Here is a 57,201-nt window from a genome sequence, read left to right on the forward strand (position 1 = left end):
GTCAAGCGCTTCTCCACGGGAGCCATGAGCTACGGCTCGATCTCCAAGGAGGCGCACGAGACCCTCGCGATCGCCATGAACCGGATCGGCGGCAAGTCGAACACCGGTGAAGGCGGCGAGGACACCGAACGACTGCTCGACCCCGAGCGTCGCAGCGCCATCAAGCAGGTCGCGTCCGGTCGCTTCGGCGTCACGAGCCTGTATCTCACCGAGGCCGACGACATCCAGATCAAGCTCGCCCAGGGCGCCAAGCCCGGCGAGGGCGGTCAGCTGCCCCCGCAGAAGGTGTACCCCTGGGTCGCCCGCACGCGTGGGGGAACGCCGGGTGTCGGTCTGATCTCGCCCCCTCCTCACCACGACATCTACTCGATCGAAGACCTCAAGCAGCTCATCTTCGACCTGAAGCGGGCGAACCCCGACGCGCGCATCCACACCAAGCTCGTCAGCCAGTCCGGCATCGGAGCGGTCTCCGCTGGTGTCGCCAAGGCTCTCAGCGACGTCATCCTCGTGTCCGGTCACGACGGAGGTACGGGCGCGAGCCCGATGAACTCCCTCAAGCACGCCGGAACCCCGTGGGAGCTCGGTCTCGCCGAGACGCAGCAGACGCTCATGCTCAACGGCATGCGCGACCGCGTGGTCGTGCAGGTCGACGGTCAGCTGAAGACGGGTCGCGACGTCATCATCGGCGCGCTGCTCGGCGCGGAGGAGTTCGGTTTCGCGACCGCGCCCCTCGTCGTCAGCGGCTGCATCATGATGCGCGTCTGCCACCTCGACACCTGCCCCGTGGGCGTCGCCACCCAGAACCCGGTTCTTCGTGAGCGCTTCACGGGTAAGCCGGAGTTCGTGGTGAACTTCATGGAGTTCATCGCCGAAGAGGTGCGCGAGCTGCTCGCAGAGCTCGGCTTCCGCTCGATCGACGAGATCGTCGGACGCGCAGAACTGATCGAGGCGAACGCCGCCCTGGAGCACTGGAAGGCCGAGGGTCTCGACCTGAGCCCGGTGCTCGAGGGACCGGCATTCCCGGCGAGCGAGCCGCGTCGCAGCCGCCGCACCCAGGACCACGAACTCGAGAAGCACTTCGACGTCCAGTTGATCGACATCGCGAAGCCCGCTCTTCTGAACGGTGAGCCCGTGGTCGTCGAGCTGCCGATAGCCAACACCGAACGTGCGGTCGGGACGATGCTGGGCCACCAGGTCACCTCTCGGCACGGAGCGGCAGGACTCCCCAGCGGAACGATTGACGTCACGCTGCACGGCACCGCCGGACAGTCGCTCGGCGCGTTCCTGCCTTCGGGCATCGTGCTCCGCCTCGAGGGCGACGCCAACGACTACGTCGGCAAGGGGCTCTCGGGCGGCGACATCACGATCCGTCCGGCGCGGGGCTCGGCCATCGAGCCGCACGAGAACGTGATCGCCGGCAACGTCATCGGCTACGGTGCGACGGCGGGAACCATGTTCCTGTCGGGCATCGTCGGCGAGCGGTTCCTCGTGAGGAACTCGGGAGCGACCGCAGTCGTCGAAGGCGTGGGAGATCACGCCCTCGAGTACATGACGGGCGGCGTCGCGGTGATCCTCGGATCGACGGGTCGCAACCTCGGCGCTGGCATGTCCGGGGGAGTGGCCTACATCCACTCGCTCGACACGGGCAAGGTGAACGCGCAGTCGCTCGGCAGCGGAGAGCTCAGGCTCGAGCCGCTCGACCGCGCCGATCTCGAGGTGCTGCGCAGCCTGATCGTCGCTCACGTGGAGAAGACGGCATCGCCGCTCGGATCCGACATCCTGGCGCGGTTCGATGAGACCGCCGGCCAGTTCACGAAGGTGCTTCCGCGGGACTACGCCGCAGTGCGCAGCATGCGCGAGGAAGCAGTGGCCGAGGGCATCGATCCCGACGGCGACATCGTCTGGAACCGTATCCTGGAGGTGACCGGTGGCTGACCCCAAAGGCTTTCTGAAGACCACGGAGCGTGAGCTCCCCAAGCGTCGCCCGGTGCCGGTGCGCATCATGGACTGGAAAGAGGTCTACGAGGCGGGCGATCAGGCGGTGCTCAAGCGCCAGGCCGGTCGCTGCATGGACTGCGGTGTGCCGTTCTGCCATCAGGGCTGCCCGCTCGGCAACCTGATCCCCGAGTGGAACGACCTGACCTGGCGCGGCGAGGGACGAGCGGCGATCGACCGTCTGCACGCCACGAACAACTTCCCGGAGTTCACCGGCCGTCTGTGCCCCGCCCCGTGCGAGAGCTCGTGCGTGCTCGGCATCAACCAGCCAGCGGTCACGATCAAGCAGATCGAGGTCTCGATCATCGACGAGGCCTTCGCCAAGGGCTGGGTCGAGCCGCAGCCTCCCGCTCGGCTGACCGGCAAGACGGTCGCCGTCGTAGGCTCCGGTCCCGCGGGTCTCGCCGCCGCACAGCAGCTGACCCGAGCCGGCCATACTGTGGCCGTCTTCGAGCGCGACGACCGCATCGGCGGGCTGCTGCGCTACGGCATCCCCGACTTCAAGATGGAGAAGGGGCAGCTCGAATCGCGCCTTCGCCAGATGCAGGAAGAGGGCACCCGCTTCCGGGCCGGAGTCGAGATCGGCAAGGACATCTCCTGGGCCGATCTCCGGGCGCGCTACGACGCGATCGTGATCGCCACCGGATCCACGGTTCCCCGCGACCTGTCCATCCCCGGTCGTGACCTCGACGGCGTGCACTTCGCGATGGAGTACCTCGTCGAGTCCAACCACGCGGTCGCCGGTGACAAGGTCCCCGAGCAGATCACGGCCGAGGGCAAGCATGTCATCGTCATCGGGGGCGGCGACACCGGTGCGGACTGCATCGGCACGGCTCACCGTCAGGGCGCGCTGAGCGTCACCAACCTCGCTATCGGCAAGCAGCCGGGCACCGAGCGTCCTGGGCACCAGCCCTGGCCGATGATGCCGACCCTGTTCGAGGTGGCGTCGGCTCATGAAGAGGGCGGCGAGCGCGTCTTCCTCGCCTCCACGGTCGAGTTCCTCTCGAACGACGTGGGCGAGGTGCGGGCTCTGCGCGTGGCCGAGACCGAGTTCGTCGACGGCCGTCGCGTGCCCAAGAGCGGCACCGAGCGCGAGATCCCCGCTGATCTCGTTCTCATCGCGATGGGCTTCACCGGACCCGAGCAGGACGGCTACACCGAGGACACGCTTCCGCAGCTGACCGACCGTGGCGCCTTCCGTCGCGACGACAGCTACGAGTCCACCGTTCCGGGTGTCTTCGTGGCCGGCGACGCGGGCCGTGGGCAGTCGCTCATCGTCTGGGCGATCGCCGAGGGCCGTGCAGCCGCCGCGAACGTCGACCGGTTCCTCATGGGAACCACCGTGCTGCCCGAGCCGGTGCGTCCGCATGAAGTCGCTATCGGCCTTCAGCCCGCGTAGGCTGAGCCGCGGCACCGTCGCCTGATTTCCATCCCCCACTACCCTGGAGCAATCTTTGAGACGCGCGAAAATCGTCGCCACCCTGGGCCCCGCCACATCCACGTATGAGACCGTACGTGCAATCATCGACGCCGGCGTGGACGTCGCCCGTCTGAACCTCAGCCACGGTGACTACTCCGTGCACGAGAACAACTACGCCAACGTGCGTCGGGCAGCGGACGACGCCGGCCGCGCTGTCGCCATCCTCGTCGACCTGCAGGGACCGAAGATCCGCCTCGGCAAGTTCGAGGCGGGCCCCTACGAGCTCGCCAAGGGCGACATCTTCAAGATCACGACCGAAGACATCATCGGCAACAAGGACATCTGCGGCACGACCTTCAAGGGCCTGCCCCAGGATGTCAAGCCGGGCGACTTCCTGCTGATCGACGACGGCAAGGTCCGCGTCGAGGTCGTCGAGACCGACGGTGTCACCGTCACCACGCGCGTCATCGTCGCCGGAGCCGTGTCCAACAACAAGGGCATCAACCTTCCCGGTGTCGCGGTCAACGTCCCCGCGCTGAGCGAGAAGGACGAGGACGACCTCCGCTGGGGTCTGCGCATCGGCGCCGACCTCATCGCCCTGTCGTTCGTCCGCAACGCGGAGGACGTCAGTCGCGTGCACGAGATCATGGCCGAAGAGGGCGTCAAGGTCCCTGTCATCGCCAAGGTCGAGAAGCCGCAGGCCGTCGACGCGCTCGAGGGGATCGTCGACGCGTTCGACGCGATCATGGTCGCCCGCGGTGACCTCGGCGTCGAGCTGCCGCTCGAGGCCGTTCCGATCGTGCAGAAGCGCGCCGTCGAGCTGGCGCGTCGCATGGCGAAGCCGGTCATCGTCGCGACGCAGATGCTCGAGTCGATGATCAACAGCCCCGTGCCCACACGTGCAGAGACCTCGGACGTCGCGAACGCGGTGCTCGACGGTGCCGATGCCGTGATGCTCTCGGGCGAGACCAGCGTGGGCGACTATCCGATCGTCGTCGTCGAGACGATGGCTCGCATCATCGAGTCGACCGAGGAGCATGGCCTGGAGCGCATCGCGCCCCTGACGACCAAGCCCCGCACGCAGGGTGGCGCGATCACCCTCGCAGCCCTCGAGGTCGCCGAGTTCGTCGAGGCGAAGTACCTCTGCGTCTTCACCCAGTCGGGCGATTCCGCTCGTCGTCTGTCGCGACTGCGCTCGCGCATCCCGATGATCGCGTTCACTCCCGAGCCGAACATCCGCCGCCGCATGGCACTGACCTGGGGCATCCAGTCGAAGCTCGTGGACATGGTCCAGCACACCGACCTGATGTACCTGCAGGTCGACGACTACCTGCTCTCGAGCGGTCTCGCCGTCGAGGGAGACAAGGTCGTCGTCATCTCCGGTTCCCCTCCTGGAATCGTGGGTTCCACCAATGACATCCGCGTGCACAAGGTCGGAGACGCCGTGAACGGCGCGGCTCCGATCTACAAGGAAGCCACGGTCTGACCGGATTTCGCAGCGAAGGGGCGGAACGATTGTTCCGCCCCTTCGTCGTACCCCGGGGCGGCGCCGCACCGACCATCGCCTCGGGCGTATCGTCGAGCGGGACGCACCCGCGTCGGCGAGAGTGGCAGGGGAGTGGATCATCTTTCTCGTGAAGAGGGCCGGCTGGTGGATCGCCGACTACGCGTACGCCGTCTACTGGCAGGTCCGGGCGGCGTTCGATCGACAGGATGCGAGTGCCTTCGCGAGCGGTGATGCTGCGCCGCTTCTCATCCTGCCGGGGGTCTATGAGACGTGGAGGTTCATGCAGCCGCTGATCACCGCGCTGCATGATCGCGGTCATCCCGTCCACGTCCTCGACGGCCTCGAACGCAATCAGCGGCCGGTGCACGACGCCGCCCGGGTAGTGGAGGAGTTCCTCGAGACGAACCGGATGACCGATGTGATCCTGGTCGCGCACAGCAAGGGCGGGCTCGCGGGCAAGCTCGCGATGGCCGGTGACTCCGGAGGCCGCATCCGTGCGATGCTCGCGGTATCGACGCCGTTCGGCGGATCCCGCTATGCGCGCCTCCTCCCGGTCCGCTCGCTGTGGGCGTTCTCGCCCTCGGACCCGTCGATCGTCGAGCTCGCGAAGCATCTCGAGGTGAACGAGCGGATCGTGTCGGTGTACGCCGCCTTCGACCCGCACATCCCCGAGGGGAGCGAGCTGGTCGGTGCACGCAAGAACGTACGCATCGACACCGGAGGGCACTTCCGGATCCTCGCGGACCCCCGCGTGCTCGCCGAGGTCGCCGCCCTCTCCGAGGGCTGATCCGTACTAGGGGCAGTCGCTCGTCGGAGCGGCACCCGAAGTCACGCCGGAGAGCCAGATCAGCATCTCGGGCAACGCCGCGTACGCGGCGAGACCGTGGTCGACGTGGGGATACCGATGGAAGCTGACATCGACCATCTGCGAGCAGAGGAGCGTCACGTAGTCCTCGGTCGCTGGCGGCCTCACGAGTTCGTCCGCCAGCCCCTGCCCCACGAACACGGGAACCGTGATGGGCGTGGATCCTGCGCTGTTCTCGGTGAGGAGCGTCTTCCAGGGTTCGGTCGTCGCCGGGTCGCTCCTCACATAGCCGCCGATGAGCGGGTCGGCTATGGCATGGATCTCCTTGTTCTCGGAGAGCAGGCAGAGCGCGGCCATGTCGGGGGTCGCGGAGGCACCTGCCGGTGTGAGGATCGACGCGAGGTCGTCAGTGGGGTACCTGTCCGCATACGCCGCCTCGTAGGCCGGAATCGCGTAGGAGGCGATCGTGACACCGGAGACGTCCACGATGTCGTCGCTCATCAGCTCGGTGAGGTCCGCGGCGGGAGCGGCGACGGCGACTCCGAGAAGGGTCAGCTCGGGAGCGTACTCTTCGGCGCGCTCGGCTGCGAACAGCACCGCCTGCCCGCCCTGCGAGTGTCCCCAGAGCACGAACTCATCGCCGATCCGCGCATCGTCGATCGCTCGTGCCGCGCGCACCGCATCGAGGACGCTGTTCGACTCGGGGATCCCGAGCAGATACGACGACGCCCCCTGCACCCCGAGCCCGGGGTAGTCGGAGGCGACCACGGCGTATCCCTCGAGGAGGAGCTCGTGAACGCCTTCGATCAGTTGGAAGGGATCGACGCTGAGCGACGGTGCACACTTCTGCGCGGCACCCGTCGTGGGGTGCCCCCACGAGACGACGGTCCGTCCCTGCGCGGGCGCAGGCGTATCGGGGATGATCACGACCGCAGAGACGGGGATGTCCGTTCCGGAGAGGTCGCGGGAGTGATAGATCATGCGCCAGGCGGTCGACCCGAGAGGAGCGCTGGCGATCGCCTCGACGCGGATGATCTCGCCGGGCTCGCCTGCAGGAAGCGGGTCCGGAACGGTGTAGAAGGCAGGATCGGTCTGCAGATCGGCCTCGCCCTCGACGTGTCTCCGGACGGCATCGACCGCGAAGACACCGCCGATCAGCGCGACGACCAGCAGCGCGACGAGGAACCCGCGGCGCCGAGCCCTGGTGCGATTCCAGATGTCGGCGGATCGGCGCGGATGCATGGGATCTGTCTAGCGCATCATTCCGGCGGGCGACAGATGCACGATCGGCGACCGGACGGCTACTCTGGTCGAGGTGCTGCCGTGGCCGACACGTCTTCGCCCCACCTATGGATGACGTGACCTTCGAACCCGACACGCGTGAGCGCCCCGACAGCGCCCGGATCACGATCGGCGCGCCCGGGAGCGGTCTCCCCGGCGCATCCGCTGATTCGGACCTCGCCCCTCTGCCGCCGATGAAGCCGGGGAGCATCGGCGTCCGCTACCGGCTCAAGCGCCGCTTCCGCTCCTGCGATGCGTTCGCGTGTGTGCCGACCTACCTCGCGCAGACGCGCGGCGACGACACCGTCCTCGGAGCGGACGGCGAGCGGATCCACGGGGGCCTCGCGTACGAACCGATGCTGGTGGACGGCACCACGGTCACGGCTTCCGACCAGAATCTCGACACGCTCATCCAGAGCCTGGTCCCCGTAGATGTGCTTCAGGCAGACAGTCCCGCAGCGGCGGAGCGCGAACTGCTCCGCGCGATGCGTCCTTCTCTGGATCAGTATCTGCTGATCGACGGAGAGATCTGGATCCGCGTCTCGTCCGCGCTGGGGGAGTGACCTCGGCGGCATCCGGCTCAGCGTGACCCGTCTGCGCCGTGCCCGGTTCGATCACACTGTGTGCCGGCGGTGGGACTCGAACCCACACGCCCTTTCGGACAAAGCATTTTGAGTGCTCCGCGTCTGCCATTCCGCCACGCCGGCTCGTGTATCGCGTCTTCGACTGTAGCGCAGAGCAGGCATGATCACGGGCGCGCGCCTCGCCCATCGGGACCTCGGAGACCGACTCCACTAGGATGGATACGTGACCGAGCAAGAACAGGCAGCTGAGCAGCCCACGTCATCCGCACCCCGACGCGTCGTCGTCGCCGAGGACGAGTCGCTGATCCGTCTCGACATCGTCGAGATCCTCCGCGACAACGGCTTCGATGTCGTCGGTGAGGCAGGAGACGGTGAGACCGCCGTCGCACTCGCGACCGAGCTGCGCCCCGACCTCGTCATCATGGATGTCAAGATGCCGCAGCTCGACGGCATCAGCGCTGCCGAGAAGCTGCACAAGGGCAACATCGCCCCGGTCGTGCTCCTCACGGCCTTCAGCCAGAAGGAGCTCGTCGAGCGCGCGAGCGAGGCCGGAGCACTGGCCTACGTCGTCAAGCCCTTCACGCCGAACGACCTGCTGCCGGCGATCGAGATCGCTCTGGCACGTCACGAGCAGATCATCACGCTCGAGGCCGAGGTCGCCGACATGGTCGAGCGATTCGAGACCCGCAAGCTCGTCGACCGGGCAAAGGGCCTGCTCAACGAGAAGATGGGCCTCTCGGAGCCTGAGGCGTTCCGCTGGATCCAGAAGGCGTCGATGGACCGCCGCCTCACGATGCAGGACGTCGCGAAGGCGATCATCGAGCAGCTCGCGCCGAAGAAGTAGGCTGTGCTTCCGCTCGACGCGGAGCACATTCTGCGCCCGGTCGCGATCGGTGACGGCGCTGCGCTCGCGCGAGCGTACTCCGCGAACCGTGAGCATCTCGCACCCTGGGAACCGCTCAGGGAGCCGGATTTCTTCACGCCGAAGTGGCAGGAGTTCCACGCCGAGCAGTGCGTGATCGAAGCCTCCGCCGGTCGCAATATCCGCTTCGTGATCGAGTCGTCAGACGGTGAGATCCGTGGCCGGATCAACCTCAACAACATCGTCCGCGGTGCGTTCTGGAATGCCGATCTGGGCTACTGGATCGACAGGACGCGACTTCGTCGTGGTCTCGCCTCCCGCGGCGTGCACCTCGTCGCGGCGTACGCCCGCGACGAGGTACGGCTGCACCGCCTGCAGGCGGCGACCCTGCTGCACAACGCCGGGTCGCAGCGTGTTCTCGCGGAGGTCGGCTTCGAGCGCATCGGCATCGCACCGCAGTACCTGAGGATCGCGGGGGAGTGGCAGGATCACCTGCTGTTCCAGCTGCTGTTGGATGAGCCGCTCAGTGCGCTTGCGGAGCGTCCTTGATCATGTTGGTGATGCGGATCGTCGAGCACCGGCGACCCTGATCGTCGGAGACGACGATCTCGTGCACCGTGATGCTCCGTCCCAGATGCACCGGCGTGCAGACTCCGGTCACCACTCCCGAGGTCGCCGAGCGCGTGTGCGTCGCGTTGATGTCGACGCCGACCGCGAGTCGGCCGGGGCCCGCGTGCAGGTTCGCGGCCATCGAGCCGAGCGACTCGCCGAGAACCACGTAGGCGCCGCCGTGCATGAGGCCGACGGGCTGCGTGTTGCCCTCGACCGGGAGCGTCGCGACGCAGCGCTCGGTGGTGAACTCGAGGAACTCCATGCCCATCTTCTGGGCGAGTGCGCCCATCCCACGGGCTGTCGCCCAGTCGAGTCCTGCGCTCGTCGCGGTCTCGGTCATGGATCCTCCTCAGCGGGTGTCTGTCGTCCTCGTTAGGCTGACAGGGTGACGGACTCCGCAAAGCCTACCCTCATGGTCGTCGATGGCCATTCGCTCGCCTACCGTGCCTTCTTCGCCCTCCCGGTCGAGAACTTCACGACCAAGGACAACCAGCACACGAACGCCATCTACGGCTTCCTGTCGATGCTGGTGAACCTCATCAAGGCCGAGCAGCCCACGCATATGGCGATCGCATTCGACACCTCGCGTCATTCTTTCCGCACCGACCAGTATCCCGAGTACAAGGCGACCCGGTCGGAGTCGCCCCAGGAGTTCCGCGGCCAGATCCCGCTGCTGCAGGACTGCCTCGCCGCGATGTCGATCCCGGTGCTCACGAAAGAGGGCTTCGAGGCCGACGACATCCTCGCCACCCTGTCGACCCAGGGTGCTGAGCAGGGATACGACGTCCTCGTCGTCTCCGGCGACCGGGACACGATCCAGCTCGTCACCGATGATGTGACCCTGCTCTACCCCTCGGTGCAGGGAGTCTCCCAGCTCAAGCGCTACGACCCGGTGACCGTGCAGGAGCGCTACGGAGTGCGTCCCGAGCAGTACCCCGACATCGCCGCCCTCGTGGGCGAGACCAGCGACAACCTGCCCGGTGTGCCCAAGGTCGGCGAGAAGACCGCCGTCAAGTGGCTCACGCAGTTCGGGTCCCTCGATGATCTGCTCGAGCGAGCCGAGGAGATCAAGGGCGTGGTGGGAGGAAACCTCCGCGACCACATCGAAGACGTACGGCGCAACCGTCGACTCAACCGACTGCTGACGGATGTCGAGCTGCCCGTCGCTCCCGACGACCTCGCGGTGGCGCCGATCGACGCTCAGGCAGTCCGCGACATCTTCGCCCGTCTCGAGTTCCGCACGCTCCTGCCACGCGTGTTCGAGGCCGTCGGAGCCGGCGATGTCGCGGACGATCCGGCCGCCGCAGTCGTACTGCCGGAGCCCGCTCAGATGACTGCTGCCGAGTTCGTCACCTGGGCCGATGCCCAGACAGGCGATGTCGCGGTGCGGATCCTGGTGCAGGGCGGGGTTCCCACGCGAGTGGGTGCCGCGACCGAGAAGGAGCTGCGCGAACTCGACTGGACCGACGACGCCCTCGAGGTGCTGCGCCCGTGGTTCGAGTCGACGAGCCCGAAGGTGCTTCACGACGCCAAGCCCCAGGTCAAGGCGCTGCTGCGACAGGGGGTCCGCGTGCACGGACTCGCGTACGACACCAGCCTCGCCGGCTGGCTGCTGCGCCCGAGCTTCCCCGACAAGACGCTCGGCGACCTCGTCGAGAGGTACCTCGGCGAGAAGCTCCCCGAGGCGGATCCGTCTCAGCTGGTCCCCGAGACCGAAGGCGCCACTCCCTCGCAGGAGGCCTGGTTCGCCCTGCGCGTGGCCACTGCGCTGCGCGAGGACATCCCCGAGTCGGTGGCCGCCGTCCTCACCGACATCGAGCTTCCCACGCTGCTGACTCTCGCCGACATGGAGGTGGCCGGCGTCGCCGTGTCGCACGAGGTGCTCTCCACGTTCTCAGGCGAGCTCGCCACGCGCGCCGAGGGGCTCGCGCAGGAGGCGTTCGGAATCGTGGGCCGCGAGTTCAACCTCGGCTCGCCGAAGCAGCTGCAGGAGGTGCTCTTCGACGACTTGCAGCTTCCGAAGACCCGCAAGACGAAGACGGGGTACTCGACAGATGCCGCGGTGCTGGCCGACCTGCAGGAGTCGCACCCCCATCCGTTCCTCGGGCTCCTGCTCCAGCACCGCGAGGCGACGAAGCTGCGGCAGATCATCGAGTCGCTCGACACGGCGATCGGCGCCGACGACCGAGTGCACACCACCTACGTGCAGACGGGCAGCCAGACCGGCCGGCTCTCGAGCACCGACCCGAACCTGCAGAACATCCCGGTGCGCACCGAGGAATCGCGCCGCATCCGCAGTGCATTCCAGGTCGGAGACGGCTACGAGTCCCTGCTCACGGCGGACTACTCCCAGATCGAGATGCGCATCATGGCGCACCTCTCTGGCGATGAGGGCCTGATCGAGGCATTCAACAGCGGTGAGGACCTGCACCGATTCGTCGGCGCTCGGGTGTTCGGAGTCGAGCCCGGCGATGTGACCGCGGCCATGCGCACCAAGGTCAAGGCGATGTCGTATGGCCTCGTATACGGCCTCTCGGCGTTCGGCCTGTCGAAGCAGCTCCGCATCGAGCAGTCCGAGGCGAAGCAGCTGATGGTCGAGTACTTCGCGCGATTCGGTGCGGTTCGCGACTATCTCCGTGCGTCGGTGATGAAGGCCAAGGAGGTCGGCTACACCGAGACGATCTTCGGACGCCGTCGCCCGTTCCCCGACCTCGCGAGCCCGAACCGCGTGCTGCGCGAGAACGCGGAACGTGCGGCGCTGAACGCACCGATCCAGGGAAGCGCCGCGGACATCATGAAGATCGCCCTTCTGCACATCCATGAGAATCTGCGCGCCGAGGGCCTCACGTCGCGCGCTCTTCTGCAGATCCACGACGAGCTCGTGGTCGAGGTGGCTCCGGGGGAGTGGGATGCGACCGAGCGGATCGTTCGCACGCGAATGGGCGACGCGGCCGATCTCACCGTGCCCCTCGACGTGCAGGTCGGACGTGGTCAGGACTGGAACGAGGCCGCACACTGACCGTCGGCGACGCACGCCAGACCGATGTCGTGCGCCGAGGGTGCGGGGCTACGCTGGAGGGATGACCTCATCTCCTCGCACCCCGTCTGCCATCGACAAAGTCGCCGATGAATGGGTCGACACCATCGCAGTACTCGCTCCGACGCTCGGCACCTACATCGGTCGAGACGAAGTCAACGATCGGTTCGGCGACCTGAGCCCCGCCGGTCACGAGGAGATCGCGTCAGCGACCCGTGCGACGCTCGCGAAGCTCGACGTGCTCGAACCGGTCGACGCGATCGACGAGGTGACCAAGACCGACCTCTCGGCGGAGCTCAGTCTCGATCTCGAGCTGCACGACGCGAGGTGGCACCTCCGCGATCTCAACGTGATCGCCTCGGCGGCGCAGGACGTCCGCTCGGCGTTCGATCTCATGCCCACCGCGACCGCCGACGACTGGTCGGTCATCGCCACTCGACTCGCTGCCGTGCCCGATGCACTCCGCGGTTACACCGAGACGTTGCGGGCCGGTATCGCCTCTGGCGTCACGCCCGCACGTCGCCAGGTCGTCGAGGTCGCCACGCAGATCGATCGCTACACGGCCGACGACGGATTCTTCGCCGCGTTCGTCGCGGACGCCGCGCCCCAGGAGGGCAACCTCCCGGCATCCCTCGCCCGCACCCTGGCCGACAACTCCGCGGCGGCCCGTGTGGCCTATGACGAGCTGCGGAGCTTCCTCGCGGAGGAGCTGGCTCCTGCCGCGACCGAGGTCGACGCCGTGGGCCGCGAGCTCTACGCCCTGAACTCGCGCCGCTTCCTCGGCGCGACGATCGATCTCGACGAGACCTACGAGTGGGGTCGTGAAGAGCTCGCGCGCATGGTCGCCGAGCAGACGGCGATCGCGAACGAGATCCTCCCCGGGTCGTCCGTCGAAGAGGCCGTCGCCCATCTCGAGGCAGATCCTGCACGCAAGCTCGTGGGCACAGAGGCGCTGCAGCGGTGGATGCAGGAGACGAGTGATCGAGCGGTCGCCGAGCTCGGCGCGACGCACTTCGACATCCCCGAGGCCATCCGGACGCTCGAGTGCATGATCGCCCCGACGCAGGAAGGTGGCATCTACTACACGGGGCCGACCGACGACTTCTCGCGCCCCGGGCGCATGTGGTGGTCCGTACCGGAGGGCGTCACCGAGTTCGACACCTGGCGCGAGCTCACGACCGTCTACCATGAGGGCGTTCCGGGCCATCACCTGCAGATCGCCCAGGCGGTATACAACCGGGCTGAGCTGAACTCATGGCGGCGCCTGCTCGCCGGCACGTCCGGCCACGCCGAGGGCTGGGCGCTCTACGCCGAGCGTCTGATGCAGCAGCTCGGCTACCTCGACGATCCCGCTGATCGACTCGGCATGCTCGACGGGCAGCGGATGCGCGCGGCCCGCGTCGTGCTCGACATCGGCGTGCACCTCGGCAAGCCCCGTCTCGACGGCCAGGGCACCTGGGACGCCGACTACGCACTCCAGTTCATGCGCAAGAACGTGAACATGTCCGACCAGTTCGTGCAGTTCGAGGTCAACCGCTACCTGGGCTGGCCCGGGCAGGCCCCCTCGTACAAGGTCGGTCAGCGCATCTGGGAGCAGGTTCGCGACGCCTATCAGGCGGAACACGGAGCGGACTTCGACGTCAAGGAGTTCCACAAGAGGGCGCTCGACATGGGCGGAGTCGGCCTGGACACGCTTCGGACAGCTCTTCTCGCACGGTGAGGGAATGCGTCCACCCCGCCTTGTGTTCATTCAGTTGAATAGAAAGGGCTGACATGAGCATCGAGTTCGGGCTGGACACCTTCGGCGACATCACGAGAGGCGCCGACGGCGAGCTCCTCACGGGAGCGCAGACGATCCGCAACATCGTCGAGCAGGCGGAGATGGCCGACCGCGTCGGCGTCGACTTCTTCGGGGTGGGGGAGCACCACCGCACCGAGTTCGCCGTCTCGGCCCCCGAGATGGTGCTGGCCACCATCGCCGGACGCACGAAGGACATCCGTCTCGGCACCGCGGTGACCGTGCTGTCCTCGGACGACCCGGTGCGCGTGTTCGAGCGGTTCTCGACCCTCGACGCGCTTTCGAACGGGCGGGCCGAGGTCGTACTCGGCCGCGGATCGTTCATCGAATCGTTCCCCCTGTTCGGCTACGACCTGCGCGACTACGACGCGCTGTTCGAGCAGAAGCTCGAGCTGTTCGTCGAGCTGCTCAAGGAGGAGCCGGTGACGTGGTCGGGAACCATGCGCGCCTCGCTCGAGAACGCGAACGTGTTCCCCAAGAGCGAGAACGGCCTGCGGACCTGGGTCGGCGTCGGTGGCAGCCCCGAATCGGTCGTGCGCGTCGCCAGGCACGGGCTCGGTCTGATGCTCGCCATCATCGGAGGGCCGGCCGGGCGGTTCCGGCAGTTCGTCGACCTCTACCATCGGTCGGTGACCTCGTTCGGTACGACATCGCACCCGATCGCCGTGCACTCGCCGGGGCACATCGCCGACACCGACGACGAGGCATGGGAAGCCGCATACTCCGGTTTCGAGGCGATGAACAACACGATCGGACGCGAGCGCGGGTGGCCTCCCTACAGCCGTGCGCGGTTCCAGAACGACATCGGACCAGCCGGCGCACTGTACGTCGGTTCGCCCGATCGCGTCGCCGCGAAGATCGCCGACACCGTCACGACACTGGGTCTCGGCCGTTTCGACATGAAGTACGCGACGGGCACTCTGTCGCACGAGGCGATGATGCGCAGCGTCGAGCTCTACGGCTCCGAGGTCATCCCGCGCGTGCGCCGGTTGCTCGCCGACCGAGACTGACCTCCAGGCTCGGCAGCCGGTGCACGCCCCTACGATGTAGGAATGGCCAACACCGAGCTGCCGAGCCGGGCATCGATCGCCGGTCGTCTCGACGACCTTCCGTTCACGCGTCGCCATCTGCGGCTCCTCACCGGCTCCGGCGTCGGCTGGGCGCTCGATGCGATGGATGTCGGCCTCATCTCGTTCATCCTCGCCGCGCTGACTCAGCAGTGGGGCCTCACGAAGACGGACGCCGGGTGGATCGCATCCGTCGGATTCATCGGCATGGCACTCGGTGCGACCCTCGGAGGCCTCCTCGCCGACCGGCTGGGACGACGCCAGGTCTTCGCGCTCACACTCCTCATCTACGGAATCGCCACGGGAGCGAGTGCCCTCGTCGGCGGACTGGCCGCGCTTCTGGTGCTGCGATTCCTCGTCGGGCTCGGGCTCGGCGCCGAGCTTCCCGTGGCCTCCACATATGTGAGCGAATTCGCTCCCGCGCGGATCCGCGGGCGCCTCATCGTGATCCTCGAGGCGTTCTGGGCCCTGGGGTGGACAGCCGCGGCGCTCATCGGCTTCTTCGTCATCCCTGCATCCGACAACGGATGGCGCTGGGCCTTCGCGCTCGGCGCGATCCCCGCCGTCTACGCGCTGATCGTCCGCTGGGGGCTCCCCGAGTCGCCGCGGTGGCTCGCGTCCCGCGGGCGCATCGCCGAGGCCGACCGCATCGTCTCGACGTTCGAGGCCGATGCCGGCGTCGAACCCGGGCCCGCCATCAGACGAGAGCCGGTATCGCGTGCGATGGCGATCACCACCCGGGCACGCCTCACGACGCTCTGGAATGCGGAGTTCCGCGTCCGCACGGTGTGCCTCTGGATCGTCTGGCTGTGCGTGAACTTCGCATACTACGGGGCGTTCATCTGGATCCCCAGCATTCTCGTCGATGCGGGGTTCGATCTCGTCCGCTCCTTCGGGTTCACGCTGATCATCACGCTCGCGCAGCTGCCCGGCTACGCCGTGGCCGCCTGGTTGATCGAAGTCTGGGGACGCCGGATCACCCTGTCGGTGTTCCTGATCGGCTCCGCGGTCTCGGCCGTCTTCTTCGGCACATCGACCACCGAAGTCGCGATCATCGTCTCCGGCATGGCGCTCTCGTTCTTCAACCTCGGGGCGTGGGGTGCCCTCTACGCCGTCACTCCCGAGATCTACCCGACGTCGCTCCGAGGCACGGGTGCGGGCTGGGCGGCGGGCGTGGGGCGCATCGCATCGATCGTCGCCCCTCTGGCCGTGCCCGTCATCCTCGTCGCCGGAGGAGCCCCTGTGCTGTTCGTCGTGTTCGGGGCCTGTTTCGTGGCCGCCGCCGCCGCCGCGTGGGGCCTCGTCGACCGCGGGGGAGTCGCACTCGACGACCGCTGATGAAGCCGCCTGTCGGCGAGCAGGAATAGGCTGTCGTGGTGACAGACGTGCGCTATGTGGCCATCGGCGATTCCTTCACCGAGGGAGTGGGTGATGTGCTGCCGGACGGACGAGAGCGAGGCTGGGCCGACCTGGTCGCCCAGGGGTGGGCGGATGCCGCGGGGCACTCGATCAACTACGCGAACCTCGCGATCCGCGGCAAGCTCGCCTGGCCCATCGTCGAGCAGCAGCTCGAACCGGCACTCGCTCTTCGACCCACGCACCTCTCCTTCAATGGCGGCGGCAACGACATGCTGCGTCCGCGCACAGACCTCGAGCACATCGCCGACGCGTTCAGCCGGGTGCTCCGACGGTGCGATGAAGAGGGCGTCACGCTGATCCTGCTGTCGGGCGCGAACCCGAGCGGCCAGCTGCCGATGGGCTCACTCGTGCAGCGCCGCGGCGACCAGCTCTCCGACGCCGTGCTGCGCAGGGTCGAGGGGCGCGATGACGTGGTGCGAGCGCTCAACTGGCCCGACCGCGAGCTCGCCGGAGCGAAGTACTGGTCGGAGGATCGGCTGCACATGAACGCAGCCGGTCATCATCGGGTCGCCGCTCGCGTTCTCCACGGTCTAGGCTTCGAGCCTCCGTCGACCTGGTGGTCGCCGACGTCGCTCACTGCGGGGGGACCGGCCGGTATCGCGTACTACCGGGAGTTCGTCGGGCCCTGGGTGAGGCGGCGCGTCACACGCACGTCATCCGGTGACGGCCGAGCCGCGAAGTACCCGGAGTGGGTCGAGAGAGTGCCTCAGGCGTGACCGACATCGAGATGCGCCGCATCGGTGCAGGCACGGTGACCTTGCACGACGCGCGACGCAAGGTCGAGCGCATGGTGGACGTCGAGGATTTCGAGATCGGCGTGTTCCCGATCACCGAGGAGCAGCTCGCCGAGGTGCTGCCGATCCCCTCGAGACACCCCCGACGACCGGCCGCAGATCTGAGCTGGCTCCGTGCGGTGCACTTCTGCAATGCGGCATCGGAGTGGGAAGGGCTCGATCCGGTATATCGGTTTGACGGACAAGACGTCACGTGGGACGTCACGGGCGACGGCTACCGACTTCCGACCGAGGCCGAATGGGAGTATGCCTGCAGAGCCGGTTCGAGCGGGCCGCACTATGCGCCACTGGCAGACGCGGCCTGGACGAGCGCCGACGGGCTCTCGACACCTCAGGACGTCGGGGGAAAGCTGCCCAACCTGCACGGCCTGTTCGACACTCTCGGCAACGTGTGGGAGTGGTGCTGGGATCTGCTCGATCCCGCCCGGTACGACGACTACCGGGTGTTCCGCGGAGGCGGCTTCGCAGACGACTCATGGAGCGTCCGTGCGTCCGTGCGACGCGGGGGAGCCCCGCGGATGCATCACGAGGACGTCGGGCTCCGCGTAGCCCGCGGCGCCTTCGAGACGCCTGGCGAGGCGCAGGGGTGGTCGGACCGCGCGGATCGGGAACGGGCCGCGTTCGACGGCCCTGTGCCGTTCGGCTGGACACCGCTGCGACGTCCTGGGCGCTGAGCTGTGCGTTGAGGCCGATGGCCCTCAGCCGCGCGGCATCTGCTTGATCATGTAGCGGTTCGGGCCCGGAGACTCGGCGAACCCGTACTGCGCGTACAGTCCGTCTGCGGTGCTCGTGGCGAGCACGATCCTCTTCACCGTCGAGGAATCCTGCAGGTCCTGGATCACGCCCTCGACGACCATCCGCCCGATCCCCTTGCCACGAGCATCTTCATCCACGAACACGTCACACAGCCACGCGAAGGTCACCCCGTCGGTGACTACGCGGGCGTACGCGACCTGCCGGCCATCGGAATCGCGCACCGAATAGTTCCTCGATGCGTCGATCGCGGCATCCTGCGTCTCTCTGGTTCGCCCCTGAGCCCAGTACGACTCGACGCTGAGCCAGTGGTGAACCAGGTCGCGGTCGATGAGAGCAGGATCGGCGGAGAACGTGAAAGCTGAGGGCATGCGCTTCATCCTAAGAGCTGTCAGCGTCGCTTCTCGGGATCCAGTCCCATTCGAATGCGGGTGCGCTTGCGTTCGATCACGATGAACGTCACGCCGAGTATCCAGAGCGGGATCGGCATCAGGAATGCGATGCGGAACGCCTCGAACGAGTAGGTCTCGGGTGTCCCGGCGCCCTGGATGTCGAGTGCGAGGCCGATCAGCCAGATCGCGATGAGCGCGGCGATGAAGCCACCGGCGTTGGTCACCCCTGTCGCCGTGCTCAGACGGTGCGACGGATTGTGCGTGCGGGCGTGGTCGAAGGCGATCATGCTCGCGGGGCCACCCGTGGCGAGAGCCACTGCGAGCACGTAGAGAAGCCAGATCGGCGCGGGTTCCGGCATGGCGAGGACGGCGACCCACGTCACCAGCTGCACTCCGACCGCCGGGAGCACGAGCGCGACCGAGCGCTGGTGGGGAAGGCGTCTCGAGAGGTCGCCGATGATCGGGCCGAGTGCCATGCCCGCGACCACGTAGACCGAGATGATCCCGGCGGCGTGGGCGGTGTCGAGCCCCTGAGCGGCTGTGAGGAACGGCATTCCCCACAGCAGGATGAAGGCGGTGCCGGCGAACGGCGTCGTGAAATGAGACCAGAAGGCGAGTCGCGTGCCCGGGTGGGCCCATGCCGCACGGATGCCGACCCCCGTGTCGATCGCCGAGGTGACGACCCGGATCACGCCCGTGTCGGTGTCGACCGACACATCTGCGCCGCGTTCGACCGGATGGTTGCGGATGAGGAGCGCGACGAGGATCGTGAAGAGCACGCCGAGTCCTGCGATGCTGCCGAACGTGATCGTCCAGGTCGTCGCGTGCAGGAGAGCGGCCAGCGGAACGAGCGCGATGAGCTGTCCGCCCTGTCCGATGATGCCGGTGAACTGCACCATGATCGGACCTCGCTGCGCGGGGAACCACGTCGCGACGAGGCGCAGCACCGCAGGGAAGATCGCCGCATCGCCCGCGCCGAGCAGGATGCGGGCGAACACCGCGATCCCGATGCTGGGGGAGAGGGCCATGGTGAGCTGGCCCGCCGCCATGAGCAGCATGCCGATCGTCATGATGGGGCGCGACCCGAACCGGTCGAGAAGGATCCCGATCGGGATCTGCATGCCCCCGTAGACCGCGAGCTGCACCACGGCGAACAGTGCGAGCGTGGAGGCATCGGCCTGGAAACGGTCGGCTGCTTCGACTCCGACGGCGCCCAGCGAGGTGCGGTTCGTGATCGCGAGGACATAGGCGGCGACGCCCACGCCCCAGATGAGCCAGGCCCTCCACCCCGGGGCGGTCACGGGGGAGCGGGGAACCTGTTGCACCCTTCCACGCTACTCCTCGTGTGCGACCCTGCCGCTCGCGCGCAGCGCCGCGGCATCCTCTTCCGCATGTCGGATGCTGTCGCTACCGTGGCCGCATGACACCTGAACCCGTGCACCACTCGATCAACTACGTCGAGCTCGTCGTGAACGATCTCGAGACCGCGAAGCGCTTCTACGGCGACACGTTCGGATGGGTCTTCGTCGACTACGGTCCCGCCTACGCGGGCATCGCCTCCCCGACCGGAGACGGGTCTGAGGTGGGCGGCCTTCTGCTGTCCGACCAGGCGCGCCCCGCGGGCGGTCCGCTCGTGCTCCTGTACTCCGATGACCTGGACGCCACCCACGCCGCGATAGCGGAAGCCGGTGGCGCAGTGACGCAGGGGCCGTACGACTTCCCGGGCGGTCGACGATTGCACTTCGTGGATCCGAGCGGCAACGAGTTGGGAGTCTGGGCAGCCCAGTGAGGGCAGAATAGGGGTGTGAGCTCGCCGCATCTGCACTCGTCGTCCAGCGAATCACGGCTGTCGATCCATGTTCGGGAATCGCGGTGGGACGAAGCCGATACGGCTGCGGTGAGTGCGCTCGTCCGCACCTATCTACTGCAGACGGAATCGGAGAAGCACGAGCACGGACGGGCCGCGCCGCCTGCGTCGATCACGGCGCTGCCGCCACGATACGAGCGGGAGGTGGCCGATCCGGGCGCCTCCTACGCCGACTGCACCACGCTGCTCGCCATGATCGAGCGACGGCCTGTCGGGGTCGTGATCATCCGGACTAACGGGGGAGAGTCCGAGATCAAGCGCCTCTGGGCAGATCCGGATCTGCGAGGGCGTGGACTCGGATCCGCATTGCTGGACGCGGCGTTGGCGTTGACGCACGGGCGCGTGCACCTGTCGGTCTGGGACTGGCGGGCTCCGGCGATCAGGTTGTACGAATCCCGTGGGTTCGTACGTGTGAAGTCGTGGGATGAGCGCGACCGACTCGTCTGCATGGTGAGACCTGCCCACACTGTGCCCTTGCACTAACTTTCTGCGTCAGAAATACTTAGCCTTATGGCAAACCATGACGGCGCGAACGAGGTGTTCCTTGCTCTCGCCGACCCGACCCGACGCGAGGTCATCCGCTCACTCGGGCGTGGCCCCGCGAGCGTGGGGGAGCTCGCCCGACCCTTCGCGATCACATTGCCGTCGTTCATGAAGCACATTCGCGCACTGGAGGGCAGTGGACTCATCCGCACCTCGAAGAGCGGACGCGTGCGCACCTGCACACTCGACCACGATCGTCTCGCCGTCGTCAGCGACTGGCTCGACGAACAGCGTCACCTCTGGCGGGACCGGACGGACCGCCTCGAATCCCTGGTGACCGATCTGGAGGAGACCGATGACTGACACCACTCTCGACCCGCGACTCGACCTGACTCTCGAGAGGATGATCCGGGCGTCGCCATCATCGGTGTGGCGGGCATGGACGAACCCGGAGCTTCTCGCCCAGTGGTGGGTTCCCGCCCCCATGCAGGCACGTGTCGACCGTCTGGAGGTACAGCCCGGCGGCGGTTTCGTCACCAGCATGCGAGAGGAAGAGGGGGAGTACACCCCGCATACGGATGGAATCTTCCTGGTCGCGGAGCCCGAGCGGCGACTCGTGTTCACCAACGTCATCGACAGTTCCTGGCGGCCGGCGAAGCCAGAACCCGTCTCGATGACTGCGGAGATCACGCTCGACGAGCATGCCGAGGGCACGATGTACCGTGTGGTCGTTCGACATGGCGATCCCGCCGCACGCAACCTGCACGAGGATCTCGGCTTCTTCGAGGGGTGGGGCTCTGTGACGTCGGCCCTGGCCGACCTCGCTGAATCCGGGTTGACGAGGTGAACTCGACCGCTTCGGCTCCCGCGCGAGGAGCGCTGGGGGAGACGACCCTGCGGACGGATCGGCTGACCCTCCGGCCGCAGGTGGTGGCGGACGCCGACGTGTTCCATCGGCTGTGGAGAGAGCGTGACGAACGTGTGCCGCCGCATCGCAGACCCGATGCGACTGGTCACCCGACGGTCTCCGACATCGCGGCTCACATCGCCGAGGAGCGAGACCGACGCTCCGACCTCCTGTCCGTCCAGGACGCGACGACTGGCGAGGTGTACGGATACTGCGGGCTCATCTTCGCAGGCAAAGGATCAGCGGACGAGCCGGAGATCGCTTTCGAACTTCTGAGCAGGGTTCATAATCTCGGCTACGCGACGGAAGCCGCCCGAGCTGTCCTCGCGTGGTCCGACGCGGAGGGATACGAACGACTGTGGGCGAGCGTGTGGGACTGGAATGTCGCCTCGCGCCGCGTCCTCGAGAAGCTCGGTTTCGCGGATTCAGGCGACGATCTTCCGACCGGCGAACATGGACGAACGATCCTGACAGTGAGGGCGCCGAGACCCAAGCCGGCGCTCGCTGCTGAGCACGTCGTCACCGTCGAACACGGCGCGCTGTCGGAGTCTCAGACGGCTGCGCTGGGCGCCCTTTTCGACTCCGAGTACCGGGAGTCGCACGGCGAGTGGGATCCTGACAGTCCGTACGGTTATTCTCCCGCGGACGTGCACACGATGATCTTCCAAAACGACGTGGCCGTCGCCCACGTCGGATTCCAGCGACGCGTCATCCGCGTCGGCGAGCGTGAGGTCACAGTCGCCGGAACCGGGGGAGTCCTGGTCCATCCGGACTGGCGCTCCCGCGGAGCCGGCCGCCGGGTGATGACCCACGCCCAGCAGGCGATGCGCGACGACGATCGTGTCGAGTTCGGCTACCTCGGCTGCCGCGAGGAAGTCGTGTCGTTCTACGAGCGCACCGGCTGGTCACGGGTGAACGCCGTGGAGCGTCACGTGTCGATGACCGACGCGCAGGAGACTGTGACGTCTGCCGGTGCGCCGATCCTCATCTTCTGCGCAGGCGCGAATCCGCGTGTTGGAGCGGAGCAGTGGCCGCAGGGCGACATCGACCTCAATGGCACGCCGTGGTGATCCTCACTCGCGACCGCCGTGCGACGTTTCGGGGAGACGCCTTTCCCATTTAACTGGATAATTCCCTTATCACTTCGAGACCTATTCGACCGGCCTCAGCCATGACCGGCTCAGAGCGTGGGCAGCATGACGCTGCCGAAGACCTACTCATCAGAGACGCGCTAGACCGCGTTGCACAGGTGAGTACCCGAGCCATCGCGAAGGCGGGAGCTTCCGTTCAGAACCGGGTTGTTCCCCGCCTGCTACGCCACGTCAAACCCTTCGGCCCGTGTAACAACGCAGCTCTAAGTGAGCCGGGTTCGATGAGTAGCTTCGTTGGGGTCGTGCGTTGGGCATTGCGCTTTCGGACCGGAACGCGGTGTCGGAGGCACTGCTCACTCCTGACGTCGTGGGATGTCCGGGGTGAGACTAGGAGGCGTCGTGCCAGCTGTCCTGGACGTGTGCGAGGAATTCTTCCCGGGCAAGGGTTCGGATGTGAAAATGGGCGGCGGTGCGCCGGACGGCGATGTCATTGGACACGATCACCCATTCGGGGCCGAACAGCACGGCGCTCGAGTCTTCGGTCGCATCCAAGGCGCATGCGACGAGCATCGGATCGGCAGTGCCCTTGTTCGCGTACAGATTCACCAAGGTGGGGTCCCCGACAGGGACGCACAGCATCACCCGCTGCAGGTGGGTGAGGACCCGTGCGGTGGTCAGATACTCCACTTCGTACTCCGCGGGCGGGTGCCAGCGTGCCTCGTACAAGACGTCGGACGGGACACGGCACCGGGTGAGGAAAAAGGCTGAGCTGCGGTGGGTTTCGGACAAGTGGGAGAGGACGTTGGTGTCTAGCAGGTACATGTCCTCATTCATCGCAGAGCCGCCCGGAGCTCTGGGATCCCGGTGGGGTCGATGATGTTCAGTCCCACGACCCGGCAGAACTCGCGGGCGGACAGGCGGTTCTCGTCCACGGCGCGCAGCATTCGTGTGGTGAGGGAGCGGCCGCTGTATTTCCGGATCGCGGTGACGGGTTTCGGGGACCTGGGTCGCGGTTTCGGGCGTGAGCGGAACTCCGCCGAGAGAACTTCCAACCAATCGAGGGCGACATCGCGGGGGATGAGGCCTGCGCGCATCGCCCGCACCGTGAGCGCACTGGGCGTGACCTTGAACATATCGGCCGCCGCGCGCACCTCCCCGAGGGCGTCCAGGGGCAGGCCGTTGATGTCGGCGGTGGGCATGAGGAGCTCCCCGGCGATGTCGTATTCGTACCGGGAGTCGGGGGCGGTGCTGAGGGCGTCGTAGGTGACGGGCGCGAAGATCCCGCGGGCGATGAGGACTGTCATCAGTGTGAGGGTGAAGATCTGCCGTCCGGTCGGTTCCTGGGCGTCGCCGTGGTCGCCGCCGGCGAGGAAGATGAACGGCACTCTTGTGTCCCGGACTGTCATTCCGCTGAACTTCACGGTCAGCAGCTGCGGCATCACCCCGCGGACGCTCTGGGATACGAGGATCTGGTTCGCTTCGATACGGTCGACGAGTGCCCGCAGGGCCGCATCCTTCGTGCGGGTGGCGGTCAGCATGCCTGGTGTCCATCCGAGGGTTTCGGCGAGGACCGCGGCGTCTTCCTGCACGGTGGGGCGGGGGCGGCGGAGGACACCGAGGACCTTGTTGCGGGTGAGTGTCGGGTCATGGTCGCGCGCAAACTGCTGCTTGCGGAGCAGGTCTTTCACGATGAGTTCCACGTCCCGCAGTTTCACCATCGACCGGGTGTTGACCGTGAACGTGTCGGGTGAGACGCCCTGAAGGAGTTTTTCCGTTTTCATCTGCACTTGCGCGTGGACGACGTCCGGCGCGGCAAAAAACAGAGGGTGAGGGATGTGGGCAGTGCGGGCGAGTGACAGCAGATCTCGGTAGAGGATCTCACCCGTGGCGAGGGCGCGGCGGTACGCTGCTCGGGCGTTCACGACCGAATTGTCCAGCAGCTCGACGAACACGGCATCATCCGCGCTTACCCGAGCGCCACCAATCAGCACGTCCACCTGGGACCCCCCCTCAGCTGCAGGTGTACTGCGACCCTCCCACACCTCCGGGCGCAGCGTCGAGAGGCCGCGCGGGCATTGCATCACAGGGGCGGGTAATCGCAAACAGGGGGTGTCAGCGACGTGTCCGTCCTGGCCGGTGGCTCCCGATTGCGGTTGAATCGGACGGTGGCCAGAACGATTGACGACTGGGGGCGCAGCTACCCCCTGGCACCGGGACCAGATGCGGTGTGGCCGTTGGGTAACAGTTGGGTCGGTGTAGGCCGTCTGCGGCAGGCACTGGCGTTCTCTGCTCGGGCGCAGTCGCGTACCGCGGTCCGTCAATACGTGTCCTCGGATCGGGACGAGCTGCTGCACGCGGCGATGGCCGTCGGTACGGCGTCGGAGCTGTTGCTGAAGGCGCTTGTGCACCACACCTCTCCGGCACTTCTCGCGGACCGGGGGGATAGGGATTCGCTGTTACTGCTGGCCGGAGTGACCGCTCCGGCGGTAGACCCGTTGCGGTTCCGGTCGATCTCCGCGCTGGAGGTGCACCGGCTCGCGAAGCACCTGCACCCAGCGCTGCCGGTGGATGTCCGTCAGCCGGAAGCGTTGACGGCACGGAACGCGGCCGCGCATCTCGGGATCGTGGACCCGACGCAGCTGCGCCGAGCGGTCACCCAGCATGCCGTCTTGGTCGGCGGTGTCCTGCCGCTCCTGAACCTGGACGCGGATGCGTTCTGGGGAGCAGACCTGATGCCGTCTGCGGCGGCGCTTGTCGACAGGGCCCGCTCAGACACGGCCCGAATTGTCGCGTCGAAGCTCGCCAGTGCTCGCACCGCTCTGCGAGCACGGATTCGCGCGCTTCCGGAGGCGGCGCAAGCTGCCTATCTGGCGGCGCTGTCGGGAAGGAAACGAACGTTCACCGAGCGGGAGGAGCCCCACGCGTGCCCGGCGTGCGAGCAGCAGGGTTGGCTGCTGTGCACGGTGGAGCGTGGCCCGGTGGAGCCGGACCTGTTCGACGAAGGTCGGAGGTACCGGGAGGTGACCGCCTACCCGTTCGCGTTCGAATGCAACGTGTGCGGGCTGGAGCTCGAGGACGACGAACTGTCCGAATTCGCGGACATCCCTGTCGAGATCGAGCTGGAGAGCGAAGACGTCGAGGAGTAGCCACTCCGCTGGCTCAACGTGCCAAGGTTTGGCGGATGTTCGTTATGCGTGCGGGTTCGGGTGCGCGCCCGCGGGTCGCAGGAGCACCCAGTCCTCGTCGAACGGGTACGAGGGCAGCATGCGTGCTGCGATGGGCCAGATGCGCTCACCCCAACGCACGACGAGCCGTTCTGGCGCTGTGTCGCCGACGACCTCGCCGAGGGTCACGGTCGGGCGGGACCAGTCAGGGGCGGGGTCAGTGGCCTCCGGGTGACGAACGAAGTTGAGCGGCCGAGTGGCGTCGTCGATGGTGAGGGTGATTGATCCGTCCGAGTCACGGTGCACGTCGGTTACCGCACCCCACCGGTCATGCCACCCGACCGCGACTGGCCGAGTTGGGTTCTCAGACGCCTCCCGGTGCAGGCCTTTCGCTAGTGCCGCGCTAAGCGCTGCAATCTCCGCGGCCACGAATCGTTCCACCCCGTCCATCCCGTCTACGACTCGAATGCGGGAGCTGTCGACGCCGAGCGCGCGCACCCTGTCACGCACCCCATCTCCGTCTGGGTTGACCACAACGATCTCCTGCACGCCCGTGGCGAGGGTGGTGGTTAGTAGCCGGGCGAGGGCGGTGTCAGTGAGGGGGAGGGAGTAACCGGCGAGAACGACCCGCTCCGCGGTAACCAGCGCCTCCCGCGCCTGCTGCCATACGAACCGGGTGCGCGGGTTGTCGAAGTAGCCGCCTTTCGAAGATGTGGGTGGGACGATGAATACCTCCCGTCCTCCTACCATCGCCTGGTGCGCGCGGGAGGGAGTGGCGGTGTCGACCTCGATCCGGTCTAGCGTCATCCCTGTCACATCCCCGGGGACACTGAACCAATCCACGGACCCGTGCAGTTTGTGCAACCGAAGAGTGTCACGGTCAACGAACCCCGTTGCTTTCCCTTGGAACACGCCTCTCGAGTTCGGGATTCCAGTCACGACGTCGTCGACAAGGACGGCGGTGTCACCGTCGAAACGGACACCCCCGCGAATGGTCTCTTCGATAATCGTGTCGTAGTTCAAGGTGACGATGTCGCTCTGCATCCAGTGCGCGGTGTCGACAAACTGTGCCAACCATCCAGGCCCCCCGGAAGCGGTGACCGGTTGTTGCGCGGTGCGGAGGACAGCCGCCAACGCCCCGGACAGTTCCGCGAACCGGGCCCGGTCCCGCAGGTGCTCGGCTTCGCTGAGGTAGGGCTGGCGTTCCGACAACCACGTCAGCCAGCTTTCGAACGTAATCCCTTCATTCGAGAACGCGGGGATGTCACCGCCATCCGCCCAGGACAAGGATGAGATCGCGTGCCGTCCGAGCTCATCCGTAATTGGCATCGTCGCCGACACAGCTTTGGAGAACCCCGCCCCGAGGATGAAAGTCGTGCGGGGGAGGAGAGCAGGGGCGCGTTCGATCACTTGCCCATTCTGGCCTGCCCGCAACTCGTGTGGCAGGTGGTGTGTCCATGCAACACTGACCCGTCGTTGCGGTGTGGTGGTTATGGAGTCGAGGTTGCGGCGCAATGGAGCCGTACGGAACCCCTTCAGGTGAGATGGTGCCACTATCGACGATGCCGAGGGAGCTGAGCAGGTAGGTCACGTGGCCTCGCACGTCGACTTCTGTGTCATACATCCACCGCATCTGAAGTTCGTCGCACGAGGCCGCGATGACGGCGCCGGCGGACGTTGAGGAGGCGTCCGCACGGAAATCGCCTCGACTCTGCGCATCAGTTAGGGCTCGGTGGCTACGTTCTGGAAGGATTCGTACCGTTCCCGGAAATAGTCGTGTGCGACGTGCCCCCGATCCTTCGCCTCAATGACCTCCACCAACATCAACTGTGTCGTGCTTCCGTCGGATGCCGGGTGGCATCTGTAGTGACTCCACCGGCGACTGCCCAGGCTCACGGGGCCATCCGGTGTACCCGGGCGGCTCCGCGACCGGAACTCACGCGCGTGGCGGTGTCCTCAGCTCACGAATGAGACCCGCCAGGTCGGGGTAGATCGCCGCCGCGTTCAAACCGGCCGTCTCCTCTAGGTGGATTCGCAGTTTGCGCTTGACCCTCGCCGGAATGTGAATCGTGACGAACGGGACGTATGAGCGCAGATCCAGGGGGATGTCGGGGGCGTCGCCAGGTCGGCGGTCATGCGGCACCGGCACGCCCAGGAACGACGTAGCGTTGGCGATCTCGGTGGTGTTCCAATCCTCGTCGAAGTACTCCGAGTACAGATCCGCCACCGGTTTCGTCACGATACTCGAGGCGCCGAGCAAGAAGCCCGCTCTCTGAGCGCGCATGCGCTCGTTGCCGGCGGCCGGGGGGAACCAGGGCCACATCGACGTGCCGGTGCCCCAGTCAAACTCTCGTCGAAGCGACTCCGTGGTCCATTCATGCCAGAACAAGTCCGGGCTGTCAGTAGGCAGGTCCCGGTCGTTCTGATCCAAGGCCCAGACGATGACACGGGCCGCCTTCGACTCGAGGGACTTGTCCCATTCGACCGCGAACCAACTCGCGACGTTCGGGTCGCGACTGATATCGAGAAGTCGCGTCGGTGCGCCGTTGTGCTGCAACGAAGATAGGAACCCCATCCCCGGGGCGGTAGAGATTCCCCACTGTGCGGCTGAGCCGAACGCTCGCTTTTCGTAGTCGACGAGGTTCTCCTCTGTCGCGGAAACCTTCTCCTTCTCAATCAGATGCCGGTGCAAAGAACTCTGGACTGGCCACTCGACGTCTTGCTGCCCTCTCCACACCAGTCGGTACCCGCTGTAGTTGGACTGGATGGTTGCGATTACCTGCAGGTACTCGTCGATGCTGTTGACGGTCACCGCGTGCTTTCCGAAGAAGGCGGCGGGGCTATTGCGCTTTCGCGGCGCGGGCGCAGTCGCTTTGTCGGCGTCGTCGAGCTCCCGCTCTGGATAGAGCTTCGGATCGGACGTCGAACTCGCAGCAGCTTGAGCGGAGAACTTCAGTAGCTCCGGCAAACTCCGTTGCAATCGCGCGTCGATGATGGCCTTGCGGCTCCAGTCCGCGCGTGCGGGCGCGACGAGGCTCGCTATCTGCTCTTGCAGCGCTTGTGGGTACTGCGCCGCGATACGACGAAGCAGATTCTCGATGGCGGGGGAGTCTTTGAAGGCGGCCCCGGGGTTGCTCCGTGCCGCTGCGGCGGCGGCACGTTCGGAGAGGAGCCGGAGGGCGTCGGCTACAGCCTCAGGCGGTTCAGGAAGTCGGGGCGTCGCTACAGGCTCGTTGGAGTCATCCGTCACGCGACCATGCTACTGCGCTTGGGGTCAGGAGCATCAGTACGCGCTCGCAACGGATGAGTCAGAGCACCGACTCTGCGGTCCATCGTGATTGGCCTCGAGGCCTCCGCATTCGATGCCGAAGTCATGGGCCTCTATGTCGTCGGCAACCGCCGTGAACCTGGTGGTTGGATCCGAGTGCGAAGGCATCGATGCGCCCGGCGCCGTCGTTGTTCAGCAGCTGTTCTCTGTCGAGAGGTAGCCGTCAACACTGCGCCCCGGATCATCAATACGAGAACTAAAGGATCCGGTCGAAGGATCCGGTAGTTGGAAAGCGATGTTCATTCATTTGTCCGGAGCCACTCGGTGAACACGGGAAGGGCCGTGTCGTCGATCCGATCCCCAGGGCGGACGTCGTCCCACGCAAAGTTGGGCCGACGCTGCCCGTAAAGGTCCCCGAGCGTTTGAAGGACCTCGGAGAACGAGGGAGGCGCCACACCGGCCTTGACCCGTTCCAGGATCTCGGCGATCTCAAGCTCAGAGGTATCCTTCCAGGTCGCTGCTCCCGAAGGCGGGACAAGAACGCTGCGCTCCAGAAGCACTCGCGCCATCTCAATCTGGTCCGTCGTGATGACAGTGTTGCTCCAGGAAGCTTCGGCGTGCGCTCGTCGACGTTGCATGTGTTCCCACTGGGCCTCTTTCAAAGCGTTGCTGAACCCCGCGACATGAGCTCGGTGGCGATTCAGTAGTCGTTGGGTCTGCATGTAGGCGTCGCTTTCAACCTCTCCTTGAGCATCCAGCTCTCTCATGGTGGCGAGTCGTGTCCGTAGCAAGGCTTCTTCTCGATCCCGCGCAAGTGTGAGTCGGCGGATTGCCAATTCGAGCTCCGAGGTGCCGAGGGAGCCGAAATCTTCTTCGTCATGGGAAATCGGCGTAATCGGGCTACCGTGGAAGTACTCGTTCACCCGAGATTGAGCCTTTGAGACCTCCGCGACTTCTTGCACCGCGTCCGAGGTGATGGAGTCGTCGTCGTACTCCCTCGCCAGTTCCATGAGCGCGTACGGCGTCAGGAAGTAGATGCGCTTCCCGCTGCGCTTCCGAAATTCATCGATGAGCTCGACGCGCGGTCCGATCTTCTTGCCTTTGAACTCGCGCCACCAGTCTTCCTTCTGGTCGTCGCCCACGAAGATCACCGCGGCAGAATCCGCCTCGGCTTTGTCCAGGATCTGGAACCAGAGTATGAGGTCGCCGAAACGGTCCGGTTCCGGCTTCTTCGCGTCCTTATAGCCGGGCGGGATCTCCCGGTCGTATCTATCTGTGCCTGCCTTGAATATCTCGAGGCTCTTGTCGTCATCGTAGGGTGCCCCTACTCGACCGGCGTAGAGATCGGTGATGACATCGGTGGTCTCGTCGTGGCGAGCAGCGTCGAGGACGTCAGTCTGATACTTCTCGCGCGTTGCCTCGATCTTACTCTCGATGGTGGCTACGGCCTCGGACACGGTTGACCGCAGATCATCGAGGTTCAGTGTTGGGTGGTTCCGCAGCTTCCCGACGTCGTTCGTTACGCTGGCGAGGGCCGCATTCGCTTTGGTGATGAGGTCGTTGAACGCGCTCGACTGCGCATCAATCACTCCGAGGCGGTTGCGGTGAAATTCGAGACCAACCTGGTGAGGCAGCCAGAGGCGTTCTCGCTTCGCGGACAGCACCTTGAGGAATGCTTCGCGAGTGGAGTTTGTGTAACGGAACAGGTTGAGGAGCGCGTTGGTGTCGAGCACAACGAGCGCGTTCTCCCACAAATCGGACATCTCGTCCTTGGTGGGCTTGTAGTACGCGGGGAATACGTCTCTCACGGAGCCTCCAGTGTCGAAGTTAACCTACCGGAGGGCCGCTCATCGCGGACTACCAGGCGTCCATAGACGCGATGACGGCGGGGGTCGACACGGCGACACAGTGGGTGCACGTCGAGTTCTACATCGTCGCGTGGGACGACACCACGCGTGGGTTCTTCGCGGCGATGGAGCGCGCCGTCCAGCGCGGGGTTACGGTGCGCCTCCTTGCGGACTACATTGCCACGCGCAAGATCGCGAACTCAGACCAGACGATGGCAGAGCTCGACCGGATCGGTGTGAACTGGTCGTACATGCTGCCGGTGCAGCCATTCAAGGGCAACTACCAGCGTCCGGATCTGCGGAACCACCGCAAGCTCGTCGTCGTCGACGGGACTGCTGCGTTCGTGGGGTCGCAGAACCTCATCTCGCGGGACTACAACTCTCCGAAGAACATCGAGCGTGGTCTGATGTGGCAGGAGCTTGTCGCGGAGCTGCAGGGCCCGGTGGTAGCTGCTATCAACGTCGTCTTCCTCTCTGACTGGCTCATCGAGACCGGAGAGGATCTCTCTGCAATCGAACACATCCGCGTGACCGAGATCGACCAGTCAGCCGGCGATGCGACCTGCCAGCTGGTGCCCTCGGGGCCTGCGTACGAGTCCGAGAACAACCTGCGCCTCTTCCTCTCGCTCATCTCGAACGCCACCGAGCGGGTGATTCTCACCAGCCCGTACTTCGTGCCGGACGAAGCCATGGTGTACGCAATCACCTCGGCTTGCCAGAGGGGGCTCGACGTACAACTCTTCGTGTCCGAGGTCGGTGACCAGGCGCTCGTCTACCACGCACAACGGTCCTACTATGAGACGCTGCTCCAGGCCGGCGTCCGTATCTTCCTGTACCCGGCGCCGTTCATCCTGCACTCGAAGCACTTCTCTGTGGATAGCGACATCGCTGTCATCGGCTCAAGCAACATGGACATCCGATCTTTCAGCCTGAACGCTGAGATCTCACTCATGGTGAGGAGCCCAGCTTTCGTCGCGGCGATGCGCGAAGTGGAGCAGGACTATCGGAACGCTGGCCGAGAACTCACTCTTGACGAATGGCGAGCAGAGCCGGCCCGCTCGACGTTCCTGGACGGCCTGGCCGGACTCACCTCGGCACTCAACTAGCCCGAGAGTGTCATCCGACCTCGCCGATCTACATCTTCAACGCGTTCCGACCGCCGCGCACGGCCTCAGCCGCTCAGGGCGCCACGGCGAGACTCCGTTGGCGGTTCGCTGCGGTGGGGATCGCGGTGCTCCTGGCCGTCGCTGTCTCGGTGCAGCTCGTCATCTCTTCAGGATCCTGATCCCTTCGGACCAGGGCTGGTGCTCCAAGGTGATCTGCTGAGCCGCGGCCGCGACCTGATGACGACGTTCTTGCCTACGCCTCATCGACGGTCACGGCGTTGCCCCACACCCAGCAGCGGAACGTTTGGTCGCCTGCCCGGAACACGATCCCTGCGGCGGTCGGCGTGGAGCGGGCGAGCTTGGCATCGGCGCGAATGGCTTCCGGTCCGAACCGCACCCACGGGATAAGCACGGCGCGTTGACTTTGCGGTGAGCCTGACGTCGCGCAGATGCTCGAACCACTCATCTGCGTCCGTCGATTCCCACTCCCACGGATACTTGCCACAGAAGTCGGCGAATCGTTGGATAACGCGAGTACGCCGCGCGACCGTCTCTCTGTCGAAGTTCCTAGCTGCGCCTGCTCGCTTCCAACCGGTCAACAAGTAGCTGAAGAAATCATCCGCTTCGAGCTCGCCGGTCCTGGTGGGGAGGAAGCTGAGCCGACCGCCGCGCTCACTCACCGGGCCACTCGTGTCTGCATAATTTGCAGATTACGCGCAGATTCTGCAGTTCACAAGCATTTTTTGCCAGGCCAGACGGAAGAACTCTTCGATGCATGGTGAGGTGCGAGCAACCTCGCGGTCGAGGGGTCGCCAACACCAGGGGTTTTGAAAATGCCCAGGCCGGGGAGTTTCAGTGGCGTCGCGCACTCCGTATCAGGACTGCACCTAAACGCAGGAACTGCGAATAGGGGAATTAGGAGCTGACATAATGTGCATTATCGGCATTAATCCGAACATAGCGATCGGGGCTGTCGGTAGGCTCTAGCCGTGAACGGAAGCAACGTCGAGATCGACTGGGAAGCTGCACGCACCGCGAACCTCCAGAACTGGGACGACCGCGTGCCCCTGCATGAAGCCGCCTACGGACTGGATGCGTTCGATGACCCGAACCATCTCAGCGACGTCGTCAGCGACGACCTGTCGGTGCTCGAGCGCTTCGTCACCGACGGAAGCCTGTCAGGACTCGACCTGTGTCACCTGCAGTGTCACATCGGCACGGACACGATCTCGCTGGCGCGTGCCGGCGCGCGTGTGACAGGTGTGGACTTCTCAGAGCCCGCGCTGCGCGTCGCAACGACTCTCGCCGAGCGCACCGGAGTCGCAGCGACGTGGATCCACACCGACGTCCTCGATGCCAGGAACGCGGTGCCTGGTGACTTCGACGTCGTGTACACGAGCATCGGCACGATCTGCTGGCTGCGGGATCTCGATCGCTGGGCCGCTCAGATCGTCGCGCTGCTGCGTCCTGGCGGAACGTTCTTCATCAGGGACGGTCACCCCGCACTTCTCGCCCTCGACGAAGATGCGGAGGGACTCGCCACGACGTATCCCTATTTCGGCGACGGTCGCGCACAGCAGTGGGATGACGAATCCACATACGCCGGAGACGGGAAAGTCGCGCATGCCCGGACCTACGAGTGGCCGCATCCGCTCTCCGAGATCCTCGGTGCGCTGCTCCGTGCCGGGCTTCGCCTGGTCCATTTCGATGAGGGGCGCACACTCCCCTGGCGGTTCAGCCCTCGAATGGTCGAGGTCCCACGCGGCTACGCCTGGCCCGAGGCCGAGCGCAACCTCATCCCCTGCACCTTCACGATCGTCGCGCACAAGGACTGACGACCCTGCGGCGAGCCCAGACGTCTCCTGAAAGGCTCGGCTCTACGCCCCGACGTATGCGGCGAGGTGCTCCCCCGTAACCGTCGACTTCGCCGCCACGAGATCCGCCGGACTTCCTTCGAAGACGACCCGCCCGCCGTCGTGTCCGGCGCCCGGCCCGATGTCGATGATCCAGTCGGCGTGGGCCATCACCGCCTGGTGATGCTCGATGACGATCACGGTCTTGCCCGATTCCACGAGCCGATCGAGCAGCCCCAGGATGTTCTGCACGTCGGCGAGGTGAAGCCCTGTGGTGGGCTCGTCGAGGACGTACGTGTCGCCCTTCTCCCCCATCTGGATGGCCAGCTTTATGCGCTGACGCTCACCACCGGAGAGTGTCGACAGCGGCTGCCCGAGCGAGAGGTAGCCGAGCCCGACGTCTTCGAGGCGCCCGAGGATCGCGGCTGCCGCCGGGAGCTTCGCATCGCCCTCAGAGAAGAAGGCACGCGCCTCGGAGACCGGCAGATCAAGAACCTGGGTGATGTCCTTGCCTGCGAGCTTGTACTCGAGCACAGCCGCTTGGAAGCGCTTGCCGCCGCAGTCTTCGCAGGGCGTCTCGATGGTGTCCATGAATCCGAGCTCGGTGATGATGACGCCCGCGCCCTTGCATGTCGGGCAGGCACCCTCGGAGTTCGCGCTGAACAGAGCCGGCTTGACCCCGTTGGCCTTCGCGAACGCCTTGCGAATGGGCTCGAGCAGACCGGTGTACGTGGCAGGGTTGCTGCGGAGTGAACCCTTGATCGCACCCTGATCGATCGCGACGACGCCTTCGCGCTTCGAGACCGAGCCGTGGATGAGGGAGCTCTTGCCCGATCCCGCGACTCCGGTGACGACCGTGAGCACACCGGTGGGGATGTCGACGTCGACATTCTGCAGGTTGTTCGCAGTGGCGCCGCGCACCTCGATCGCCCCGTCGCTCGCGCGCACGGAAGGCTTCAGAGCAGCACGATCGTCGAGGTGCGTGCCCGTGCGGGTACCGCTGGCCTTGAGCCCCTCGACTGTGCCCTCGAAGCAGATCTCGCCGCCTGCACTTCCCGCGCCAGGACCGAGGTCGACGACGTGGTCGCCGATCGCGATCGTCTCGGGCTTGTGCTCGACGACGAGCACCGTGTTCCCCTTGTCACGCAGGCGCAGCAGCAGCGTGTTCATGCGCTGGATGTCGTGCGGGTGGAGCCCGATCGTGGGCTCGTCGAACACATAGGTGACATCCGTCAGCGACGAACCGAGGTGGCGGAGCATCTTGATGCGCTGCGCTTCTCCCCCGGACAGCGTCCCCGACGGGCGCTCGAGACTCAGGTAGCCGAGGCCGAGCGTGACGAACGCGTCGAGGTTCGCGCGCAGAGCCTCGAGGAGCGGCGCGGCGCCAGGGAACTCGAGACCCCGCACCCATGCCGCGAGATCGGTCACCTGCATCCGGCACGCATCCGCGATGCTGATCCCGTCGATCTTCGATGAGCGGGCGCCCTCGGTGAGTCGGGTCCCATCGCACTCGGGGCACGTCGCGAAGGTGGCGACGCGCTCGACGAACGCACGGATGTGGGGCTGCAGCGCGTCGAGATCCTTCGAGAGCATCGACTTCGTGATCTTCGGGATCAGTCCCTCGTAGGTCATGTTGATGCCCGAGATCTTCACCTTCGTGACCTCGCCGTACAGGAACAGCTGCCGCTGCTTCTCAGTGAACTCGGCGACCGGCTTGTCGGCCGGGTAGAAGCCGGAGGCGGAGAAGCCCTTCACCATCCAGCCGTCTGCCGTGTATCCGGGAACCATGATCGCACCCTCGTCGAGCGACTTCGACTCGTCGACGATCTGGGCGAGGTCGAGGTCCGAGACCGCTCCCCTGCCCTCGCATCGGGGGCACATACCGCCGAGGTAGATCGCGTCCTTGACGATCTTCTTCTCTCCGCCCGGACCGGTCATCACGCCGCTGGCCTTCTGGGTGGGGATGTTGAACGAGAACGCCGTCGGTCCGCCGATGTACGGCTGACCCAGTTTGCTGAAAAGGATGCGCAGCATCGCATTCGCGTCGGTCACCGTGCCGACTGTCGAGCGAGGATTCGCCCCGAGGCGCTCCTGATCGACGATGATCGAGGTCGTGAGCCCCTCGAGGACGTCGACATCCGGCCGGGGCACAGAAGGCATGAATCCCTGGACGAAAGCACTGTAGGTCTCGTCGATCATCCGCCTCGATTCCGCGGCGATCGTGTCGAAGACGAGAGAGCTCTTGCCGGACCCCGAGACACCCGTGAAGACCGTCAGGCGACGCTTCGGGATATCGACGCTGACCTCTTTGAGGTTGTTCTCGCGGGCACCCTGAACGCGGATCAGGTCGTGGCCGTCTGCAGCGTGTGTCATGGTCGTCCTCGGGTTTCTCGGCCTGCTCAGCCGGCCTGGTTGATACGGAGAAGGTTGCCCGCGGGATCGCGGAAGGCGCAGTCGCGCACGCCGTAGGGCTGGTCCATGGGTTCCTGCACGACGTCGGCGCCCTGCCCGACCAGTCGCTCGAACAGACCGTCGAGGTCGTCGCTCGCGAGCGTCAACGCGGTGTAGCTGCCCTTCGCGATGAGTTCGAGGATCGTCTGCCGCTCGGCCTCCGTGATCCCCGGGTCTGTGGCCGGCGGGTGCAGCACGATCGACGTTTCGGGCTGACCCTCAGGGCCGACCGTGAGCCATCGGAGCCCGTCGTAGCCGACGTCGTTGCGCACCTCGAATCCGAGGGCGTCACGATAGAAGCCGAGGGCTGCCTCGGCATCCGTGTGCGGAAGGAATGCGTAGTGGATGCTGATGTTCATGGGTTCAGGTTAGGTGCGCGTCGGTGCGCGGTGCTTCTTGATTCCTGATCGGTCTGATGACGTGCTTCGCATGGATGGTCGGAATGCCTTCGACGTTGGTCGCGCGTTCACGGTACACGCTGGGTGAGACACCGACGAGCTCGGTGAACCTCGTGCTGAAGGTGCCGAGCGACGAGCTCCCGACCTCGAAGCACACCTCGGTCACCGAGAGATCGCCTCGCCGCAGCAAAGCCATCGCCCGTTCGATGCGACGGGTCATCAGGTACGAGTACGGGGATTCGCCGTATGCGTCCCGGAACCGCCTGCTCAGATGACCGGCACTCATGTGCACGCCCTTCGCGAGTGCTTCGACGTCGAGCGGCTTCGCATACTCGCGATCGATTCTGTCGCGCACCTTGCGCATGACGACGAGCTCACGGATACGAGCGTCATCGTCAGGGGTCACGACTAGATTTTGCCATGACGTCCGGGGTCGCACTGTGAACACGTGCGACATATCGATACTGCGCTCCCCCACTTCAGTCTCGGACAGCGCTACTCTGGCAGCATCCCTCACAGGGATTTCTCAGAAAGGGTCCCCAACCATGTCTGATCCACTCGCTACCGAAGCGAAGTCACTGTTCAAGTCCATCCGCATCGTGCTCGCGGTCTCCGGCGTCATCGCCCTGATCGCCGGCATCATCCTGCTCGTGTGGCCGGCCAAGTCCGCCGTCATCGTCACGGGCATCTTCGCGTCCTATCTCGTGATCGCCGGTCTGGTCTACATCGGACTCGGCATCTTCTCCCGGGTGAAGGGCGGCTGGGCCCGAGTGGGACACATCGTCCTCGGCCTGGTCTACATCATCGCGGGCGTCATCGCGTTCGCGAACCTGGGTGTCGCCGCGGCGACCCTCGCCCTCGTCGTCGTGATCTTCATCGGCATCAGCTGGATCGTCGACGGCGTGGTCGCCCTGTCGCTCCTCGGACAGGACGGCTCGCGCGTCTGGACTCTCCTGTACGCGCTGCTCAGCATCGTCGCCGGAATCGTCGTGCTCTTCTCGCCGCTGTACGCGGCCGCCGTGCTGTGGCTGGTGCTCGGCATCTCGCTCGTCGTTCTCGGCATCGTGCAGATCGTTCGTGCGATCACGCTCGGCAAGGACGCGAAGGGCTTCGTCGCCTCGGTCGAGTCCGACGCCGTGCGCTGACACTTCCACGCACGACAAGAGGGCCCCGTTCACTCGGACGGGGCCCTCTTGTCGTTCTCTCCGGTCACGCGGAGCCGACGCAGATCACTCGGCGGCGAATGCGCTCACATCGCCCACGAGACGCGTGTTGTCGGCCGGCACGGCGTCGACCGCAGCACGAGCGACCTCGGCGGCGAACTCCGACACGTTGTAGAGCTTGCCTGCCGACTCGCGGCGTTCCGCGATGGCACCGGGGTTCGCGCGCTCGAGCAGCGTCGCGGTGATGGTCCCCTCGATCATGTCTCCGGAGACGACCGTGAAGCCGATCCCCTTCTCGGCGAGACCGGGGATGCGCTCACGGAGGGCATCCTCGCCGGCACGCTTCGACAGCGCCACCGGCTCGTATTCGCGCATCGTGGGCGTGGTACGGATGAAGTGCGCCTGGTGGCTGGTGACGAAGACCACTCGTGCGTCGTCGCTGAGCAGAGGCGTGGCTGCGTCGAGCACGCTGAGCTGCGCGTCGCGGTTCAGGAGGAGTGCGTAGTCCTCGGCCATCCCCGACTCCATGCCGCCGGAGGCGTTGAGCACCAACACGTCCAGACGACCGAATTCGGCCCTCACGGCGTCGAACATCTCGCCGACCGACGCCGGGTCGGTCAGATCCGCACCGACGACGAGCACGCGGCGTCCGAGCTCGCGCAGCTGAGTGGCGAGCTTCTCGGCACGAGGCGCCTTGTTCCGAAAGTTGATGACGACGTCAGCGCCGGCCTCGGCGAGGTAGCGGACCGTGTCGGCGCCGATGCCCCGGGACGAGCCGGTGACAAGGGCGACCTTGCCGTCGAGAGAACCTGCGGGAAGAACGTCGGTCACGGTGACTCCTTGAATGCGCGGAACGCCGTGATCGCACGGCCGCTCCAGACTACCAAGCGGGCGCTGCGGCGCCCGAAGCGCGGCGAGACCGCGTGATAGGTTGACCGCAAAGGAGGCCGCATGGACAACTTCCCCGTTTTCATCGAACTGGTCGAGAACTGGGCGTGGATCGGCTGGCTGGTCCTCATCGCGCTGTTCCTCGTGATCGAGATGCTCACGCTCGATTTCACGTTCCTCATGCTCAGCTTCGGCAGCACGGTGGGACTCCTGACGGATCTCGTGGGCCTCCCGGTCTGGGCGCAGGTCATCATCGCGGCGGTGGCCGCGGCTGCCTTCATCCTCTTCCTCCGTCCTCCTCTGCTGCGGCGCCTGCGGCGTGGTGAAGACCCCACCAAGTCGAACGTCGACGCTCTGCTCGATCTCCGAGGCATCGCGCTGCAGGACGTCACCCAGATCTCCGGCCAGGTGAAGCTCAGCAACGGCGACACCTGGACCGCACGATCGGGCTCGGTCGTCGCCATCCCCCAGGGCTCCCCCGTCGCGATCACCGCGATCAACGGAGCCACCGCCATCGTCCGTCCCGTCAACGACTAGGTAGGAGAGTTCCGTGAACGGTTCCTCGTTCATCCCGACCGCGATCCTGTGGATCCTCGTGATCGCGATCATCATCTTCGTGGTGGTCACGCTGGCGCGAGCCATCCGCATCATTCCGCAGGCGACAGCCGGCGTGGTCGAGCGGCTCGGCCGGTATCACAAGACCCTCATGCCGGGTCTGAACATCCTCGTGCCGTTCATCGACAGGCTCCGTCCACTCATCGACATGCGCGAGCAGGTCGTCTCGTTCCCGCCGCAGCCCGTCATCACCGAGGACAACCTCGTCGTCTCGATCGACACGGTGGTGTACTTCCAGGTGACCGACGCCCGCGCCGCGACGTACGAGATCGCGAACTACCTCGGTGCCGTCGAACAGCTGACCACGACAACGCTGCGTAACGTCGTCGGTGGCCTGAACCTCGAAGAGGCGCTGACCAGCCGCGACAACATCAACGGTCAGCTCCGGGTCGTGCTCGACGAGGCGACGGGCAAGTGGGGCATCCGCGTGGGCCGTGTCGAGCTGAAGGCGATCGACCCGCCCATCTCCATCCAGGACTCGATGGAGAAGCAGATGCGCGCAGAGCGAGACCGTCGTGCCGCGATCCTCACGGCAGAGGGTACTAAGCAGTCCGCGATCCTCGAGGCCGAGGGCGCACGACAGGCCGAGATCCTTCGCGCGGAGGGCGACAAGCAGGCGGCGGTGCTTCGCGCACAGGGTGAGGCCGAGGCGATCCAGAACGTGTTCACCGCCATCCATCAAGGTGAGCCGGACGACAAGCTGCTCGCGTACCAGTACCTCCAGATGCTGCCGAAGATCAGCGAGGGACAGTCGAACAAGCTCTGGATCATCCCGAGCGAGCTGACCGAGGCGCTCAAGGGAATCGGCAGTGCCTTCACGCCGAAGCCCGGGCAGCCTCCGACGAATCATCCGGGCGCGTGACGCACCCGTATTTCGAGAAGGCGCGACGCCCCCGAGTCCTCGCTCACCGTGGTCTGGTCACCGCGGCGGGCGAGGACTCCGGTGTGTGGGAGAACTCCGCTGCCTCCTTCGCCGCCGCACACGCGGCCGGTGCGGAGTACATCGAGACGGACTGCCAGGTCACGGCCGACGGCGACGTCGTGCTCTTCCACGACCAGACTCTGCAGCGACTCACCGGGGATCCTCGGACGATCCGCGAGGTGCGCACGCGCGAGCTCTCGCGCATCTTCGCCGAACACGGCGGGCTGCTCACAGTCGCGGAGGCGTTGTCGTCATTTCCGACCTCCCGCTTCAACATCGACGTGAAGACGGCGGAGGTCACGGAACTCATCGGTCCGCTGCTCGTCGACCACACGCACCGCGTCCTCGTGACCAGCTTCTCCGACGCGAACCGCCGCGCCGCGATCGCCGCGGTGCTCCGCGCCGGCGCGTCCCGGCGTCCGGCCACATCCGGCGGCAGCCGCACGATCGCCGTCCTCCGCTCGCTCTCCGCGCTCCGCCTCTCCCCCGCCCGCATGCTGCGGGACATCGACGCGCTGCAGATCCCGGAGCGGCATTCGGGGCTCAGGATCCTCACGCCCGCACTGCTCCGTGCAGCGCACCGCCACGACGTCGAGGTGCATGTCTGGACGGTGAACGATGCCGACGACATGCGGCGGCTGGTCGCCCTGGGCGTGGACGGGATCGTGTCGGACCGCGCAGACCTCGCTCTGACCACCCTCGCGCGTTGAGCGCGCCACGCCGCCCATACGCTCTCGCGCTGGGATTCCGCTGTGAATCACGCCGAGAATCCGGCTACGTGGATGAAGCGCACAGGCTGGAGCGTTATACCTGACAGCGACGAGAGGACCACACAATGGCAGATCGCAGCCTACGCGGCATCCGGCTCGGCGCCCAGAGCTTACAGAGCGAAGAGGGCGTCGTTTTCATGGAGCGCCGTGAAACCACCTACACCTGTGACGCCTGCGGCCATGTCACGAACCTGATGTTCGCGGCGGACGCCGAGCCGCCTCAGACCTGGGAATGCCGCGCCTGCGGAGCTGACGCCCGCCTGAACGTCGACGGCCAGGCCGTCACGCTCGACGCGAGCGACGAGAAGGCCGCACGCACGCACTGGGACATGCTGATGGAGCGACGCACGCGCGCCGAACTGGAGGAGCTCCTCGAAGAGCGTCTCGCGTTCATCCGCGCACGCCGCGGAGCCGGCGAAGACCCGACCCGCGAGAAGATCGGCGCCTAGCGTCTCCTGGCGCGCAGCCACCCGAAGGCCAGCGCGCCCAGCCCGCCCCACAGCAGAATCTGCTGGATCCAGGGGCCGAGAACCACTCCCGCTGTGAGGCCGGAGCGCAGCTCGACATCCTCGAGCAGCGCTCCGGCCTTTCCTGCGTCCAGGCTTGCGACGGTGGAACCGTCCGGGCGGATGATCTGGCTGGTGCCGACGGTCGAGATGTTGACGACGCTGCGGCCCGTCTCGATGGCACGCATGCGAGCGAAGGCCAGCTGCTGGAGGTTCTCGTCGGTGCCTCGGAAGTCAGCGTTGTTCGTCTGGAGCACGAGCACCTCGGCGCCGGCGCCGAGCCCCTCGTTGATCACATCGTCGTAGATCACGTCGAAGCAGATGGCGAGTCCGACCTTCACCCCGTCGACATCGACCACCGGAGGGTTCGATCCCGGGGTGTACTCGCGCTGGATGAGACCGATCAGATCGGGGGCGAGAGCGTTGAAGAATGCTCGATCCGGCACGTACTCCCCGAAGGGCACGGGGTGCCGTTTGTCGTGGATCTGCTCGGCGGTTCCGTCTCCTGTCCACAGCAGTGACGTGTTGTAGTACAGCCCGTCGCGCTCCGTCGCGGCGTTCGCGAGCAGAGGAGCCCCCATGCGCGTCGCGACCAGAGTCAAGCGCCGAGCAAGTGCATCAGACTGGAACGGGTCGTAGTCGAGTGACCCTTCCGGCCACACCACGAGATCCGCATCCTCTCCGTACAGCGGCGCTGTCGCATCGGTCTGCGCCTGCACGATCGAGTACTGCTCGCGCTCGTCGAAATAGCCGCTCGGGCCGTTGCCCTGCACGGCGGCGATACGCATCGACCCGCTGACGGTCGTCGGGAAGAGCGGCGTGATGAGCAGCACGATCGTCACCAGCACCGGAGCGACCAGCGCGGTCGGGCGTCTCCACCCCCGCGTGCGCAGGATTTCGATCACCGAAGCGACGAGGAACACCATCAGGAAGCTGAGCCCGCTCACTCCGATCCAGGAGGTGACGGGCGCCAGTGGACTCTCTGCCTGGGTCATGCCGAGGCGTGCCCAGGGGAAGCCCCCGTAAGGCCAGGAACCCACGAAGAGCTCGCGCCCGACCCACAGGGCCGCGACCACCGCTGGGAGCAGCAGAAGCCGCGCCCAGCGCCCGGAGAACGCCTTCGGGATCCACCGGTACGCGAGGGTGATGAGGACCAGCGCCAGCGCTGTGAGTGCACCTTCGAGGATGCTCAGGGCCGCCCACGGCACGGGGCCGAGGTAGCGCGACGTCCACGACACGAGAAGAGCGAAGAAGAGGATGCCGTAGACAGCGCCGACCAGCAACGCTCCCCCGGCGCGGCGGCCGATCAGAGCGATGAGCAGCAGCGCTGTCGAGGGGAAGGCGAGAGCCCATACCGCGGCATCCGGATACGAGAGATCCATCAGTAGCGCGGCCATCGCCGCGGCGGGAAGGGCGAGCGAGAGCGGCAGAAGAGGGCGCTGTCGCGCGCGGGGTTCAGACATCCGTCCTATTCTCACATCGACGAATAGGCGACGATGCCACGGCGTACGCCGTCGAGCGCCATTCGTGCATTGCGAGCGAGCGCGCCGTCCTCTGCGACGATCGACAACTGGTCGAGCAGATCGATGGTCTGCTTCGCCCACCGGACGAAGTCGCCCGCCGCCATATCGGCATCGATCAGGACGCGATCGAGCATCCCACCGCGCGCCCACGAGTGCATGGCGCCCGCGAGGCCCGCCGCGAGCGGCTCGCTGCCGGGCAGGTGATGATCCTTCTCGAGGTCGTCGAGCTCCGCCCACAGCGTCGTGGTCTTCTCGTACGCGGCCCTGAACGCACCACGAGGAAGGTCCCTCTCGCCCGAGTTGGCCTCGTCCCTGCGCGGTTCGTAAACGAGGCAGCAGGCCATGGCTGCGAGCGAGGGCGCGTCGAGACCGTTCCAGAGCCCCTGGCGCAGAGACTCCGCGACCAGCAGGTCTCGTTCGCCGTAGATGCGGCGCATCGTGCGCCCAGCAGCAGTGAGCGTGGTCACATCGTCGCCGTCGCGGTGCAGATAGTCGAGCGTCTCGAGCACCTCGACCACACGGTCGAAGACTCGCGCGACCGTTCCGGTCCTGGTCTCGATCTGGCGGCGGATACGGTCGTTCTGACGCTTGAGCTTCCAGTACCGCTCCGCCCAGCGCGCATGCGCCTCGCGATCGGGGCACCGATGGCATCCGTGCCGCTGCATGCGGGTGCGCAGACTCTGGATCTGCTTCATCCGCTTGTCCCGCGAGACTCGAGGAGCGTTCGAATCCTGACGGTTCTTCTTCTCGAGGTCGCTGAGCTCTCGGCGGATCGCCGCGTAGTCCAGGAAGTCGCCGTGATCGCAGACCATGGCCGCTTTGTAGCCCTCGAGAGATTCCTCCGCCTCTCGGACCTGGCGCGCGAGTCCCACGACGGCCCGGTCCGCCTGGAACTGTGCGAACGACGACTCGAGCACCTCACGGGCGCGCGCCTTGCCGAACAGATCGATCAGGTTCACTGCCATGTTGTACGTCGGCCGGAAGCTGGAGTTCAGCGGATAGGTGCGTCGCGAGGCGAGTGCGGCAACGGCCTGTGGATCCATCCCCTCGGTCCACTGGACGACCGCGTGCCCCTCGACGTCGATGCCTCGGCGGCCCGCTCGCCCGGTGAGCTGGGTGTACTCACCGGACGTGATGGCGACTCTGGCTTCGCCGTTGAACTTCTCCATCTTCTCGAGCACGACCGTGCGCGCAGGCATGTTGATGCCGAGAGCGAGCGTCTCGGTCGCGAACACGACCTTGACGAGCTTGCGCTTGAAGAGATCCTCGACTACCTCCTTGAAGGCCGGCAGGAGACCCGCGTGGTGGGCGGCGACGCCCCGCTCGAGGTTCTCCAGCCAGTCCCAGTATCCGAGCACGCCGAGGTCCTCGTCCTGCAGCGAGCGAGTGCGATCCTCGACGATCGCGCGGATCTCGGCCTTCTCCTCCGTCGTCGTGAGCCGCACCCCCGAACGTCGCACCTGCTGGACAGCCGCATCGCAGCCGACGCGACTGAAGATGAAGAAGATCGCCGGAAGGAGGTTGGAGCGTTCGAGCAACCGGATAACGTCCGGTCGATCCATGCGCTCGATCCGCCGCACATTCGAGGCGCGGACAGGGCGCCGTCCGCCCCGCGGAGGGCGCTGCGCCTGCCGTCCGGCATGGCGATTGCTGCGGTACGACTGCGCGTCACGATTGTTCTCGTAGTTCGATCCTGTGAACGAGCGGATGCGCATCAGCTCCTGGTTGACCTGCGCCGTGGCGATGCCCGCGCGGTCGTCGAACAGCGGCAGCAGGTCGTCGCGCACCAGCACATGCTGCTCCAGCGGAACAGGGCGGATCTCCGAGACGATCACCTCGGTGTCACCTCGCACGGTGTCGAGCCAGTCGCCGAACTCCTCGGCGTTCGACACTGTGGCGCTCAGCGACACCAGACGGACATGCTGCGGCAGGTGGATGATCACCTCTTCCCACACCGCGCCGCGGAAGCGGTCCGCGAGGTAGTGGACTTCGTCCATCACGACGTATCGGAGATCGCGCAGCGCGGCCGAGTCCGCGTAGATCATGTTGCGCAGCACCTCGGTCGTCATGACGACGATCCGTGCGTTGCCGTTGATGTTCGTGTCGCCGGTGAGCAGGCCCACCTCGTCCGGACCGTACACGTCGACCAGTTCACGGAACTTCTGGTTCGACAGCGCCTTCATCGGCGTCGTGTAGAACGCCTTGTCGCTGGGGGTCTGCATCGCGAGGTTGATCGCGAACTCTCCGACGATCGTCTTCCCCGCACCGGTGGGAGCGGCGACGAGCACGCTGCTCCCGTCTTCGAGTGCGTGGCAGCCTTCGATCTGGAAGGGGTCGAGCGCGAACTTCTGGCTCGCGGCGAAGGCGACTGTCGCCGGATGTCCCGCGGCTTCGCGCGCTGCAGCGTACCGCTCGGAGGGCGAGGTCATGCGGTCACGGGCTCGATACCCGCTGCCTTGTCGCGCTTGCGCTTACGTCGATCGAAGAGCATCGAGATGAAGGTCGCGGCGAAGTACAGCACGATCATGGATCCCATCAGCAGCAGCATCGAGAAGACGTCAGCGGGCGGCGTGGTGACCGCGGCGAAGATCGTGCAGACCAGGATCGCGACCCGCCACCCCTTGAGGATGTCGCGCCCGGAGACGATTCCCGCGACGTTCAACGCGACGAGGAAGACAGGGAGCACGAAGGCGATGCCGAGCACCAGCAGGAACTTGAAGACGAAGTCGTAGTACGTCGAATAGTCGAAGAACTGCGCCATCCCCTTCGGCACGAAGCCCGCCATGATCTCGATGACATGCGGGAGCACGAAGAATGCGACGGTGCAGCCGCCGAAGAACAGCGGGATGGCAGCTCCGAGGAATCCCCAGGTGTACTGGGTCTCCTTCTTGGTGAGGCCGGGCATCACGAAGGCCCACACCTGCCAGAGCCACACCGGCGCCGAGAGCAGCAGACCGATGGCGAACGCGATCCGCATCCGCAGATCGAAACCGCTCGTGACGGTCGTGAAGTTGAGACCCGTGTACTCACGCCCGGCTTCCGCGGCGATCGTGCGGATCGGCACCGAGAGGAGCTCGATGATCGGCTCCGTCACGATGAACGCGATGATCATCCCGACCACGAGTGCGCCGGCAGCGATGAAGAGGCGCTTGCGCAGCTCCACCAGGTGGGCGCCGAGAGACATCCGCCTGTCGCGACCGGGAACCTCCTGGTCGGCGGATTCGAGAGCCGACACGGACTATGCGGATCGAGGGGGCTGACCCGGATCCGTGTCGCGGGCTGTCACCGAGGTGTCCGCGACAGAAGCCGTGGGGGTCGAAGCACCCGGCTCTGCGGCGTCACTCGCGTCTTCGTTCTTCATCGCCTTCATCTCGCCCTTGAACACCCGGGCGGACTGACCGAGGCTCTTCGCCAGTGCCGGCAGCTTCGCCGCACCGAAAAGCAGCAGGATGACGGCGAGGATGATCAGCAGATGTGGCCAACCGAAAGCGCCCATGATTCTCCTTCGTCGTTTGTAGAAGTCTAACCGGCGTTGGAGCTGTCCGGGTGGCGATACAGGGCGAGTCCGGCCTCGGCCCATTCGCGGGTCGCCGTTCGCGCGATGCCGGGGTCGACGACCTCGAGCGCTCCGCCGAACCGGGCGGCCAGCCTCTTGATGCCGCGCGGGTCGGCAAGATGGAGGCGCGCGGTGACGATTCCTCCCTCGACCTCGACGTTGTCGGCGGTCAGGAAGTCACCCAGAAGCGGCGCCACCCGCTCGGGAACGCGAACCTGCACCTCGCCCTCGTCGTCGACGGCCGAGAAGGCCTCCGGCACCTGGTCACCCGCATGCGTAATCGGGATGTCTGTCAGGCGCGCGTCGCTGACCCTGTCGAGGTGGAAAGTGCGCATGGCCTGCCGCGTGTGGCACCAGCCCTGCAGATACCACTGCGCGTTGGTGATGATCACCTGGACGGGGTCGACGGTGCGTGTCGTCGGAGCAGCATCCGGTGCCTGGTACGTGAATGCCACGGCCACGCCGTCCTGCACCCCGCGCGACACCACCTGGCGGACCTCGTCGACGGCGCTCGGCGCCACCACCACCTCTGCCGGCGCATCGGCCGCTCCCCGCGAGAGCTTGGAGATGAGACCGCTGACCAGCCCGGAATCCGAGACCGCCGGCACCGCCGCGACCATCTGCAGACCGGCCAGCAATGCCGCGGCCTCGCGTGCCGTGAAGCGCGGCACGCGTCGGAGGGCGACGTCGTTCGTGATCTCGATGACGTCTTCATCGTCGAGCAGATCCCAGTTGATGTCGAACATCTCCTGCGGCTGCTGCCAGAATCCCGAGTCACCGGGAAGACCGATCACCGTGAGCTTCTCGACCATCTGACGCATCTCGGTCGGGGTGACCCCGAACTCCTCGGACGCCTCGGCGAGAGACACCTGTCCATGCTCGAGCAGGTACGGCACCAGGGTGAGATAGACGCGCACGCGGTCAGCGGCGAGCAACGGCTTCGGCTGAGCGCTCACGATGATTCCCCCACATCCGAGTTGGTCGCCACGACGGCCGTCAGCCGATCCACCACGGCTTCCCTGAGGGCGGCGGGTTCGACCACTCGCACCTCCGGCCCGTAGGAGGCGAGCTCGTCGGCGAGGATGTGCAGGTCGACGAACGGCACGAGAATCCCCTGGGTGGCGGCGGGCTTCGCTCGACGGCCGAGGCGCAGCGACGCCTCCGTGCCCGGCGTGACCTCGAGGAGGGCCGAGTTCTGCGCAGCGACGTTCTCCAGCCCCGCCAGTGCACGCTCCCCCGCTCCGTCACGGAGTTCGGGATCGAAGCTCTTGGGCGAGATCTTCACGTCGCCGACGATCCGGCTCAGCAGGAACATCCGGTCTGACTCGATGTCGACGTCCACGCCGAACACATGCCAGCGTGCCTCGTAGTCGACAAGCGCCAGCGGGCGGATGCTGCGGCGACGCGGCGAATCCTCGCCCGGTTTGAGATAGTCGAACAGCACGACGCGGCTCTTCTCGATGGCCTCCTGCAGCTGCGGGAATGCCGCGTCGCGGGCCGTGATGCGAGGCGCGAAGCCGATGATCGGCTCGTCACCGTCGATCCCGAGTGCGCGGATCTTGCGAACACCGGCCTTGGCGTCGCCCGATGCGGACTCCGCGCTCCAGACACTGCCGGCCAGCTGAAGCACGGCGAGCTCGGCGGCGGTGAACTCGATGTCGCTGGGCAGGTCGTATTCCGCCTGCGGAATGCGATATCGCGCCTCGCGCAGATCATTGGGATCGGCCTGATCGCCGATCGTCTCGACGGGAACTCCGAGTGTGCGCAACTCGTCCTTGTCGCGCTCGAACATCTTCTCGAGAGCATCCGAGCGCACACCGGCATCCGCTCGCTGACGGTACCCCGACACGTTGTCGAGGATCTGCTGCTTCGTGAGCCCGATCTCGGTCGCCATGAGCGCCACGACGAGGTTCGTCAGACGCTCTTCCGCCGGAATTCGGGCTGCCATCACTGCTCCGGGACGGGGACGATGCCCAGGATGTCGACGACGATCACGGTCGCCGGGTTGCCGTCTGCCGCGGGCACGACGACCAGCAGCTGAGACCCTACGGTCGCACCCACGAGCTCCTTCGCAGCAGGGCCGATGTTCGGCTCCGCGCCCCACGTGCTCGACGTGACGGTCTTGTCGTCCCAGCCGAGCGCCATGATGTTGGTCACGACGGTCGATTCCTTCTCGACCTTCGCGCCGTCGCCCTTGATGAGGGTCTGAGTCACGGCGGATTCGGGCGCTGCGCTGTCGGGGATGATGACACCCGGCGTGCCGTCGGGTGCGCGCACGACCGTCGGCAGGCCCCGTGCGTCGTTGAACTGCGATGCGCCTTCGGCGTGTGCGAGGTAGACGTCGAGGATGTCGACGACGGCGACGATGTTCTCGTCCTTCGCGAGCCCGAAGGCCTCGACGTTGGCCTCACCGAAGTCTTCGGGGGTCAGCACCGCCACGACACGGGTGCCGCCGGTGGCGCACTCGAGCACGGACTCGAGGCCCGGAGAGCGCTGAGACCAGTAGGAGATGTTGTGCACCCGGCTCGTGTCGCCGTTGTACTCGGACTCGTAGAGCTTCTCGCCGCTCTCACCGCCGTAGAAGGCGATGTCGAGCACCATGGGCTGCACCGTCGAGGTCAACGTCTCGCCCTCGCCCGTGATGATGTCCGCGAACGCGGTCTCATCGGTCTTGACCGGGGTGTACACGGTCACATCCGGTGCATCGCCGAGGTCGCCCTCGACGGTCACGGAGTCCTCGACGGAGCCTGCGTGCGAGGTCCGATCGCAGACCTCGCCCGCGAACGTCGGACCCGCGGCGCATCCGGTCAGGGTGAGGACGGCGAGGCTGAGAGTGGCCAGAACGGCGGACGTTTTACGCACGCTCTCCAGTCTATTCCGTAGACGGCTCGGATTCGCGCGAACCGGATGCAAGACGCGCGCCCTCCGCGGCCTTGGCAGCCTCACGTGCGCGCTTTCGGAGGTTCTTGTCGTTGATCTCGCGATCGCCGACGGCGCCGGGGGTCCACTGCTCGACATCGGCGTCGCCGTAGCTGCTCTTCGACGCCCGTCGCTTGACCTGGGGTGCGACCGCCCCGGGAGCGAGTCGTCGCGCGGTGAGCAGGAAGCCCGTGTGCGCAACCATGCGGTGGTCCGGTCGCACGGCAAGGCCTTCGACGTGCCAGCCTCGCACCATCGTCTCCGAGGCTTCAGGGTCGGTGAACAGCCCCGTGCTGCGGATGTACTCCGCGACACGCGACAGCTGGGTGGCGGTGGCGACGTAGCAGAGCACGACTCCACCTGGCGTCAGGGCGTCGGCGACGACGTCCATGCATTCCCAAGGAGCGAGCATGTCGAGCACGACCCGATCGACTGAGCCCACGGGGAACTCACCGGGCAGAGCCTCGGTCAGATCCCCGACGACGACGTCCCACGTGCCGGGAGTCGCACCGAAGAACGTCTCGACATTTCCGCGAGCGACCTGCGCGAAATCCTCGCGACGCTCGAACGAGACCAGACGGCCGGCGGGTCCGATGGCGCGGAGCAGCGACAACGACAGCGCCCCGGAGCCCACTCCCGCCTCGACGACGACGGAGCCTGGGAAGATGTCGGCCTGCATCACGATCTGGGCCGCATCCTTCGGATACACGATCGCCGCACCGCGGGGCATCGACATCGCGAAGTCGCGCAGCAGCGGTCGCAGCGCGAGATAGTCGTGCCCCGAGCTGTTCGCCACGACGGAGCCGTCGGGAAGGCCGATCAGGTCGCGGTGCCGCAGAACGCCCTGGTGGGTGTGGAGTTCGCCGTCCTCGCGGAGGGTCACGGTGTGAAGGCGTCCCTTGGGGCCGGTCAGCTGCACCCGGTCGCCTTCGCGGAACGGTCCGCTCGGCCGCTGTGAGGTGGTGGAGGTCATCGGGTGGCTCCCGTCATGGAGTTCTTGCGATCGAACAGGTCGATCAGGTCTGCGGCGGTGCGTCCCTCGAGCGTCGGCCAGAGCTCGTGAGCTGCGACATGGTCGAGCGGCACGATGTGCGGCACGCCGAGCGCGACCGCTCCGGAGGCGATCCCGGCGCGGAGCCCGGTCGGCGAGTCCTCGATGACCACGGCGTCGGCGATGTCGATCTCGAGCAGTCCTGCTGCGTGCAGGTACGGCTCCGGATGCGGTTTGGGGTTGACCACGTCGTCGCCGGCCACGACGATGTCGAAGGCGTCGAACTCGATCAGGTCGACGACGCTGAGTGCCATCCGGCGGAGGGACATGGTCACGAGCCCGGTCGGGATCCCCGCTGATCGCAGGTCCTGCAGCAGCTCGCGCGCCCCCGGACGGAACGGCACGCCCTGAGTGCGCAGCGCCTCCTGCACGCCGTCGGTGAGAAGCGCGACGATGGCCTCGGCATCCATGTCGACACCGGCGTTCTGAAGGATGATCGCGCTGTCGATCAGACCGTTTCCGACGAGCTGGAGCGCGTCCTCATGGCTCCACGAGCCTCCGAAGGACTCGACCAGCGCCGTCTCTGCAGCCATCCAATACGGTTCGGTGTCGACGAGTGTTCCGTCCATGTCCCAGAGGATCGCGCGGGGCTGTCTGCTCACTGAACCATGTTAGCCGTGGCTCCGCCCCCTCCCTGCGCGGTCGGACTAGCCTGGAGGGATACCGATCCGATATCGCGAAGGGAGCCCATGATGGATGTCCTCGGTTCACGCATCGTCATCGTCGCCTTCGACGGCTGGAACGACGCGGGTGAGGCAGCGAGCGGAGCGATCGCCGCATTGCGCGAGACCACCGACTACGACCTCGTGCACTCGATCGATCCAGAGCTGTACTTCGACTACCAGTACACGCGCCCGGCGACGAAGATGGATGCCGAGGGGCGCCGTCAGCTCACCTGGCCGGAGGCCGGCCTGTGGCGTCCTCGCGACCCCGGGCCCGGTCCGGAGTTCTGGGTGCTGACCGGTGTCGAGCCGGCACGCACCTGGCAGTCCTTCGCGTCGGAGTTCATCGACATCGCCCTCCGCGACGACATCACCGGTTTCGTCACGCTCGGCGCGATGCTGTCAGACGTCCCCCACACGCGGCCGATCTCGATCTTCGCCTCGAGCCAGAACGAGCAGGTCCGAGAGGCCCACGGCCTCGAGCGCTCCCTCTACGAGGGTCCGGTCGGGATCCTGAGTGTCATCGAGCACTTCGCCGAGAGTGCGGGCATTCCGACCGCGAGCCTCTGGGCGAGTGTGCCGCACTACGTCGCATCGGCCACGCCGTCACCCAAGGTGACCCTTGCGCTCCTCGATCGGCTCGAGGAGCTGACCGGTGTCGACGTGCCGCGCGATCACCTGCGCACCGAGGCCGCCGCGTGGGAGGCCTCGATCGATGCCGCCGCCGCCGACGACGAGGACATGACGGAGTACATCCAGCAGCTCGAGCGCACCAGAGACACGTGGGACTCCGCCGATGCCTCGGGCGACGCGATCGCCCAGGCCTTCGAGCGCTACCTCAAGCGCCGCGGAGACGGTCCGGGAGACCACAAGCGATAGGCCCTCGGCCGCCCGTCGCGCTCAGGCGGCGATCACGCCCGTGCCGAGCAGGACCAGCAGGACGGTTCCGAGCAGGATGCGATAGATCACGAACGGCAGGAAGCTGCGCTTCGAGATGTAGTTCATGAAGAAGGCGATGACTCCGAGCGCCACGACGAACGCGATGCCGGTCGCCGCCAGCGTGTCGCCGAACGAGAAGAACGAGGGCTCGTCCCAGCTCTTGAACACCTGGTAGAAACCGCTTCCGAAGACCGCGGGGATCGCGAGCAGGAAGGCGTAGCGAGCGGCAGCAGCGCGCTCGTAGCCGAGGAACAGGCCCATCGTGATCGTTCCCCCCGAGCGGGAGACTCCCGGGATCAGCGCGAGCGCCTGCGCGAATCCGTAGGCGATGCCGTGCGGGTACGTCAGCTGGTCGAGCTTTCGGCGCTTGGCGCCGACATGGTCGGCGATCCCGAGCAGGATGCCGAAGACGATCAGCATGATCGCGACGATCCACAGCGACCGGAAGACGGTCTCGATCTGGTCCTGGAAGAGCAGTCCGAGCACCACGATCGGGATGCTGCCGATGATGATCATCCACCCCATGCGGGCATCGGGATCGCTGCGCGGAACGCGGCCGGTCAGTGAGCGGAACCACTGCGCGATGATGCGCACGATGTCACGCCAGAAGAACACCACGACCGCAGCCTCGGTGCCGATCTGGGTGATCGCCGTGAAAGCAGCCCCCGGATCCTCACCCGAGGGCAGGAACGTGCCGAGGATGCGCAGATGGGCGCTGGAGGAGATCGGAAGGAACTCGGTGAGTCCCTGGACGATGCCGAGGATGAGCGCTTCGAGCAGGTGCATGGAGGAGCTTTCTGAATCGTGGAGCGCGGACGACGAGCCGAAGGCTCAGTACGTGCGCAGCAGATCGGCCAGCACCCGCTGACCGAAGACAAGCGATTCTACGGGTACACGCTCATCGACTCCGTGGAACATGCCAGTGAAGTCGAGGTCTGCAGGAAGCTGCAGCGGAGCGAAACCGTATCCGGTGATGTCCAGGTATGCGAGCGCCTTGTTGTCCGTGCCCGCTCCCAGCAGATACGGGATCACCGGCACCCCAGGGTCGTGGCGACCGAGGCTCGAGACCATCGCGTCGACCAGTTCTCCCGCGAACGGCGTCTCCATGCCGATGTCGCGCACGACGATCTCGATCTCGATCTGGTCTCCGACGATCTGCTGCAGCTCGGCGAGCACATCGTCCTCGGTTCCGGGGATCACGCGCACGTCGATCAGAGCCTCGGCGCGCTCGGGAATGACGTTGTGCTTGTAGCCGGCGGTGAGAGCCGTGGGGTTCGTGGTGGTGCGGAACGACGAACGCAGGAACGCCTCCGCGGGACCTGCGGCGGCTGCCAGAGCATCCGGGTCGTCCGCAGAGCGTCCGGTGAGGTCGCTGAGACCCTGCAGCAGGGCCTCAGTGGTCGGGGTCAACCGCAGCGGCCACCGAGTGCGTCCGATGGCGACGACGGCCTCGGCGAGCTTCGTGACGGCGTTGTCGTCGTGCAGGCGGCTGCCGTGACCTGCACGCCCCTTCGCGACGAGACGGATCCAGATCAGCGCCTTCTCGCCGACCTGCAGAAGATAGGCACGGCGGTCGTCGACGGTGATCGAGTATCCCCCGACCTCGCTGATCGCCTCGGTGGCGCCGGCGAACCACTCGGGCCTGTTCTGCACGACGAGAGCCGAACCCTCGACCCCGCCGTTCTCCTCGTCGGCGAAGAAGGCCAGAACGAGGTCTCGTTCGGGCTGCTCCCCCGCTCGTAGGATGTCGGCGACGGCGGTGAGGATCATCCCGTTCATGTTCTTCATGTCGACGGCGCCGCGACCCCACAGCATCCCGTCCTTGACGATTCCGGCGAACGGATCGACGGTCCAGTCGTCGGCCATCGCCGGAACGACGTCGAGGTGTCCGTGGACGACCAGAGCCGGTCTGCTCGAATCCCGGCCGGCGACGCGCGCCATCACATTCGTGCGCCGCGGGATCGGTTCGTAGTACTCGACCTCGAGGCCCAGCTCTTCCAGGTAAGCGCCCACGTACTCGGCGGCTTCGCGCTCGCCCTTCGCATTGCCTCCGCCGAAGTTGGAGGTGTCGAAGCGGATCAGGTCGCTCGCGATGCGAACGACCTCGGGAAGGGACGGATCGGTCATGTGCCCAGGCTATCGAAATGCCGTGGCGCGCCCGGGCGTCGCCGTCGGTTTCAGGGAGCCTCGAAGCTCGTGCTAATGTAAATCTTCGTTCGGCAACGAACATCCAACACCTGCGCGGGTGGCGGAATGGTAGACGCGCTACGTTGAGGTCGTAGTGCCCGTAAGGGCGTGGGGGTTCAAGTCCCCCTCCGCGCACAGACAGGCCCCGGATATCTTCACGATATCCGGGGCCTTCTTCGTTCGCGGAGAACGATTCGCTTCGGCTCCGCTCGGGGCGCAACTCCTCCCAGAGCCCGCCCCGCATCCTGATGGCTCAGATGCCTGCTCGATTCAGACCGCACTCACGCCGAACACCAGGCCGAGCGCATACGTGATCGCCGCGGCTCCGAAGCCGATCGCGAGCTGTCGCAGGGCCCGACGCAGGGGTGGTCCACCCGACAGGATTCCGACCATGGCGCCGGTGGTCAGCAGAGCGACGCCGACGAGAACCAGCGCGACGATGACAGCCGTGGCGCCGTCGAGACCGAAGATCCAGGGCAGCACCGGGATGATCGCTCCGGAGGCGAACAACAGGAAGCTCGAGATCGCCGCCGTCCAGTCACTGCCGACGATCTCATGGTCATCGCCCGCATTGATGTTGACGGGACCCGTCGTGGTGCGTTCGACACCCGCTCGGGCCGCGGCGACGATGCGTCCCGCGCGGGCCAGAGCCTCCTCCTGGTCTATCCCCCGAGCGCGGTACACGAGCGCCAGCTCGTTCTCGTCGATATCGAGGTCAGCCGCGGATGCAGCGGCATCCTCATTGGCTTCGGTGGCCGCGAGGAGCTCTCGCTGCGACCGCACGGAGACGAACTCCCCTGCTCCCATCGACAGTGCGCCCGCGAGCAGCCCGGCGATCCCGCTGAAGAGCACGAATCCGGAGCTCACGCCCGTGGCCCCGATGCCGAGCACGAGGGCGAGGTTGCTGACCAGACCGTCGTTCGCGCCGAACACCGCCGCGCGGAACGACCCTGACAGCCGCCGCCTGCCTCGGGCGGCGAGACCGCGAACGACCTCGTAGTGGACCTTCTCGTCGGCGCGCATCGCGGGCGTCGCGTACTGCTCTGAGTCGTAGGGAGAGCGCGCCTCGGCGCTCTGGGCGAGAGCCAGCACGAAGATCGATCCGAACCGACCGGCCATCCAGCCGAGGAGTCTGGAGCGGATGCCGGCTCGGGGCAGCCTCGCGGGCTCCGCGCCCAGCAGGTCGAGCCAGTGCTGCTCGTGGCGGCGCTCTGCGTCGGCGAGGCTGAGGAGGATCTCGCGCTCCTCACCGGTGCGTCGATTCGCGAGCCTCTGATAGACCATGCCCTCTGCACGCTCTTCGACGAGATAGCGCGCCCAACGGCGGCGGTCTGCGGCGGTGGGTTCTGCAGCGGCGGGCTCGGCGGCAGCGGGGGCTGTCATGGCGTCTCCTGATCGACGGAACCCCGAATGGGGCAACCGTTCCACGCTAGCTTCGGGTGACCTCTCCGACAGCACGGAGGCCGTGATTGCCAGCTTTTCGGGGATCCGAACCAGGCCCTTTTCGCGGTGTCGAATCGGTCGGTGCCGAAACGGCCCGGCGTCAGGTGCGGACGCGCTTGCGCAGCACTTCGATGCGCGACTGCAGCTGCGTGACGGTCGCCTGCGCGACAGCGGGCCCGCCGCAGATGCGCCGCAGCTCGGCGTGGACAGACCCGTGCGGCTCGCCCTTCTGCCGCGCGTACAGCCCGACGAGACTGTTCAGCAGCTGTCGCTGCTCGCGCAGCGTGCGGTGCAGGGGTGGCGGAAGCGTCGTCGTCTCCGTCGGGGCCGCCTCAGCCTCGCGGACTTCACGCAGGCGGGACTGCCGCGCCTGGCGTTGCATGAGCAGTTCGTGCACGTGCTCGGGCTCGAGGAGTCCGGGGAATCCGATGAACTCCTCTTCTTCAGGAGTGCCGGGCTCCGCGAGCTGGCCGAACTCCTGCCCCTCGAACACGACGCGGTCGAAATGCGCCACCGACGACAGTGCCTGATAGCTGAACTCCTGGGTCAGCGCGTCTGAGGTCTCCTCTTCGCGGTTCGCTGCATCGAGCAGCGAGTCCTCGAGGCCGTCGTCGTCCTTCGACTGCCGGTCGAGCGCATGCTCGCGCTGCTTGTCCATCTCGTTCGCGAGCCCCATGAGCACCGGGACCTGGGGCAGGAACACACTCGCCGCCTCGCCACGGCGCCGGGCACGCACGAAGCGACCGATCGCCTGGGCGAAGAAGAGCGGAGTCGAGGATGAGGTCGCGTAGACACCGACCGCGAGGCGAGGAACGTCGACGCCCTCGGACACCATGCGCACCGCGACCATCCAGCGATCCTCGCTGGCGCTGAACTTCTCGATGCGCTCCGATGCGGTGGCATCGTCCGACAGCACGACGGTCGGCCGCTGACCGGTGATGCTGTGCAGGATCTTGGCGTACGCGCGGGCGACGGTCTGATCCGTGGCGAGGACGAGTCCCCCGGCATCCGGCACATGGTTGCGGATCTCGGTGAGGCGGCGGTCGGCGGCGGACAGCACCGCCGGCATCCACTCGCCCTCGGGGTCGAGCGCCGTGCGCCAGGCCTGCGACGTGACGTCTTTCGTGTTGTCCTGCCCGAGATGGGTCTCGAGCTCATCGCCGGTGCTCGTGCGCCAACGCATCTTGCCCGCGTACATGTGGAACAGCACGGGTCGGACGACACCGTCGGCGAGGGCACGACCGTAGCCGTAGTTGTAGTCGGTGCGGGAGATCCGCGCCCCGGATTCGTCAGGGT

At 66.3% G+C, this 57,201-nt stretch carries 54 protein-coding genes and 2 tRNA genes (2 of these 56 cut by a window edge); 28 read left to right on the forward strand and 28 right to left on the reverse strand.

What is annotated here, in order from left to right; translation table 11 throughout:
• The 4 genes from gltB to ACQ4LY_RS14825 form a co-directional block, all read left to right on the forward strand.
• On the forward strand, positions 1-1,935 hold the 3' end of the coding sequence (gene gltB, locus ACQ4LY_RS14810; RefSeq protein WP_431075692.1) for a glutamate synthase large subunit. Its footprint begins 2,589 nt before the window's first position; only the last 1,935 of its 4,524 coding nucleotides appear in the window; its start codon lies beyond the left edge, outside the window; it ends in the stop codon at positions 1,933-1,935.
• On the forward strand, positions 1,928-3,394 hold the full coding sequence (locus ACQ4LY_RS14815; protein ID WP_431072683.1) for a glutamate synthase subunit beta: 1,467 nt from the start codon (positions 1,928-1,930) through the stop codon (positions 3,392-3,394). Before gltB ends, ACQ4LY_RS14815 begins: the two co-directional genes overlap by 8 nt.
• 55 nt (positions 3,395-3,449) lie before the next feature.
• Entirely contained in the window at positions 3,450-4,901 is a 1,452-nt protein-coding gene (pyk, locus tag ACQ4LY_RS14820; protein WP_431072685.1) for a pyruvate kinase, read from the forward strand.
• A gap of 148 nt (positions 4,902-5,049) precedes the next feature.
• Entirely contained in the window at positions 5,050-5,709 is a 660-nt protein-coding gene (locus tag ACQ4LY_RS14825) for an esterase/lipase family protein (protein WP_431072687.1), read from the forward strand.
• A gap of 6 nt (positions 5,710-5,715) precedes the next feature.
• Here ACQ4LY_RS14825 and ACQ4LY_RS14830 read toward each other — a convergent pair whose 3' ends face one another.
• The gene (locus tag ACQ4LY_RS14830) at positions 5,716-6,969 is read right to left on the reverse strand and encodes an alpha/beta fold hydrolase (RefSeq protein WP_431072689.1); all 1,254 of its coding nucleotides are present in this window, start codon (positions 6,967-6,969) and stop codon (positions 5,716-5,718) included.
• Between the two features lie 116 nt (positions 6,970-7,085).
• On the opposite strand from ACQ4LY_RS14830, the gene ACQ4LY_RS14835 reads away from it, so the two are divergent.
• The gene (locus ACQ4LY_RS14835; RefSeq protein ID WP_431072691.1) at positions 7,086-7,571 is read left to right on the forward strand and encodes a hypothetical protein; all 486 of its coding nucleotides are present in this window, start codon (positions 7,086-7,088) and stop codon (positions 7,569-7,571) included.
• A gap of 61 nt (positions 7,572-7,632) precedes the next feature.
• Here the strand turns inward: ACQ4LY_RS14835 and ACQ4LY_RS14840 are convergent.
• Positions 7,633-7,715: transfer RNA gene (locus ACQ4LY_RS14840), tRNA-Leu, on the reverse strand.
• 100 nt (positions 7,716-7,815) lie between these two features.
• Between ACQ4LY_RS14840 and ACQ4LY_RS14845 the strand changes: the two genes are divergently transcribed.
• On the forward strand, positions 7,816-8,436 hold the full coding sequence (locus ACQ4LY_RS14845; RefSeq protein WP_042536652.1) for an ANTAR domain-containing response regulator: 621 nt from the start codon (positions 7,816-7,818) through the stop codon (positions 8,434-8,436).
• Positions 8,437-8,439: 3 nt separating this feature from the next.
• Entirely contained in the window at positions 8,440-9,003 is a 564-nt protein-coding gene (locus tag ACQ4LY_RS14850) for a GNAT family N-acetyltransferase (RefSeq protein ID WP_431072694.1), read from the forward strand.
• Here ACQ4LY_RS14850 and ACQ4LY_RS14855 read toward each other — a convergent pair.
• Positions 8,978-9,406, reverse strand: coding sequence for a hotdog fold thioesterase (locus ACQ4LY_RS14855; protein WP_431072696.1), 429 nt, complete (start codon positions 9,404-9,406; stop codon positions 8,978-8,980). The genes ACQ4LY_RS14850 and ACQ4LY_RS14855 overlap by 26 nt on opposite strands.
• A 45-nt stretch (positions 9,407-9,451) precedes the next feature.
• Between ACQ4LY_RS14855 and polA the strand changes: the two genes are divergently transcribed.
• From polA to ACQ4LY_RS14885, 6 genes are all read left to right on the forward strand, one after another.
• Entirely contained in the window at positions 9,452-12,085 is a 2,634-nt protein-coding gene (polA, locus tag ACQ4LY_RS14860; protein ID WP_431072698.1) for a DNA polymerase I, read from the forward strand.
• Positions 12,086-12,146: 61 nt separating this feature from the next.
• Positions 12,147-13,823, forward strand: coding sequence for a DUF885 domain-containing protein (locus ACQ4LY_RS14865; RefSeq protein WP_431072700.1), 1,677 nt, complete (start codon positions 12,147-12,149; stop codon positions 13,821-13,823).
• A gap of 53 nt (positions 13,824-13,876) precedes the next feature.
• On the forward strand, positions 13,877-14,911 hold the full coding sequence (locus tag ACQ4LY_RS14870; protein WP_431072702.1) for an LLM class flavin-dependent oxidoreductase: 1,035 nt from the start codon (positions 13,877-13,879) through the stop codon (positions 14,909-14,911).
• A 42-nt stretch (positions 14,912-14,953) separates the two neighbouring features.
• Entirely contained in the window at positions 14,954-16,306 is a 1,353-nt protein-coding gene (locus tag ACQ4LY_RS14875) for an MFS transporter (protein WP_431072704.1), read from the forward strand.
• A gap of 47 nt (positions 16,307-16,353) precedes the next feature.
• The gene (locus tag ACQ4LY_RS14880) at positions 16,354-17,103 is read left to right on the forward strand and encodes an SGNH/GDSL hydrolase family protein (RefSeq protein ID WP_431075693.1); all 750 of its coding nucleotides are present in this window, start codon (positions 16,354-16,356) and stop codon (positions 17,101-17,103) included.
• Between the two features lie 11 nt (positions 17,104-17,114).
• Positions 17,115-17,855, forward strand: a complete 741-nt coding sequence (locus ACQ4LY_RS14885; RefSeq protein WP_431075694.1) for a formylglycine-generating enzyme family protein — start codon at positions 17,115-17,117, stop codon at positions 17,853-17,855.
• Positions 17,856-17,879: 24 nt separating this feature from the next.
• Here the strand turns inward: ACQ4LY_RS14885 and ACQ4LY_RS14890 are convergent, their stop codons facing one another.
• Positions 17,880-18,305: a GNAT family N-acetyltransferase gene (locus tag ACQ4LY_RS14890; RefSeq protein ID WP_431072706.1), complete on the reverse strand. Its 426-nt coding sequence runs from the start codon at positions 18,303-18,305 to the stop codon at positions 17,880-17,882.
• A gap of 20 nt (positions 18,306-18,325) precedes the next feature.
• The gene (locus ACQ4LY_RS14895) at positions 18,326-19,651 is read right to left on the reverse strand and encodes an MFS transporter (protein WP_431072708.1); all 1,326 of its coding nucleotides are present in this window, start codon (positions 19,649-19,651) and stop codon (positions 18,326-18,328) included.
• A gap of 95 nt (positions 19,652-19,746) precedes the next feature.
• On the opposite strand from ACQ4LY_RS14895, the gene ACQ4LY_RS14900 reads away from it, so the two are divergent.
• From ACQ4LY_RS14900 to ACQ4LY_RS14920, 5 genes are read left to right on the forward strand one after another with little or no spacing between them, the layout of a single operon-like run.
• Positions 19,747-20,115, forward strand: coding sequence for a VOC family protein (locus ACQ4LY_RS14900; protein WP_056307742.1), 369 nt, complete (start codon positions 19,747-19,749; stop codon positions 20,113-20,115).
• A 15-nt stretch (positions 20,116-20,130) separates the two neighbouring features.
• On the forward strand, positions 20,131-20,676 hold the full coding sequence (locus tag ACQ4LY_RS14905) for a GNAT family N-acetyltransferase (RefSeq protein WP_431072711.1): 546 nt from the start codon (positions 20,131-20,133) through the stop codon (positions 20,674-20,676).
• Positions 20,677-20,703: 27 nt separating this feature from the next.
• Complete coding sequence (locus tag ACQ4LY_RS14910) at positions 20,704-21,039, forward strand: ArsR/SmtB family transcription factor (protein WP_431072713.1); 336 nt, start codon at positions 20,704-20,706, stop codon at positions 21,037-21,039.
• Positions 21,032-21,523, forward strand: coding sequence for an SRPBCC domain-containing protein (locus ACQ4LY_RS14915; protein WP_431072715.1), 492 nt, complete (start codon positions 21,032-21,034; stop codon positions 21,521-21,523). The genes ACQ4LY_RS14910 and ACQ4LY_RS14915 overlap by 8 nt, the downstream gene beginning before the upstream one ends.
• On the forward strand, positions 21,520-22,653 hold the full coding sequence (locus ACQ4LY_RS14920; protein ID WP_431072717.1) for a GNAT family N-acetyltransferase: 1,134 nt from the start codon (positions 21,520-21,522) through the stop codon (positions 22,651-22,653). Before ACQ4LY_RS14915 ends, ACQ4LY_RS14920 begins: the two co-directional genes overlap by 4 nt.
• Positions 22,654-23,061: 408 nt before the next feature.
• On the opposite strand, the gene ACQ4LY_RS14925 is transcribed toward ACQ4LY_RS14920, so the two are convergent.
• Positions 23,062-23,508 (reverse strand): hypothetical protein, encoded by a 447-nt coding sequence (locus ACQ4LY_RS14925; RefSeq protein WP_431072719.1) that lies wholly within the window; start codon positions 23,506-23,508, stop codon positions 23,062-23,064.
• Positions 23,505-24,716: an ImmA/IrrE family metallo-endopeptidase gene (locus tag ACQ4LY_RS14930; protein WP_431072721.1), complete on the reverse strand. Its 1,212-nt coding sequence runs from the start codon at positions 24,714-24,716 to the stop codon at positions 23,505-23,507. Before ACQ4LY_RS14930 ends, ACQ4LY_RS14925 begins: the two co-directional genes overlap by 4 nt.
• A gap of 123 nt (positions 24,717-24,839) precedes the next feature.
• On the opposite strand from ACQ4LY_RS14930, the gene ACQ4LY_RS14935 reads away from it, so the two are divergent.
• Positions 24,840-25,820, forward strand: coding sequence for a hypothetical protein (locus ACQ4LY_RS14935; protein ID WP_431072723.1), 981 nt, complete (start codon positions 24,840-24,842; stop codon positions 25,818-25,820).
• A 42-nt stretch (positions 25,821-25,862) separates the two neighbouring features.
• On the opposite strand, the gene ACQ4LY_RS14940 is transcribed toward ACQ4LY_RS14935, so the two are convergent.
• The 3 genes from ACQ4LY_RS14940 to ACQ4LY_RS14950 all read right to left on the reverse strand — a co-directional run bounded on the left by ACQ4LY_RS14940 (position 25,863) and on the right by ACQ4LY_RS14950 (position 30,914).
• Positions 25,863-27,248 carry a hypothetical protein gene (locus tag ACQ4LY_RS14940; protein WP_431072725.1) on the reverse strand — a complete coding sequence of 462 codons (1,386 nt, stop codon included), beginning with the start codon at positions 27,246-27,248 and terminating at the stop codon, positions 25,863-25,865.
• Positions 27,249-27,774: 526 nt separating this feature from the next.
• On the reverse strand, positions 27,775-29,088 hold the full coding sequence (locus tag ACQ4LY_RS14945; protein ID WP_431072727.1) for an FRG domain-containing protein: 1,314 nt from the start codon (positions 29,086-29,088) through the stop codon (positions 27,775-27,777).
• Positions 29,089-29,405: 317 nt separating this feature from the next.
• Entirely contained in the window at positions 29,406-30,914 is a 1,509-nt protein-coding gene (locus ACQ4LY_RS14950; RefSeq protein WP_431072729.1) for a PIN-like domain-containing protein, read from the reverse strand.
• Between the two features lie 104 nt (positions 30,915-31,018).
• Between ACQ4LY_RS14950 and ACQ4LY_RS14955 the strand changes: the two genes are divergently transcribed.
• Positions 31,019-32,059, forward strand: coding sequence for a phospholipase D-like domain-containing protein (locus ACQ4LY_RS14955; protein ID WP_431072731.1), 1,041 nt, complete (start codon positions 31,019-31,021; stop codon positions 32,057-32,059).
• 253 nt (positions 32,060-32,312) lie between these two features.
• On the opposite strand, the gene ACQ4LY_RS14960 is transcribed toward ACQ4LY_RS14955, so the two are convergent.
• Complete coding sequence (locus ACQ4LY_RS14960; RefSeq protein ID WP_431072733.1) at positions 32,313-32,471, reverse strand: hypothetical protein; 159 nt, start codon at positions 32,469-32,471, stop codon at positions 32,313-32,315.
• A 577-nt stretch (positions 32,472-33,048) separates the two neighbouring features.
• On the opposite strand from ACQ4LY_RS14960, the gene ACQ4LY_RS14965 reads away from it, so the two are divergent.
• On the forward strand, positions 33,049-33,894 hold the full coding sequence (locus tag ACQ4LY_RS14965) for a class I SAM-dependent methyltransferase (RefSeq protein WP_431072735.1): 846 nt from the start codon (positions 33,049-33,051) through the stop codon (positions 33,892-33,894).
• Between the two features lie 42 nt (positions 33,895-33,936).
• On the opposite strand, the gene ACQ4LY_RS14970 is transcribed toward ACQ4LY_RS14965, so the two are convergent.
• From ACQ4LY_RS14970 to ACQ4LY_RS14980, 3 genes are read right to left on the reverse strand one after another with little or no spacing between them, the layout of a single operon-like run.
• Positions 33,937-36,285: an ATP-binding cassette domain-containing protein gene (locus tag ACQ4LY_RS14970; RefSeq protein ID WP_431072737.1), complete on the reverse strand. Its 2,349-nt coding sequence runs from the start codon at positions 36,283-36,285 to the stop codon at positions 33,937-33,939.
• Between the two features lie 26 nt (positions 36,286-36,311).
• On the reverse strand, positions 36,312-36,722 hold the full coding sequence (locus ACQ4LY_RS14975) for a VOC family protein (RefSeq protein ID WP_431072739.1): 411 nt from the start codon (positions 36,720-36,722) through the stop codon (positions 36,312-36,314).
• Between the two features lie 4 nt (positions 36,723-36,726).
• A complete protein-coding gene (locus tag ACQ4LY_RS14980) occupies positions 36,727-37,125 on the reverse strand; it encodes a helix-turn-helix transcriptional regulator (protein ID WP_244198652.1) in 399 nt (132 codons plus the stop codon).
• A gap of 181 nt (positions 37,126-37,306) precedes the next feature.
• On the opposite strand from ACQ4LY_RS14980, the gene ACQ4LY_RS14985 reads away from it, so the two are divergent.
• Positions 37,307-37,906, forward strand: coding sequence for an HdeD family acid-resistance protein (locus tag ACQ4LY_RS14985; RefSeq protein ID WP_431072741.1), 600 nt, complete (start codon positions 37,307-37,309; stop codon positions 37,904-37,906).
• Between the two features lie 84 nt (positions 37,907-37,990).
• Here ACQ4LY_RS14985 and ACQ4LY_RS14990 read toward each other — a convergent pair whose 3' ends face one another.
• Positions 37,991-38,755, reverse strand: coding sequence for an SDR family oxidoreductase (locus ACQ4LY_RS14990; protein WP_431072743.1), 765 nt, complete (start codon positions 38,753-38,755; stop codon positions 37,991-37,993).
• 120 nt (positions 38,756-38,875) lie between these two features.
• Between ACQ4LY_RS14990 and ACQ4LY_RS14995 the strand changes: the two genes are divergently transcribed.
• From ACQ4LY_RS14995 to ACQ4LY_RS15010, 4 genes are all read left to right on the forward strand, one after another.
• Positions 38,876-39,349, forward strand: a complete 474-nt coding sequence (locus tag ACQ4LY_RS14995; protein ID WP_431072745.1) for an NfeD family protein — start codon at positions 38,876-38,878, stop codon at positions 39,347-39,349.
• A gap of 13 nt (positions 39,350-39,362) precedes the next feature.
• Positions 39,363-40,289: an SPFH domain-containing protein gene (locus ACQ4LY_RS15000; RefSeq protein ID WP_431072747.1), complete on the forward strand. Its 927-nt coding sequence runs from the start codon at positions 39,363-39,365 to the stop codon at positions 40,287-40,289.
• A complete protein-coding gene (locus tag ACQ4LY_RS15005; protein WP_431072749.1) occupies positions 40,286-41,059 on the forward strand; it encodes a glycerophosphodiester phosphodiesterase family protein in 774 nt (257 codons plus the stop codon). Before ACQ4LY_RS15000 ends, ACQ4LY_RS15005 begins: the two co-directional genes overlap by 4 nt.
• 125 nt (positions 41,060-41,184) lie before the next feature.
• The gene (locus ACQ4LY_RS15010; protein WP_056307766.1) at positions 41,185-41,568 is read left to right on the forward strand and encodes an RNA polymerase-binding protein RbpA; all 384 of its coding nucleotides are present in this window, start codon (positions 41,185-41,187) and stop codon (positions 41,566-41,568) included.
• On the opposite strand, the gene lnt is transcribed toward ACQ4LY_RS15010, so the two are convergent.
• The 9 genes from lnt to ACQ4LY_RS15055 are packed head-to-tail and all read right to left on the reverse strand — an operon-like array spanning position 41,565 to position 51,243.
• Complete coding sequence (gene lnt / locus ACQ4LY_RS15015; RefSeq protein WP_431072752.1) at positions 41,565-43,088, reverse strand: apolipoprotein N-acyltransferase; 1,524 nt, start codon at positions 43,086-43,088, stop codon at positions 41,565-41,567. The two genes, ACQ4LY_RS15010 and lnt, sit on opposite strands and share 4 nt — an antisense overlap.
• Before the next feature lie 11 nt (positions 43,089-43,099).
• Positions 43,100-45,577 (reverse strand): DEAD/DEAH box helicase, encoded by a 2,478-nt coding sequence (locus ACQ4LY_RS15020; protein ID WP_431072754.1) that lies wholly within the window; start codon positions 45,575-45,577, stop codon positions 43,100-43,102.
• On the reverse strand, positions 45,574-46,332 hold the full coding sequence (tatC, locus tag ACQ4LY_RS15025) for a twin-arginine translocase subunit TatC (protein WP_056307773.1): 759 nt from the start codon (positions 46,330-46,332) through the stop codon (positions 45,574-45,576). The genes ACQ4LY_RS15020 and tatC overlap by 4 nt, the downstream gene beginning before the upstream one ends.
• 54 nt (positions 46,333-46,386) lie before the next feature.
• The gene (gene tatA / locus ACQ4LY_RS15030) at positions 46,387-46,644 is read right to left on the reverse strand and encodes a Sec-independent protein translocase subunit TatA (RefSeq protein WP_431072756.1); all 258 of its coding nucleotides are present in this window, start codon (positions 46,642-46,644) and stop codon (positions 46,387-46,389) included.
• Positions 46,645-46,670: 26 nt separating this feature from the next.
• Positions 46,671-47,660, reverse strand: coding sequence for a helix-turn-helix transcriptional regulator (locus ACQ4LY_RS15035; RefSeq protein ID WP_431072758.1), 990 nt, complete (start codon positions 47,658-47,660; stop codon positions 46,671-46,673).
• Positions 47,657-48,652, reverse strand: coding sequence for a helix-turn-helix transcriptional regulator (locus tag ACQ4LY_RS15040; RefSeq protein WP_431072760.1), 996 nt, complete (start codon positions 48,650-48,652; stop codon positions 47,657-47,659). Before ACQ4LY_RS15040 ends, ACQ4LY_RS15035 begins: the two co-directional genes overlap by 4 nt.
• Positions 48,652-49,566, reverse strand: a complete 915-nt coding sequence (locus ACQ4LY_RS15045) for a hypothetical protein (protein ID WP_431072762.1) — start codon at positions 49,564-49,566, stop codon at positions 48,652-48,654. Before ACQ4LY_RS15045 ends, ACQ4LY_RS15040 begins: the two co-directional genes overlap by 1 nt.
• A gap of 10 nt (positions 49,567-49,576) precedes the next feature.
• The gene (locus tag ACQ4LY_RS15050; protein WP_431072764.1) at positions 49,577-50,596 is read right to left on the reverse strand and encodes a tRNA (adenine-N1)-methyltransferase; all 1,020 of its coding nucleotides are present in this window, start codon (positions 50,594-50,596) and stop codon (positions 49,577-49,579) included.
• On the reverse strand, positions 50,593-51,243 hold the full coding sequence (locus ACQ4LY_RS15055; RefSeq protein WP_431075695.1) for an HAD family hydrolase: 651 nt from the start codon (positions 51,241-51,243) through the stop codon (positions 50,593-50,595). Before ACQ4LY_RS15055 ends, ACQ4LY_RS15050 begins: the two co-directional genes overlap by 4 nt.
• Positions 51,244-51,366: 123 nt before the next feature.
• Between ACQ4LY_RS15055 and ACQ4LY_RS15060 the strand changes: the two genes are divergently transcribed.
• On the forward strand, positions 51,367-52,215 hold the full coding sequence (locus ACQ4LY_RS15060) for a PAC2 family protein (RefSeq protein ID WP_431075696.1): 849 nt from the start codon (positions 51,367-51,369) through the stop codon (positions 52,213-52,215).
• Between the two features lie 21 nt (positions 52,216-52,236).
• Here the strand turns inward: ACQ4LY_RS15060 and ACQ4LY_RS15065 are convergent, their stop codons facing one another.
• Together ACQ4LY_RS15065 and ACQ4LY_RS15070 are read right to left on the reverse strand one after the other, a co-directional pair.
• Positions 52,237-53,061 carry an undecaprenyl-diphosphate phosphatase gene (locus ACQ4LY_RS15065; RefSeq protein ID WP_056307788.1) on the reverse strand — a complete coding sequence of 275 codons (825 nt, stop codon included), beginning with the start codon at positions 53,059-53,061 and terminating at the stop codon, positions 52,237-52,239.
• Between the two features lie 45 nt (positions 53,062-53,106).
• The gene (locus tag ACQ4LY_RS15070) at positions 53,107-54,402 is read right to left on the reverse strand and encodes a M20/M25/M40 family metallo-hydrolase (protein ID WP_431072766.1); all 1,296 of its coding nucleotides are present in this window, start codon (positions 54,400-54,402) and stop codon (positions 53,107-53,109) included.
• Positions 54,403-54,514: 112 nt separating this feature from the next.
• Between ACQ4LY_RS15070 and ACQ4LY_RS15075 the strand changes: the two genes are divergently transcribed.
• Positions 54,515-54,597 (forward strand) — tRNA-Leu (locus ACQ4LY_RS15075).
• A 135-nt stretch (positions 54,598-54,732) separates the two neighbouring features.
• On the opposite strand, the gene ACQ4LY_RS15080 is transcribed toward ACQ4LY_RS15075, so the two are convergent.
• The gene (locus ACQ4LY_RS15080; protein WP_431072768.1) at positions 54,733-55,845 is read right to left on the reverse strand and encodes a VIT1/CCC1 transporter family protein; all 1,113 of its coding nucleotides are present in this window, start codon (positions 55,843-55,845) and stop codon (positions 54,733-54,735) included.
• A 160-nt stretch (positions 55,846-56,005) separates the two neighbouring features.
• Positions 56,006-57,201 carry the 3' portion of a DEAD/DEAH box helicase gene (locus tag ACQ4LY_RS15085; RefSeq protein WP_431072770.1) on the reverse strand. The gene runs 547 nt beyond the window's last position, so only the last 1,196 of its 1,743 coding nucleotides appear in the window; the start codon falls outside the window, past its right edge; its stop codon occupies positions 56,006-56,008.

The organism is Microbacterium phyllosphaerae (genome assembly GCF_050628115.1).
Taxonomy (GTDB): Bacteria; Actinomycetota; Actinomycetes; order Actinomycetales; family Microbacteriaceae; genus Microbacterium; species Microbacterium phyllosphaerae_A.

What these genes read in the sequence shown, in the direction of transcription:
- ACQ4LY_RS14870 (WP_431072702.1), top strand. Translation starts at nt 13,877, where the DNA reads ATGAGCATCGAGTTCGGGCTGGACACCTTCGGCGACATCACGAGAGGC.
- ACQ4LY_RS15010 (WP_056307766.1), top strand. Translation starts at nt 41,185, where the DNA reads ATGGCAGATCGCAGCCTACGCGGCATCCGGCTCGGCGCCCAGAGCTTA.
- ACQ4LY_RS14980 (WP_244198652.1), bottom strand. Translation starts at nt 37,125, where the DNA reads ATGCGCAAGGTGCGCGACAGAATCGATCGCGAGTATGCGAAGCCGCTC.
- ACQ4LY_RS15040 (WP_431072760.1), bottom strand. Translation starts at nt 48,652, where the DNA reads ATGGCAGCCCGAATTCCGGCGGAAGAGCGTCTGACGAACCTCGTCGTG.
- ACQ4LY_RS15065 (WP_056307788.1), bottom strand. Translation starts at nt 53,061, where the DNA reads ATGCACCTGCTCGAAGCGCTCATCCTCGGCATCGTCCAGGGACTCACC.
- ACQ4LY_RS14830 (WP_431072689.1), bottom strand. Translation starts at nt 6,969, where the DNA reads ATGCATCCGCGCCGATCCGCCGACATCTGGAATCGCACCAGGGCTCGG.
- ACQ4LY_RS14865 (WP_431072700.1), top strand. Translation starts at nt 12,147, where the DNA reads ATGACCTCATCTCCTCGCACCCCGTCTGCCATCGACAAAGTCGCCGAT.
- ACQ4LY_RS14995 (WP_431072745.1), top strand. Translation starts at nt 38,876, where the DNA reads ATGGACAACTTCCCCGTTTTCATCGAACTGGTCGAGAACTGGGCGTGG.
- ACQ4LY_RS14925 (WP_431072719.1), bottom strand. Translation starts at nt 23,508, where the DNA reads ATGAATGAGGACATGTACCTGCTAGACACCAACGTCCTCTCCCACTTG.
- ACQ4LY_RS14970 (WP_431072737.1), bottom strand. Translation starts at nt 36,285, where the DNA reads ATGACACACGCTGCAGACGGCCACGACCTGATCCGCGTTCAGGGTGCC.
- ACQ4LY_RS15070 (WP_431072766.1), bottom strand. Translation starts at nt 54,402, where the DNA reads ATGACCGATCCGTCCCTTCCCGAGGTCGTTCGCATCGCGAGCGACCTG.
- ACQ4LY_RS14915 (WP_431072715.1), top strand. Translation starts at nt 21,032, where the DNA reads ATGACTGACACCACTCTCGACCCGCGACTCGACCTGACTCTCGAGAGG.
- ACQ4LY_RS14985 (WP_431072741.1), top strand. Translation starts at nt 37,307, where the DNA reads ATGTCTGATCCACTCGCTACCGAAGCGAAGTCACTGTTCAAGTCCATC.
- ACQ4LY_RS14890 (WP_431072706.1), bottom strand. Translation starts at nt 18,305, where the DNA reads ATGCCCTCAGCTTTCACGTTCTCCGCCGATCCTGCTCTCATCGACCGC.
- tatC (WP_056307773.1), bottom strand. Translation starts at nt 46,332, where the DNA reads ATGTCTCTCGGCGCCCACCTGGTGGAGCTGCGCAAGCGCCTCTTCATC.
- ACQ4LY_RS14885 (WP_431075694.1), top strand. Translation starts at nt 17,115, where the DNA reads ATGCGCCGCATCGGTGCAGGCACGGTGACCTTGCACGACGCGCGACGC.
- ACQ4LY_RS14900 (WP_056307742.1), top strand. Translation starts at nt 19,747, where the DNA reads ATGACACCTGAACCCGTGCACCACTCGATCAACTACGTCGAGCTCGTC.
- ACQ4LY_RS15020 (WP_431072754.1), bottom strand. Translation starts at nt 45,577, where the DNA reads ATGACCTCGCCCTCCGAGCGGTACGCTGCAGCGCGCGAAGCCGCGGGA.
- ACQ4LY_RS14910 (WP_431072713.1), top strand. Translation starts at nt 20,704, where the DNA reads ATGGCAAACCATGACGGCGCGAACGAGGTGTTCCTTGCTCTCGCCGAC.
- ACQ4LY_RS15050 (WP_431072764.1), bottom strand. Translation starts at nt 50,596, where the DNA reads ATGACCTCCACCACCTCACAGCGGCCGAGCGGACCGTTCCGCGAAGGC.
- ACQ4LY_RS14875 (WP_431072704.1), top strand. Translation starts at nt 14,954, where the DNA reads ATGGCCAACACCGAGCTGCCGAGCCGGGCATCGATCGCCGGTCGTCTC.
- lnt (WP_431072752.1), bottom strand. Translation starts at nt 43,088, where the DNA reads ATGTCTGAACCCCGCGCGCGACAGCGCCCTCTTCTGCCGCTCTCGCTC.
- tatA (WP_431072756.1), bottom strand. Translation starts at nt 46,644, where the DNA reads ATGGGCGCTTTCGGTTGGCCACATCTGCTGATCATCCTCGCCGTCATC.
- ACQ4LY_RS15060 (WP_431075696.1), top strand. Translation starts at nt 51,367, where the DNA reads ATGGATGTCCTCGGTTCACGCATCGTCATCGTCGCCTTCGACGGCTGG.
- ACQ4LY_RS15080 (WP_431072768.1), bottom strand. Translation starts at nt 55,845, where the DNA reads ATGACAGCCCCCGCTGCCGCCGAGCCCGCCGCTGCAGAACCCACCGCC.
- ACQ4LY_RS14855 (WP_431072696.1), bottom strand. Translation starts at nt 9,406, where the DNA reads ATGACCGAGACCGCGACGAGCGCAGGACTCGACTGGGCGACAGCCCGT.
- ACQ4LY_RS14975 (WP_431072739.1), bottom strand. Translation starts at nt 36,722, where the DNA reads ATGAACATCAGCATCCACTACGCATTCCTTCCGCACACGGATGCCGAG.
- ACQ4LY_RS15055 (WP_431075695.1), bottom strand. Translation starts at nt 51,243, where the DNA reads ATGGACGGAACACTCGTCGACACCGAACCGTATTGGATGGCTGCAGAG.